The following is a 56,044-nucleotide window of genomic DNA, read 5'->3' as shown; positions in this document are numbered from 1 at the left end:
CAGCGGCAGCACCTCGCTGTCCGCCTCCTCGGGCTGTCCGAGCGGCAGCGGAACCGCGTACGGCTCGGGCCCGGCCAGGGTCCACCGCTCCGCGTAGCGGGCCTCGCCCTGTCCGGCGAGCCGGGCGGCGTACGACCCGTCCGCGGCGATCGTGAACGGGACCGTGGTCGTCATGTCGATGGCACAGACAGTCATCCGGCCGTCACCTCCGGCGAGGAAGGTAGTTTTCGGACTTCCTGCCGAACAACACCAGCAACCCGGCTTCATACATATGGGTGTCCGTACGGCGATTCCCCTGTGGTGGACGGGGCGATTGTGCTGCGTCATTTCGGGGCGTTTGGGGTGGACCGTTGTTAGGTGTGCCTAACCGCCCAATCGGCCGGGCGGGGCGGTCGCCGCGGACGGTAGCCTTGGCCTGTGCCCCGTCTCTCTGAAGTCATCGCCGCGCTGGACGCTCTCTGGCCCCCCTCGCGGGCCGAGCAGTGGGACGCCGTCGGCACCGTCTGCGGCGACCCCGACGCCGAGGTCACCCGGGTCCTGTTCGCGGTGGACCCCGTCCAGGAGATCGCCGACGAGGCCCTGAAACTGGGCGCCGACCTGATCGTCACCCACCACCCCCTCTACCTGCGCGGCACCACCACCGTCGAGGCCGGCACCTTCAAGGGCCGCGTCGTGCACACGCTGATCAAGAACGACATCGCGCTGCACGTCGCCCACACCAACGCCGACACCGCCGACCCCGGAGTCTCCGACGCCCTCGCCGGCGCCCTGGACCTGCGCATCACCGGCCCGCTGGTGCCCGACGCCAGCGACCCGGAGGGCCGCCGCGGCCTCGGCCGCATCTGCGAACTCGACCGCCCCGAGACCCTGCGCGCCTTCGCCGCCCGCGCCGCCGCCCGGCTGCCGCAGACGGCGCAGGGCATCCGCGTGGCGGGCGACCCGGACGCGCTCATCCGTACCGTCGCCGTCAGCGGCGGCTCCGGCGACAGCCTCTTCGAGCAGGTCCGGGCCGCGGGCGTGGACGCCTTCCTGACCGCCGACCTGCGCCACCACCCGGTGTCCGAGGCCCGCGAGCAGAGCCCGCTCGCCCTCGTCGACGCCGCCCACTGGGCCACCGAGTGGCCTTGGTGCGAGCAGGCCGCCGCGCAGCTCGACGCCATCTCCGAGCGCCACGGCTGGGGTCTGCGTACCCACGTCTCGCGCACGGTCACCGACCCGTGGACGGCGCACGCGCCGTCCGTGACACCCCCTTCTATCTCTGGAGCCCCCAACTGAACGCCGAGCCCGCCGACCAGATCCGACTTCTCGACGTCCAGGCCCTGGACGTCCGGCTGTCTCAGCTCGCCCACAAGCGCAAGTCGCTGCCGGAGCACGCCGAGGTCGACTCCCTGACCAAGGACCTCACCCAGCAGCGCGACCTGCTCGTCGCCGCCCAGACGCAGGCGAGCGACGCGGCCCGCGAGCAGACCAAGGCGGAGCAGGACGTCGACCAGGTGCGCCAGCGCGCTGCCCGCGACCAGGCGCGACTGGACTCCGGTGCGGGCGTCTCGGCCCGGGACCTGGCGAACCTGCAGAGCGAGGTCGTCTCCCTCGCCAAGCGGCAGGCCGACCTGGAGGACGTCGTCCTGGAGGTCATGGAGCGCCTGGAGGCCGCGCAGGAGCGGGTCACCGAGATCACCGACCGCGTCGCCGCGCTGGAGGCCAAGCTGACGGACGCCACCGCGCGCCGTGACGCCGCCACCGGCGAGATCGACGCCGAGGCCGCCAAGATCGCCAAGGACCGCGAGGTCATCGTCGCGTCCATGCCGACGGACCTGATGGCCCTGTACGAGAAGATCCGCGCCAAGCAGGGCGGGGTCGGCGCCGCGCGCCTGTACCAGCGCCGCTGCGAGGGCTGCCGGCTGGAGCTCGACATGGCCGAGGTCAACGAGATCAAGGCCGCAGCCCGCGAGCAGGTCGTACGTCACGAGAACTGCGGCCGCATCCTGGTTCGTACGGCCGACTCGGGCATCTGATGCCGCGGTTTGTCGTGGAGGCGGACGGCGGGTCCCGGGGCAACCCGGGGCCCGCCGGCTACGGCGCGGTGGTCCTCGACCCGGCGACGGGCGAGACGCTGGCCGAGCGCGCGGAGTACATCGGCGTCGCGACGAACAACGTGGCGGAGTACAAGGGCCTGATCGCCGGGCTCAAGGCGGCGCGCGAACTGGCGCCGGAAGCGCGGATCCTGGTCCGGATGGACTCGAAGCTCGTCGTCGAGCAGATGTCGGGCCGCTGGAAGATCAAGCACCCGGACATGAAGCCGCTGGCGGCGGAAGCGGCGCGGATCCTGCCCTCCTCGCAGGTGACGTACGAGTGGATCCCGCGGGAGAAGAACAAGCACGCCGACCGTCTCGCCAACGAGGCGATGGACGCCGGCCGGCAGGGCAGGCAGTGGCAGCCGTCGGCCTCCACGGCCGTCTTCGCCACCCCGTCGACTCCGTTGACCCCGTCGGGCCCGCCGGGCGACGCCGCGGCGGGCGCGGCTGCGGCGCGCGCCGCCCTTGCCTCCGGCAGGGGTGCGCGCACCCGCGCGGCGGCGGCCTCCGGTGAACCGGCCGTCGCCGACACGCTGTTCGCGGACGCGGAGGCCCTGCCGGGCTGGTCCGCCGCGCCCGCAGCGGAAGACGGCCCGGCGGGCGCCCCGGTGATCGAGCCCTGCCTGGACTCCGCCGTGCCGGCGACCCCGACGGCCGACGCGTCCGGCACGGGTACGGCGACCACCGCGGGCTCGACCGCCGCCACCGGTACCGCGGCGGCCGGCGGGACAGGGTGGGGGCCCGACATGGGGGCGCCCGCCACCTTCGTGCTGCTGCGGCACGGCGAGACCGCACTCACCCCCCAGAAGCGCTTCTCCGGCAGCGGGGGTTCCGACCCCGAGCTGTCCCCCGCCGGGAGGCGCCAGGCCGCTGCCGTGGCCGAGGCGTTGGCCGCCCGCGGCACCGTGCAGACGGTGATCAGCTCCCCGCTGCGCCGCTGCCGCGAGACCGCGCAGGCGGTCGCCGACCGGCTCGGCCTCGACGTGACCGTCGAAGACGGCCTGCGCGAGGTGGACTTCGGCGCCTGGGAGGGCCTGACCTTCGCCGAAGTGCAGGAACGCTTCCCGGACGACCTCCAGGCCTGGCTGGACTCCCCGAAGGCGGCCCCCACGGGCGGCGGCGAGAGCTTCATGGCCGCCACCCGCCGGATCTCCGCCACCCGCGACCGGCTGCTGGCCGCGCACGCGGGCCGCACGGTCCTGCTGGTCACGCACGTGACCCCGGTCAAGATCCTGGTCCGGCTCGCCCTGGGCGCACCGCCGGAAGCGCTGTTCCGCATGGAACTCTCGGCGGCCTCCCTGTCGGCGGTGGCCTACTACGCCGACGGCAACGCCTCGGTCCGGCTGCTGAACGACACGTCCCACCTGCGGTAGCCGCTCACGCGACAAGGCCCCCGCCACCGGCAGTCCGGCGGCGGGGGCGGCATCGCTCACCGGGTCGGCGTCAGGGTGCGGGCTTGAGGTGAATGAGGGCTTCCACGGCCTGGCCCAGAACGCGGGCCATGGTGTGGGCCTCGGCCCGGGCGGAGAGGATCTGGCTGCCCGCCGGCCGCGTGTACCGGCGGGGCCGCTCTCCGTCCGTGGTGGCCCAGCCGTCCTCCTGCCGGGCGATATGCCGCTCCATGTGCTGCAGGGCGTCTTCGAGGTGCTGGGCGAGGTCGCGCAGGCTCTCGGCCACGGAAGCGATTTCGGCTGGGCTTCCGTAGGCGTCGTGGGGGTCTTTGGTCGCTTCGGCGAGTTCGCGTATGAGCGCGGCGGCGGTGGCCGCGTGGGCCGGGTGATCGGTCATACGGGTGAGGGTGCCCCATGACGCGCCCCTCCGAGGGGCGATTGCTCCAGCCGCCGAGATCGGGCAGCACGCCCGCAAGCGCGGCACCCCGAACGGAGTGGAAGGGGCAGACGAGCCGGCCTGTACGCCGGGTTCTGTCGCCCGGTGACCTCGCGGTCGCCGGGGAGACGGCCATCCATCTAGGACCGGCGTTGCCACCGGCCTCGTGCGGTCTACCCGCGAACTCGGGCGGGCAGCCCTCAAGCGTTCGCGCAGACCCGTCCGAAGACGGATCCTCTTGACCTTGCTCCAGGTGGGGTTTACCTAGCCGCCTGAGTCACCCCAGGCGCTGGTGGTCTCTTACACCACCGTTTCACCCTTACCGAGGACCGAAGTCCCCGGCGGTCTGTTTTCTGTGGCACTGTCCCGCGGGTCACCCCGGGTGGGCGTTACCCACCACCCTGCCCTGTGGAGCCCGGACGTTCCTCGGCGGGATCCGAGGATCCCGACGCGGCCGCCCGGCCGACTCGTCTGCCGTGGCGACCATGTTACCGGCTGTGCCGTCGCCGCTTGACCTTGACGCAGCGGCAAGGTTTCTACTGGGGGCATGCGGATCGGAGAGATCGCCGCGCTCGTCGGGGTCACCACCCGGGCGATCCGGCACTACCACCATGTCGGGCTGCTCCCGGAACCGGAGCGGCGCCCCAACGGGTACCGGGCCTACGGCGTCCGCGACGCCGTCCTGCTGGCCCGTGTACGCCGGCTCATCGAGCTCGGGCTCGCCCTCGACGAGGTGCGCGACGTCCTCGCGGACGACGCCGGGCGCGAGCTGGCCGACGTACTCGAAGAGCTCGACGCCGACCTGGCCCGCCAGGAGGCCGAGCTGGCCGAGCGCCGGCGGCGGCTCGCCGTCCTGCTGGCCGCGCCGCCGGGGGAGACCGAGCCCGTCTCGCCCGCCCTCGCGATCCGCTACGGCGCCCTCTTCGACCTGACCGTCCCGCCGGACGCGGTGGCCTCGGCGCGGGTGGACCGCCGCTACCCGGAGGGCCGGCTGGTCACGCTGTCCGAGGACGGGGTGCTCGACCTGATCGTGGGCAGCCAGACCTCGGTGACCCTGGAGCTGACCCGCCCCCTCCCCTTCACCCGCCCGCTGGGCTCCAGGGGGCGGGCGCGGACCATCCGCTTCCACGCCGACGACCCGCGCGCGCTCGTCACCGCCTTGCGGCAGCCCGCGTAGGGCCCGTCAGGCCGGGGCGAAGAGGACCTTCGCCGTGCCCGGGTTCGCCTCCGTCAGCCGGACCCGGATGCGGTCTCCCAGCGGGAGCTCCTCGGAGGTGGACTCGACGCGGCCGACCACCGCGGGGTCCTCCAGGTGGACGGTGCCGACCAGCGGCTCCCGGTCCCTGACGTCGATGACGGTGGCCTCGAAGGTCTCGCCGACGCGGTCCTTCATCACGGCGGCCTCGACCAGGTCCACGGACTCCCGCTCCGCCGTGTTCGCCAGCCGGGTGCCGTCCGCCATCTGCTCGGGGAGCACGCCCAGGGCCGCCACCGCCCACTCCGGGGGCTCGGCCCCGGCCGTCGCCGCCACGCACAGCTCGCCGGTGTACCGGTCGACGAGCCGGCGCAGCGGCGCGGTGCAGTGGGCGTACGGGGCCGCCACCGCGGAGTGGATCGCCGGGTCGGGGCTCCGGCCGCCGGTGAAGACGGTGTAGCCGGCGCCGCGCAGCAGGGCCGTGCACTCCTGGAGGAAGGCCGCGTGGGCGGGGCGGTGCGGGTCGAGGGAGCGTACGAGTTCGGCGTACGGGACGTGGTGCGGCCAGTCGATCCGCAGGGCCTTCGCCGCCCGCCGGAGCCTGCCGACGGCGCCGTCCGGTGCGCTGGGCAGGGTGCGCAGGATGCCCTGTCCGACGGCCAGCATCAGGTCGGCCGCGGCCATGCCGGTCATCAGGGAGATCTGCGCGTTCCAGCCGTCCGCGGGGAGCGGGGCGCGGTAGGCCAGGGCGTACGTGCCGTCGTGCGCGACGACCTCCTGCTCGGGCACGTTGAGCGAGATGCCGCCGCGTTCCCGTTCCAGGGCTTCGCGGAGCCGGCCGATGTCCTCCAGGAGGGCGAGGGGTTCCTCGGCCGTGCGGGTGTCGATGGCCTTCTGGACGCCGTCGTAGTCGAGCTTGGCCCGGCTGCGGACGAGGGCCCGGCGGACGTCGGCGGTCTCGACGCGGCCGTCGCGGTCCAGGTCGAGCCGCCACACGAGGGCGGGGCCGGTCTGGTCGGGCAGCAGGCTGGCCGCGCCCTCCGAGAGCACGGCCGGGTGCAGCGGAACCTTCCCGTCGGGGAAGTAGAGGGTGGTGACGCGGCGGTGGGCCTCGGCGTCGATCGGGCCGCCGGGGGTGACGAAGGCGGCGACGTCGGCGATGGCGTAGTGCACGCGGTAGCCGCCGGCGGACCGCTTCGCCAGGTGCATGGCCTGGTCGAGGTCGACGGAGGTCGGCGGGTCGATGGTGAAGAAGGGGATGTCGGTGCAGTCCACGTCCGGGAGGCGGGGGTGGGCGGCCGCGTGCTCGGCCTCGGCGAGCACCTCGGCCGGGAACTCCTCCGGTACGTCCAGCTTCGTCCGCAGTTCACGCAGCGCGGCCCGCAGAGCAGCCCCGTCTGCGCCGGTCATGTGCATCTGACGGCGTGGCATGGACCGAGCCTATGGGCGGTGGGGCCGGACGGCACGGCGAGCCGTCTACCCTGGCTCGGGGGCCGCATCCCCTGCGCCGTGTCGTATTGAAGGAGAACCACCGTGCTCGTGCTGCTGCCGCCGTCCGAAGGAAAGGCCGCCGGCGGCTCCGGCGCACCGCTGAAGCCGCAGGCGCTGTCCCTGCCCGGTCTGGCCCCGGCCCGCGCGGCGGTGCTGGAGGAGCTGGTCGAGCTGTGCGCGGGCGACGAGCTCAAGGCCCGCGAGGTGCTGGGCCTGAGCGAGGGGCTGCGCGGCGAGGTCGCGAAGAACGTCGAGCTGCGGTCGGCGGGGGCCCGCCCGGCGGGGGAGATCTACACGGGCGTGCTGTACGACGCGCTGGGTCTGGCCGACCTGCCCGCGGCCGCGCGGGGGCTCGCCGAGCGTTCGCTGCTGGTGTTCTCGGGGCTGTGGGGCGCGGTGCGGATCTCCGACCGGATCCCGTCGTACCGCTGCTCGATGGGTGTGAAGCTCCCGGGGCTGGGGGCGCTCGGCGCGTACTGGCGGGGGCCGATGGCGGAGGTCATGCCGGAGGCCGCGGGGGACGGGCTGGTGCTGGACCTGCGGTCGGCGGCGTACGGGGCCGCGTGGAAGCCGAAGGGCGAGGTGGCGGGGCGGACCGCGACCGTGCGGGTGCTGCACTCGCAGGTGGTGGACGGGGTGGAGAAGCGGTCGGTGGTGAGCCACTTCAACAAGGCGACGAAGGGTCGGCTGGTCCGGGACCTGCTGTGCTCGGGCTCCGCGCCTGGTTCGCCGGCCGAGCTGGTCACGGCCCTGCGGGACCTGGGCTACACGGTGGAGGCCGAGGCCCCCGCGAAGGCGGCCAAGGCCTGGTCCCTCGACGTGGTGGTCAGCCAGATCCACTGACCCGCCGTTGCCGGGGGCGCTGCCCCCGGACCCCCGCGCCTCAAACGCCGGCGAGGCTGAAAGATCGCCTCAAACGCCGGCGGGGCTGAAATTCAGGCGGCGCCGGCCAAATCCAGCCCCTCCGGCGTTTGAGGAGCGGGGTTCGGGGCGGAGCCCTGGATCCTTCAGCCTCGCGGGCATTTGACGCGCGGGTCCGGGCGCAGCCCCGGTCTTTCAGCCTCGCCGGCGTTTGAGGCGCGGGGTCTGGGGCGGAGCCAGCCCCAGGAGGCCTGCGCGGCTAGCGGCCCAGGGGCCAGGCGACGGCCGCCGGGGTCTGGTCGGCGTCGCCCGCGTACTGCGCGCACGCGTCCGTCAGGGTTTCCAGGAGGGTGAGGGGGTCCGGCAGGGGGTGTTCCATGCCCCGGAGCCAGGTCACCGCCTGGTCACCGGGCAGGGCCGCCGGGGGGACCAGGACGTAGCTGCCGCGGCAGTGCCACCGCAGGCCCGGGTGTTCGTCCATCGTCTCGGGGTGGCAGTCCAGTTCGCAGGGCCACCACTCGTCCTCGTCCTCGGGGGTGCCGCGCGTGGCGGTGAAGAAGAGCATGCGGGCCTGGTCGCCCGTGCCGGCCGACTCGGCGACGGGACCGACCTCGATGCCGGCTTCCAGGAGGCGGGCGAGCGCGGCGGTGCCGGCTTCCAGCGGGACGTCGAGGACGTCGTGGACCATGCCGGTCGCGGTGATGAAGTTGGCCTGGGGCTGGTTGCGCGCCCATCGTTCGACCTGGGCGCGGTCGGTCGTCGACTGGGTCTGCCAGGCGAAGGAGACGGGATGCCGGGCGGGCGTCGGACAGCCGATCCGGTCGCACGAACATCGGTAACCGACGGGATGGGCGGCGGGGGCGAGCGGCAGACCGGCGGCGGCGACGGCCAGGAGGAGCGCCTCGCGCTCGCGTCCGGGGTCCTCGGCGATGGGTTTCTGCCGCCGGCGCAGCCACTGGGAAATCCTGCTCTGCTCGCCGCGTTTGACGCGGCCGGACTCAGACCCCATCTATCCCCTCACCTCACCGTATCCCCGGCGGACCTTCACATGGTCCCACCATCCTGCGCCCCAGGTGACCGCTCTTGACGACCGGGGGCCCGCGGATGGGCGACCGGGAACCCCCACATAACCACAGAATCAGGCCATATGTTCTCGGGCAGCCGCCGGTGGTCGGCCGGTCAACGGGCGGTGACGTTTGCCACCCCGCCGAGCACCCGGTCCACCAACGCGTCGGTGTAAGCGTGCGTCAGGGGCGCCGTGCGCAGCAGCCAGCGGTACGTCAGCGGCCCCAGCAGCATCTCCACCGTCAGCCGGAGGTCCGTGTCCGGCGCGAGCTGGCCGGCCTCCCGGGCCGTGTTCAACCGGGCTTCGTACAGGGCGAGCTGCGGCTCCAGCAGCTGCTCGGTGAAGCGGGCGCCGAGCTCGGGGTCGGTGGCCCCGGCCGCGGTCAGGGCGCGCGCGGGGGCCTCGTACTTCTCGTCGTTGAACTCGTCCACCGTCGCCCGCAGTACGTGCTTCAGGTCGGCCGCGAGATCCCCGGTGTCGGGGAAGCCGGTCCACCCGGCGTCCGTCTCCGCGTCCCCGGCGAGGGCCAGTGAGGCGTCGAGGAGGACGGCGGCCTTCGACGGCCACCAGCGGTAGATGGTCTGCTTGCCGACGCCCGCGCGGGCGGCGATGGCCTCGATGGTCAGCTTGTTGTAGCCGACCTCCCCGACCAGGGCGAGTGCGGCGTCGAGGATGGCGCGCCGGGAGCGGTCGCTGCGGCGGGTGGCGTCAGGGGTCTTGGTCATGGCCCGAAACTACCAAAGCGAGACGTCTCGTCTTCCTATGGTTCCGTAAACCACTCTGTCGGTTCACTGTGTCGACCTGTTTGAGGAGAGACGATTCTCTTCAATACTCGACTCCATACTCAACCCGAGTAGAGCAAGCCGTGTAAGTCGTGAGGAGCCTTCTTTGCGCAGAAACGCCACACCCCGGCGTTACCTGATGTGCCCACCCGCACACTTCAAGGTCACGTACTCCATCAATCCGTGGATGGACCCCACGAAACCGGTGGACCTGCCCCTCGCACACGCCCAGTGGGAAGACCTGAGGGACCGCTACCGCGCCCTCGGGCACACCGTCGAGACCCTCGTACCGGACCCCGCGCTGCCCGACATGGTCTTCGCGGCGAACGGGGCCCTGGTCGTGGACGGCAAGGTGCTCGGGGCCCGGTTCGCCTATCCGGAACGCGCCGCCGAGGCCGAGATCCACCTCGAATGGTTCCGCAGCCACGGCTACGAGGACGTCCACGAGCCGTCCCACGTCAACGAGGGCGAGGGAGACTTCGCGGTCACGGCCACCTACATCCTGGCCGGCCGGGGCTTCCGCTCCAGCCCGCTCTCGCACGACGAGGCCCAGGAGTTCTTCGGCCGCCCCGTCATCGGCCTCGACCTGGTGGACCCGCGCTACTACCACCTGGACACGGCGCTCTGCGTCCTCGACGGCGACGAGATCATGTACTACCCGGGTGCCTTCTCGCCCGGCAGCCAGGGTGTGCTCAGGCGGCTCTTCCCGGACGCCCTGATCGCCGAGGAACCGGACGCGGCCGCCCTCGGCCTGAACGCGGTCTCCGACGGCCGGCACGTGCTGCTCCCGCAGGCGGCGACCGGGCTGCTGGCGCCGCTGCGGGACCGGGGGTTCGAGCCGGTCCCGATGGATCTCGGCGAGCTGCTCAAGGGCGGCGGCAGCGTGAAGTGCTGCACCCAGGAGCTGCGGCCCTAGTCCTCCTCGGACACGGGCCCGGGCTCGGAGGATGAGGGCGGAGGCCAGGCCTGGCCCCAGTCGGCGTCCCGCGCGGCCTTGTAGAGGTCACCGTGGCGCTTGGTCACGTTGACCCGGGTCAGGCCCTCACCCTCCGGGCCGCACAGCTCCAGCAGGACGAGCCCCTTCCGGATCTGCGGCTTCCGCGTGATCCGGAAGGCGGCGGGCCCGGTCGGGAAGCGGGTCGCGGCGACGTAGCTGAACTTCTCGTCCTCGTACGGGAGCGAGCCGCCCTTGACCTTCCGGTGCAGGGAGGACCGGCTGACCCGCGCCGAGAAGTGGCACCAGTCCTGCCCGACCTCGATCGGGCAGGTCCCGTCGTGCGGGCACGGGGCGGCGACCTTCAGCCCGGCCCCGATCAGCTGGTCGCGGGCCTCGCGGATGCGGAGGTAGCCCTCCGGCGTGCCCGGCTCGATGAGTACCACGGCCTGCCCGGCCCGCGCCGCCTCGGCGACGACCGCCGTACGGGCCTGCGGGGTCAGCTCGCCCAGCACGTACGAGACGGTCACCAGGTCGGCGTCGGGGAGGGTGAGGCCGGAGCCGATGACGGCCCGCCGCCAGTCCGCTGCGCGGAGCACGGGCGAAGGGGAGGCGTCCGCGAGCTCCTTGCCGAGCTTCAGCGCGGGCTCCGCCCAGTCCAGCACGGTGGTTTCCCGCGGGCCGTCCCAGGTGGCATCCACCGCCCAGGTGGCCGCGCCCGTACCGCCGCCCACGTCCACGTGCGAGCCCGGCGCCCACTCGGGCGCCGCCTCCGCGAGCCCGTCCAGGGCGGCCCGTACGGCCTCGAAGGTGGCCGGCATCCGGTACGCCGAGTACGCCGCCACGTCGGAGCGGTCGCGCAGTAGGGGCGCGTCGGTCGGGGTCTGCCCCCGGTAGCTGGCGATGAGCCGCTCGACGGCGGCGGCGGCCTGCTTGGGCGGGAGGCCGTCGAGCAGGCGGGCCAGCGCGGTGCGGAGGGTTTCGGCGGAGGCGTTCACCTGCGAAGTTTACGGCGCGGCCGGGCCGAACCGGCCAGCCGGGCTGCGCCCGGACCTGGGGCTCCGCCCCAGACCCCGCGCCTCAAACGCCGGCGAGGCTGAAAGAGCGCCTCAAACGCCGGCGGGGCTGGAGGGTGCGGCGGGGCTGGATTGCCCGCAGGGCAATTTCAGCCCCGCCGGCGTTTGAGGCGCGGGGGCCTGGGGGCGGAGCCCCCGGCAGCGGCGCCGCGCATACGGGCTAGGCGGTGGCCTCGCGGGTCCGCCAGGGGCGGCACAGGGTCAGGAAGAAGGTCACCGACAGGAAGGCGCACACCACCTGGACCACCGCCATCGGGACCGCCGTGTCCTCGCCGGCGATTCCCACCAGCGGGGAGGCGATCGCGCCGATCAGGAACGAGGTGGTGCCGATCAGCGCGGAGGCGGAGCCGGCCGCGTGCGGGGTGCGCATCAGCGCCTGGGCGTTGGTGTTGGGCAGCAGCACGCCCATCGCCGACATCAGCACGAACAGCGCGGCGGCGATCGGGGGCAGCCCGACCTTCCCGAACACGCCGGTCGACATCAGCAGCAGCGCCACCGCGGCGGCCGTGACGATCCCGAGCCCGACGGCCAGGACCTTGTCCATGCTGACCCGGCCGACCAGCAGCTTGCCGTTGATCTGGCCGACGGCGATCAGGCCGACGGAGTTGAGGCCGAAGAGCAGGGAGAAGGCCTGGGGCGAAGCCCCGTAGATCTCCTGGATCACGAAGGGCGAGGCGGAGATGTACGAGAAGAGCACGGCGAAGGCGAAGCCGCCGGTCAGGGTGTAGCCGGTGAAGACGCGGTCGGCGAGCAGCCCGCGCATGGTGTGCAGTGCGGAGCCGACGCCGCCGGTGTGCCGCCGCTCGGGCGGCAGGGTCTCGCCGAGCTTGCGCCACACCATCAGCGTGAGCACGGTGCCGACGCCGGTCAGGACGACGAAGACCCCGCGCCAGTCGGCGACGCGGAGCACCTGGCCGCCGATGAGCGGGGCGATGATCGGGGCGGCCCCGGATATGAGCATCAGGGTGGAGAAGAAGCGGGCCATCTCGACCCCGTCGTACAGGTCGCGTACGACGGCCCGTGCGATGACGATCGCGGCGGCCCCGGCCAGGCCCTGGAGCAGGCGGAAGGCGATCAGCATCTCGGCGGTCGGGGCGAGGGCGCAGATCGCGGTGGCCAGGACGTAGACGACCATGCCGACGAGCAGCGGCCGGCGGCGGCCCCACCGGTCGCTCATCGGGCCGATGACGAGCTGACCCAGGGCCATGCCCGCGAGGCAGGCGGTGAGGGTGAGCTGGACGGTCGCGGCCGGGCTGTGCAGGGCGTTGGTGACCTGCGGCAGGGCCGGCAGGTACATGTCCATGGACAGCGGGGGCAGGGCGGTCAGCCCGCCGAGAACGAAGGTGACGAGCAGGCCCGTGCGGCGGGTGGCCGTGAGGGGCGCGGCGGTGGCGGGGGCGGAGGGCGATTCGGGCGACGAGTCGTGCGAGGCGGCCGTCGCGGGGCCTCTCTCCGACATGCGGGACTCCAGTCTCTTCATCTGCTTTACGCACCCCCTGGCCGACCCATGCTCTCAGCAATCGGAACGTCCGGGGACCGGGCCGCCGCGTGACGTACCCTGCGGCCCCATGGACGAAAGTACGAAGAAGATCGCCGTGGTGACCGGGGCCGGCTCCGGGATCGGCCGCTCCGTGGCGCTGGCCCTGGCCGCGGCGGGCTGGGCCGTGGCCGTGGCCGGCCGCCGGACCGAACCGCTGGAGGAGACCGCGAAGGCGGCCGGGACCGGCGCCGACGTGCTGTGCGTGCGCGCCGACGTGAGCGACCCGGACGACGTGACTGGGCTGTTCGAGTCAGTCCGGGCGCGGTACGGCCGCCTCGATCTGCTCTTCAACAACGCGGGCACCTTCGGGCCCGGCGGGGTCCCGCTGGAGGACATCACCTACGAGGCCTGGCGCTCCGTCGTGGACGTCAACCTGACCGGCGCCTTCCTGTGCGCGCAGGCCGCGTTCCGGCAGATGAAGCAGCAGGACCCGCAGGGCGGCCGGATCATCAACAACGGCTCCATCTCGGCGCACGTACCGCGCCCCCACTCCATCGCCTACACCGCGACCAAGCACGCGATGACCGGCCTGACGAAGTCCCTGTCGCTGGACGGGCGGCCGTACCGGATCGCCTGCGGCCAGATCGACATCGGCAACGCGGCGACCGAGATGACCGAGCGGATGCAGACCGGCATCCTCCAGGCCAACGGGCAGCTGGCGGTGGAACCGGTGATGGACGCGGCCGACGTGGCCCGCACGGTCCTGCACATGGCCGAGCTGCCGCTGGAGGCGAACGTCCAGTTCGCGACGGTGATGGCCACGTCGATGCCGTACATCGGACGCGGCTGAGCAACCTCGTTGCGCGGCCACGGGGAAGCGGCCGATCATGACCGGATGACCAATACCGAGGTACTGCGCTACACCGCCTTCTCCCACGACCCGGCCGGCGGCAACCCCGCCGGGGTCGTGCTCGACGCGGCCGGGCTGGACGACGCCGCGATGCTGGAGATCGCCGCCGGGCTGGGCTACAGCGAGACGGCCTTCCTGACCGCCCCGCCCGAGGGGCTCGGCGGCCCGGAAGACCGGGCCTTCACCGTGCGCTACTTCAGCCCGAAGGCGGAGGTCCCCTTCTGCGGGCACGCCACCGTCGCCACCGCCGTCGCGCTGGCGGAGCGGATCGGTCCCGGCGAGCTGCTCTTCGCCACCAAGGCGGGGACCGTCCCGGTCTCCGTCACCGCCGAGGCGGACGGGCGGCTGCGGGCCACGCTGACCAGCGTCGAACCGCACACCGAGGAGATCGGCGCGGCCGACCTCGTCGAGGCGCTGGCCGCGCTGGACTGGCCGGAGGCGGACCTGGACCCGGCCTTCCCGCCCAGGATCGCCTTCGCCGGAGCCCGGCACCTGGTGATCGGCGCCGGCACCCGGGCCCGGCTCGCGGAGCTCGCGTACGACTTCGCCCGGCTGGAGGCCCTGATGCGGCGCCTGGACCTCACCACGGTCCAGCTGGTGCACCGGGCGGGCCCGGCGGAGTTCCACGTACGGGACCCCTTCCCGGTCGGCGGCGTCGTCGAGGACCCCGCCACGGGGGCCGCGGCGGCCGCCTTCGGCGCGTACGCGCGCGAGCTGGGGCTGGTCCCCGAGGACGTGGTGCTCACCCTCCACCAGGGTGCGGACATGGGGCGGCCGGGCGTCCTCACGGTGGAGCTGCGCGCGGGTGACTCCCGGGTGCGGGTCGGCGGCGAGGGCGTGCGGATCGCGTGAGCGCGTACACCGGCGGGGAGGGGGCGCGGGCGGCCCGGCTGCTGGGGCTCCGCCCCAGAACCCGCCCAGGCGGGCCGGCTGCTGGGTCTCCGCCCCAGACCCCGCTCCTCAATCGCCGGAGGGGCTGGATCTTGGCCCGGGGTGGAGCCCCGAGGTGAGCGAGCCGGGTATGGCGGTGCTCCGCTTCGCCGAGGCCGACGTGCCCGAGGCGCTGGCGCGTCAGGTCGCGGTGCTGGAGGACGAGGCATGGCCGGGGGCCTCGCCCGGGCACGACCCGGCGCTGGCGCCGCGCGCGATGCTGCTCGTGGACGGCGAGGGCACGGTGGCCGCCTCGCTGGCGCTGCTGTTCAAGGAGATCCCGCTCGCGGGGCGGACCTACCGGGCGGCCGGGCTGAGCGCGGTCGTGACGCGGGCCGCGCTGCGCGGCCGGGGGAGCGGCGGCCGGCTGGTCGTCGCGGCCCGCGCGGCGCTCGCCGCGGAACCGGGTCTGGACCTGGCGCTGTTCAGCTGCGACCGGTCGCTGGTGCCGTTCTACGAGGCGGCCGGGTTTGAACCGCTGCCCGGCACCGTCCTGGTGGGCGGGACACCGCAGGACCCTCTCGCCACGGACGCCCCGGGCTTCGACAAGACGGTCATGGCGGCCTTCTTCTCGGACACCCCCGACCGGGACCGGGCGGCCTTCACCGGCGTCCGCGTCCCGCTGCACCCGGGGACCATCGACCGGCTGTGGTGACCCGGATACGGCGAACGGGCCGCGGTGAGGGGCGTGGAAGCCTCTCACCGCGGCCCGTTCGGACGTTCGGACGCTCGGCCCGTCAGCCGGCCTGGGTGGCCTCCGCGGGCCGCGGCTTCGCGTCCCTCGGGCGGCCCCGGTCGAGGAGGAACAGGGTCAGCACGGGGACCAGGTACAGCGCCCACACCGTCAGCTGGAGGACGGTGGGGTCCGGCTGGAAGTTGAAGACTCCCTTGAGCAGGGTCCCGTACCAGCTGTCCGGCGGGATCGCCGAGCTGATGTCGAAGGCCTTGTTGTCCAGGCCGCCCAGGAAGCGGGCCTCCTGGAGGTCGTGGACCCCGTACGCGAGCACGCCCGCGGCCACGATCACCAGCATGCCGCCGGTCCACTTGAAGAACTTCGCCAGATTGATCTTCAGGGCGCCCCGGTAGAAGAGGTACCCCAGCACGATCGCCGTCGCGATGCCCAGCAGCACCCCGATCAGCGGCGCGGAGGAGCCCTCGCCGCTGGCCCGTACCGACGCCCACACGAACAGCGCGGTCTCCAGGCCCTCGCGGCCGACGGCCAGGAAGGCGGTGGCGACCAGCGCGCCGGTGCCCATGGCGAGCGCCGTGTCGAGCTTGCCCTGGAGCTCGGCCTTCAGATGCCGCGCGGTGCGCTTCATCCAGAAGACCATCCACGTCACCAGACCCACCGAGATGATGGAGAGGGTGCCGCCGAGCAGCTCCTGCGCCTCGAAGGTCAGCTCCTGGGTGCCGAACTCCAGCATCGCGCCGAAGGCGAGCGAGAGCCCGCAGGCGATCGCGATGCCGAGCCACACGGGACGCAGGGCGTCCCGGCGCTCGGTCTTCACCAGGTACGCGACGAGGATGCAGACGACCAGGCTGGCCTCCAGCCCCTCGCGCAGGCCGATCAGATAATTGCCGAACACGGAGGTTCCTTCTCTCGGACTGGCTTACGCGAACAGCGTCCGGCCCCACCAGTCGTCCTTGTCGCGGACGCCCGGCGGGACGGCGAATATCGCCGAACCCACGTGCTGGATGTATTCGTTGAGGACGTCGGCCTTCGCCAGCTGGCGCTGGATCGGGACGAAGCCCTTGCGGACGTCGCGCTGGTAGGCGAGGAAGAACAGGCCCGCGTCGAGGCGGCCCAGGCCGTCCGTACCGTCGGTGAAGGAGTAGCCGCGGCGCAGGATCGTCGCACCGTTGTTGGTGTCCGGGTGCGCGAGGCGGACGTGCGCCTCCGGCTTCATCGCCTTCAGGAACGGCTCGTCGCGCTCCTTCGACTTGCCGACCGGGGCACCCTCGCCCTTGTCGCGGCCGAAGATGTCCTCCTGCTCGCCCAGCGGGGTGCGGTCCCAGATCTCGATGTTCATCCGGATCCGCCGGGCCACCAGGTACGAGCCGCCGGTCATCCAGTCGCTGCCGTCGCCGGCGCCGACCCACACGTGCTTGTCCAGGGCGGCCTTGTCGGTGCCGGAAATGTTCCGGGTGCCGTCCTTGAAGCCCATCATGTTGCGCGGGGTCTGCTCGTCGGGCGTGGTCGACGAGGTCTTGCCGAAGCCCAGCTGCGACCAGCGCACCGCGGTCTTGCCGAAGCCGATGCGGGCCAGCTGGCGGATCGCGTGCACGGCGACCTGCGGGTCGTCGGCGCAGGCCTGGACGCAGATGTCGCCGCCGGAGCGCGCCGGGTCCAGGTTGTCGCCGGGGAACAGCTCCAGGTCCACCAGCGCCTCGGGGCGCTTGCCCTCCAGCCCGAACCGGTCCTTGGCGAACAGGCCGGGGCCGAAGCCGATGGTCAGGGTGAGGCGGGAGGCCTTCAGGCCCAGGGCCTCGCCCGTGTCGTCCGGCGGGGCCTCCGGGAGGCCGCCGAAGCCGCCCTCGCCGACCGGCTGGCCGGCCGTCATGAGGCGGGCCGCCTCGGTCCACTCCTTGAGGAGCTTGATCAGCTCCTCGCGGCTCTTCGTCTTCACGTCGAAGGCCGCGAAGTGCAGACGGTCCTGGACGGCGCTCGCGATACCGGCCTGGTGGTCACCGTGGAACGGCACGGCCGCCCCGGCGGCGGCCGCCGAGACCATGTCCGGCCCGCTGCCGAAGGCAGCCGCCGCACCGCCGGCCGCGGCCGCGCCGAGCGCGAGCCCGGCACCGCCCCAGCCCAGGACGGCGCGCCGCGAGGGCGAGGTAGCCGACCCGTTGCCGCCCTGGTGTTCCGTCTGCTGGTCCGGCTGCTGCTGCGCCGCCGGATCCGGTGTCGATTCGGACATGCTGTCTCCCGCCTCCTTCGTCCCTGGACCGTTACTTCGTGACCGCGGCGGCGAGCTTGGAGAGCGGCTCACCGAGGGCGCTGACGCCGTCCGAGAGCTCCTTGCGCTCCGCCTCGCCGACCTTGTCGTACGAGGTGAACTCGTAGGAGGTCTTGTCGGCGCGGTACTTGTCCAGCAGCGTGTTCATCGCCGCGAACTGGGCGTCCAGCTGCTTGACGAGCTCAGGGTCGTTCTTCGTGGCGATCGCCTTCAGGACCTCGTACGCCTTCTCCGCGCCCTCGACGTTGGCCTTGAAGTCGACCAGGTCGGTGTGGGAGTAGCGCTCCTCCTCGCCCGTGACCTTGCCGGTGGCGACCTCGTCGAGGAGCTCCTTGGCGCCGTTGGCGATCGAGGAGGGGGTGATCTCCGCGGTGCCGACCTTCTTCTGCCAGTCGGTCAGGTCGGTGATCAGGGTGTCGGCGAGCTTCTTGTCGTTGTCGTCGATCTTGTTGTCGGCCCACAGGGACTTCTCGAGGCGGTGCCAGCCCGTCCAGTCCTTCGCCGGGTCCTGGCCGGCCTCCAGGCCGTCCTCGCGGACGTCGACCTTCGGGTCGATGTCACCGAAGGACTCGGCGACCGGCTCGGTGCGCTCCCAGCCGATGCGGGACGGCGCGTACGCCTTCTTCGCGGCCTCGACGTCGCCGGCCTTGACCGCGTCCGCGAAGGCCTGGGCCTTGGGGAGGGTCTCCTCGGCCTGCTTGACCACGTACGCGCGGTAGGCGGCGACCGCGGCGTCCGCCTCGGGGCTGCGCTTCTCCTCGGCGGCGCCCTTGCCGGTGGCCTTGACCTTCTGGGCGATGCCGTCGCCCTTCATGCCGGGCTTGCAGACGATCTCGTACTCGCCCGCCTTGATCTCGGCGGTGATGGAGGCCTTGGTGCCGGCGAGGATGTTCTCGCGCTCGGTCACGATGCGGTCGTCCGGGAAGAGGACGTAGACCTCGGTGACCTTGGAGCCCTTGTTCTCGACATCGATCTGGACCTTGCCCGCCGGGAACTCCGTCTTCGACACCTCGCAGGCGCTGTCGGAGGCCGTCACCTTGATCGCGCCGTCGCCGCCCGCGTCGCTCTTCTGGGAGCAGCCGGTGACGGCGGTCAGAGCGGCTGCCACGGAGGCGGCGGCGATGACGGTGAGGCGGGCGGGGCGCATAGGGGGCTCCTGGGCGTCGGACGAGGGGCCGTCCCAAGGGGGAGAGGCCGGTGAGGCGGACCTAACTTAACCGAGCCTTACCTCAGTCATACCCACTCGTACAGTGATTCAGCTCTCACCTTTCGTCGTCGGACACGGGCCCGTCACGGTCGTTTCACGCCAACACCATGGCCGAGTAAAGAGGGAGTCAAGCCATGTTGACCGTTCCGTACTGCGGAATGGCTTACGCGGAATCTTCTGTTCCGCGAACGGGGACGACCAGCGGGGCCCCCGTGCGGGGGTGCGGGAGCACCTCCACCGGCTGCCGGTAGACCCGGCTCAGCAGGGCGTCCTCGAACACCTCGGCGGGCGGTCCGTCCGCGGCGATCCGCCCGTCGTGCAGGACGGCGACCCGGTCCGCGTAGGCGGCGGCCAGCCCCAGGTCGTGCAGGACGACGACCACCGCGTCCCCGGCCGCGGCCCGCTCCCGGCAGATGCGCAGCACGAGCTCCTGGTGGCGCAGGTCGAGGGCGGCGGTCGGCTCGTCGAGCAGCAGGAGCGGGGCCCGCTGGGCCAGTACGCGGGCCAGCGCGACCCGGGCGCGCTCGCCGCCGGAGAGGGCGGAGAAGGGGCGCGCGGCGAAGTCCGTGACTTCGGTGGCGGCCATGGCGGTGGCCACGGCCTCGTCGTCGGAGTCGGCGAAGGGGGTGCCGGCCCAGGGCGCGCGGCCCATCCGTACGACGTCCTCCACCGGAAAAGGGAAGGACAGTGCGGCCGTTTGGGGGAGTACGGAGCGGCGCAGCGCGAGATCCGGGGCGCTCCAGTCGCCCACCGCGCGGCCGTCGATCCGGACCTCGCCGGAGGTGGCGGGAAGGTCGGCGGCGAGTGCGGCCAAAAGGGTGGACTTGCCGGCGCCGTTGGGGCCGACCAGTGCGAGGACCTCGCCGGAGCGGGCGGTCAGATCGATGCCGGAGAGCACCTCGCGGTGGCCGCCCAGGTGGATGTGGAGGGCGGTGGTCTCGGCGAGGGGGGCGCCGGGGGTGGGGCGGGCGGGGATGGTCCGTCTGTTGCGGGTGAGGAGGCGGGTCAGGCTGCCGGGTGTGGGGCTCGCGGTGCTTGCCGTGCTTGCCGTGCTTGCGCCGGTCATGCCCAGCCTCCTTGTTTGCGGCGGGTGCGGCGCAGCAGCCAGAAGAAGAACGGGCTGCCGAGCAGGGCGGTCAGGACGCCGAGCGGCAGTTCGGCGGGCTGGGCGAGGGTCCGGGCGGCCAGGTCGCCCGCGACCAGGACCACGGCGCCGGCGAGGGCGCTGCCCGGGACCAGGAAGCGGTGGCCGGGGCCGTTGGCCATGCGCAGCAGGTGCGGGACGAGCAGGCCGATGAAGGTGATGACGCCGGCGACGGCGACGGCGGCGGCGGTGAGCAGCGCGACGACCAGGATGAGGGCGAGGCGCAGCCGTTCGACGTCGATGCCGAGGTGGCGGGCGGGCCGCTCGCCGAGGGAGAGGAGGTCGAGCCGGCGGGCGTAGAAGGGGGCGACGAGCAGGCCGGCGACGGCGCAGGGCAGGACGGCGAGCACCTTGGGCCAGGTGGCCTGGGCGAGGGAGCCGAGCTGCCAGAAGGTGATCTGGTTGACCTGGCCGCTGTCCGCGAAGAAGACGAACAGGCCGATGAGGGCGCCGGCGAGGGCGTTGACGGCGATGCCCGTGAGGATCAGGGTGACGACCTCGGTCTTCCCGCCGTTGCGGGAGAGGAGGTAGACGGCGCTGACGGTGATCAGGCCCGCGATGAACGCGCAGAGGGGAACCGTCCAGTTGCCCAGGAAGGTCAGGCCGAGGCCGATGGCGGCGACCGCGCCGACGGCGGCGCCGGCCGAGATGCCGATGACGCCGGGCTCGGCGAGGGGGTTGCCGAAGACGCCCTGCATGAGCGCGCCCGCGCAGCCGAGGCTGGCGCCGACGAGCACCGCGAGGGTGACGCGGGGGAGGCGTACGTTCCACAGCACGCTCTCGCCGACCCGGTCGAGGGGGGCTCCGCCGAGGCCCAGGCGGTGCTGGGCGGAGGTGAGTACGTCGGCCAGGGGGATCTCGTACGCGCCGACTCCTGCGGAGAGCAGGGCCAGGAGGAGTAGCGCCGTGATGAGGGCGGCGGTGAGGGGGAGGGCCTGGGGGCTGCGCGGCTTGGCGGGGTCTGCCCGGACCCGCGCCTCAAGGTTTCCGGGCTCTGCCCGGACCCGCGCTGGGTTTTGGCTGGCGCCGTCCGCCCGCGGGGCCGTGGTGGGGCCGGTTCCGGCGGGGCCGGGCGCGCGCCGGGGCGTCTCCTCGGGCGCCGAACGTGGCGAGGGGTCGGGGGGTGCGGCGGTGTTGTGTTCGGCGCCCTGCGGGGACGCCCCGGCACACACCCGGCCCCGCCGGAACCGGCCGGCGGCGGTCCGGCTCGGCTCTGTCGTCTCCGTGCCGGGGGGCGTGGGGTCGTAGAGGGCCATCTCAAGAGGCCTTGGTGTAGAGCTGGGTGATCAGGGAGGCGAGGACCTGGTCCGTGCGGGGGCCGTAGTTGAGGAGGACGCCGTCGTCGATCGTGAGTACGTGGCGGTCCATGCCGGCCGGGGTCTGTGCGACGCCCGGGATCTTCACCAGGCCGTCGATGCCGCCGACCGATTCGAGGCCCTTGGACATGACGAGGATGGCGTCGGGGGCGGCCGCCGCCAGAGCCTCGCTGGTGATCGGGGTGAAGTCCTTGCCGAGCCCGGACTCCTTGCCGGTGTCGATCGCGCCGGCCGCTTCCAGGAGGGAGGCGGCGCCGGAGTCCGAGCCGCCCAGGAGGTAGACGGAGGCGGTGCCGCGGAGGTAGAGGAAGGCCACCCGGGGGTGTTTGGTGGTTGGGATGTTCTTGCGGGCCGTGGCGATCCGGTCCGCGGTGCGCTGGTTGAGGGTGGCTCCGGCCGCCTTGACGCCCAGGGCGGTGGCGACCGCGTCGATGCGTTTCGGTACGTCGTCCAGGGACTTGGCCGGGGCCACCACCAGTACGGGGACGCCGGCGTCGCGGATCTGCTGGACCGCTTCGGCGGGGCCGCTGGTGGTCTCGGCCAGGACGAGGGTCGGGTGGAGGGAGAGGACGCTCTCGGCGGAGACGTCGTGGCCGCGTGTCACCAGGGGGAGCTGGGCGGCCTGTTCGAAGGTGGCCGTGATGTCCCGGGCGACGACCTGGCCGCCGAGGCCCAGAGTGTGGACGATCTCGTTGAGGCTGCCGGTCAGCGGGACGATCCTGTCCGTGGAGGTGACCGTGACCTGGGTGCCGTCCGTGGAGGGCACGGTGACCGGGAGTGCGGGCAGGGGGGCCGGGGTGAGGGGTTCCACTCGGTCCGGGGTGGCCGAGTGGGGGGATGTGGGCGGGGTGCCTCCGCAGGCCGTCAGGGCGAGGGCCAGTGCTGCCACGGCGAGCGCGAGACGGGGGAAGCGGTGTGACGCGGGGGGCGTAGGCACGAAGGCACCGTCCTGATGTTCTGGGGACCGGGGGGTTACGAACCCGGCCGGAGGTAGCTTAGGTTAGCCTAACCTTGCTTAGCCAGACCCTGGAGGGGACACTCATGTCCGCGAGACCCGTCCGTGCGTTCGCCGTCGCCGTGTTGGCGGCCCTGCTGGGGGCTCTGCTCCCGGCCACCGCCGCTCGGGCGGGCACCGTACAGGGGGGTCGGCTCGACTGGGGCATCAAATCGTCCTTCCAGAGTTATGTCACCGGGCCGGTGGCAAAAGGCAGTTTCAAGCTGAAGGGCGGCGCCGCGACGGCCGGTGGCAGCCTGTTCCGTTTCCACTCGGCGGCCGGTTCCTACGACGCCGTTTCCGGAGCGTTCGAGGCTTCGTATGCGGGCGGGGTGACCTTCCAGGGGCACCAGAAGCCCGACGGGTCCTACGACCTGGACATGACCGTCAGCCGGCCCACCGTCAGGATCGACGGGGGGAACGGCACGCTGTACGTGGACGTCTCCAGCAAGGCCAAGGACACCGGCGCGGTCAGCAACCGGTCCCAGGTGCCCTTCGCCACCCTCGGCCTCGGCGGCGTCAACATGAAGGGCGGCGCCAGCCCGTTGGCCCTCACCAACATCCCGGCCACGCTCACCGCGGAGGGCGCCAAGGCCTTCGCGGGCTACTACCCGGCCGGGGCGCAGCTGGATCCTCTGTCGCTTTCCGCCGATGTGAAGGCCGCTCCGGCCGCCGAGCCTTCGGCGAGCGCCGTGGTCGAGAGTCCGCCCGCGCAGGGCGGCTTCGCCGACGCTGCTGTCGACTGGGGGGTGCGCCGCACCTTCCGGGAGTACGTCACCGGCTCGGTCGGGCAGGGCAAGTGGACGCTCGCCGAAGGGGCCCAGGACGGCGGGGCGCTGTTCCGCTTCCCGCAGGGCAAGGGTGCGTACGACGCTCGGAAGGGCACGCTCGACGCGGTCTTCGCCGGCACCGTCCAGTTCACCGGCGCCCACCTGGACCTGAAGCTCGGCAAGGTGAGCGTGAAGGTGGAAGGCGGCAAGGGTGTCCTCGCCGCCGATGTCACGACCGGCGGCGAGACGAAGAGCGCCGTCGCGCTGGTGGAGTTCGACGCCAAGTCACTGAAGACCGAGGGCGGGCTCGCCACCTTGAGCGAGGCCCCGGCCACCCTGACCGAGGGCGGCTCCCAGGCCTTCAACTCCATGTACAAGGCCGGCACCGAGATGGACCCCGTCTCGCTCGCCGTCGCCCTCGACTCCACCGCCCGGCTGCCGGCCCTGCCCGACCTGGGCTCCACGGCCGCGCCTGCGCCCGCGCCTGCAAGTGCCGAGCCCGCCGCCGAGGCGAAGGCCGGGAAGTCCTCCAACGCCGGGCTGTTCGTGGCCGTGGCCGTGGCCGTGCTGGTGCTGGCCGGAGGCGTCGTCTTCCTGGTGGTGCGCAGGCGGCGTACGACAGTCGTTTAATCCCATCCCCCGTTGTTCTGAGGAGCTCCCTGTCATGTCGTCCATCCGCCGACCGATCTCCGTCGCCGCCGCCGTGCTCACCGCCGCGGCCCTCGGGGCCACCGCCTTCGTCCTGCCCGCCACCGCCGCGGGCCCCCCGACCGAACCGATGAAGATCATCGGTGGCTCCCTCGACTGGGGTGTGCTCGCGAGCTACCGCGCCTACGTGACCGGCATGGCCAAGGGCTCCATCACCGTGGCGGACGGCGCCAAGCAGAACGAGGACGGCACTCTGCGCTTCGGCGAGCCGACCGGCCAGTACGACCCGGCCGGCGGGCACGTGGTGAAGGCCGCCTTCAAGGGCAGCGTCACCTTCTCCTCGCCCGCCCCGCCGACCGGCCACGGCTTCGAGGTCAAGCTCTCGGACTTCCGTATCGACACCGGCACCAAGAAGCTCACCGCGGACGTCACCAAGGGCGGTGCCACGACCCAGGACGTGCCGCTGGCCACGGTGGCCTTCGGCGGCCCGGCGATGGAGAAGCTGGCGACCACGCTCACCAAGGAGGCCGCGGACGCCCTCGGTTCGCCGGGCTACGAGAACAAGGCGGGCGACCCGCTGACCGCGAAGCTGGAGTTCGAGACGCCCGCCCCGACCCCGACCCGGCCCACCCCGACCGTCACCGCGCCCACCTCGGCGGCCCCCACCACCGCCCAGCCCACGGCTCCGGCGGACGGCGTGCAGAAGGTCCTCAGCGGCAAGCTGACCTGGGGCGTGAAGGAGTCCTTCCGCAAGTACGTGCTGAACGCGGGCTCCATCACCCCGGCCGGCGGCGCCGGCAAGAACGGCCAGCTCTTCGACTTCGCCTTCGGCAAGGGCGAGCTGGACGTCAAGAAGCAGAAGCTGACCGCCTCCTTCGAGGGCAACCTCCGCTTCCAGTACGCCGACCACGGCATAGACATCACCTTGGGGAACCTCCGCGTCGACGCCACCGGCAAGACCGGCACCCTGTACGTGGACGTCAAGAACGCCTCCGGCAGCAAGGCGGCCGTCCCCTTCGCCACGCTCGACCTGTCGAAGACCGACTACAAGACCAAGGGCGGTGTGCTGGCGCTGAACGCGGTCCCGGCGGTGTTCACCGCCGAGGGCGCGGCGAGCTTCGCCAACGCCACCACCGGCTCGATGTACAAGGCGGGTGACGCGATCGACCCGCTCGACCTCTCCGTGGCGGTGGACAAGGACGCGGTCCTTCCGACCACGGCGCCGAGCGCCACGACAGCGACCACCACCGGCGGTACGGGCGGCAGCGCGGGCGGCGGCTCCGTCGGCGGGAACCTCGCCGCCACCGGCGCCGACATCCCCGCCGGGGCCCTGCTCACCACCTCCGGCGCGGTGATCGCGGCCGGCGCGGGCGCGGTGTTCCTCGCGCGCAGGCGGCGTACGTACCAGGTCTGAGCCGTGCTTCAATTCCCGCGTGAACGATCTCGACGTGCTGAAGGTCTTCTGCGCGGGTGACGGCCGCCACGGCAACCTGCTCGGTGTCGTACGCGACGGCCGGACCTGCCCCGACGATGCGTCGCGGCAGGCGCTGGCCGCCGAACTCGGCTACAGCGAGACGGTGTTCGTCGACGATCCCGAGCGCGGGGTCGTCGACATCCGTACCCCCGGCACGCGGGTGTCCTTCGCCGGATACCCGCTGGTCGGGGTCGCGTGGCTGCTGGACATCGAGGAGCTCCAGCCGCCGGCCGGATCCGTATGGGCCCGCGACGACGGGGAGTTCACCTGGATCACGGCCCGCCCCGAGTGGGTCGAGGGCAAGCGCACCGAGCAGTACGGGTCCGTCGCCGAGGTCGAGGCGCTCCCGGCCCCGCCGCCGGGCGAGGGCTGGCTGTACGCCTGGGCCTGGGAGGACGAGGCGGCGGGCCGCGTGCGGGCCCGCGGGTTCCCGCGCCGCCCCGACGGGGTCATCGCGGAGGACGAGGCCACCGGCTCGGCGGCGATCCTGCTGACGGCTCAGCTGAACCGCGCCCTGAACATCACCCAGGGCGCCGGCTCCCAGATCCTGACCGCCCCCGGCCCCGACGGCACGATCGAGATCGGCGGCCGCGTCCGCTTCGCGCCGAGCCCGGACTAGGTATCCCGCACGGCGGAAGTGAGTACGCGGGCGCTGACGCTGCCGCCGGTCGCCGCGGTGCAATGGCGTCATGACGAAGACTTCGGCGCCCCGGCACCCCGACGAGCGGCGGCAGTGGCTGCCGGTGGCGGCGCTGTTCACCGTACTGGCCCCGGCGGCGGCGTGGCTCGGCCAGGCGACCTCCTACCTGCCTCAGATCCCGCACCCGTTCACCCTGTTCTACGTCCTCCCGCTGGCGATGGTGGCCGGCACCTGGATCCCGCCCCGGACCGACGTTCAGCGCAGGAGGCGCCTCGCGCTGGGGAGCATCGGCTGCTTCCTGGCCTTCCTCTACCCCCACGCGTTCCTCGTCACCGTGCTCACGCTCTGGGCGTTCTCGGGTGGCTGAAACGGCCGCAGAGCCGGGCCCGGTGCGCTGTGCACCGGGCCCGGCCCGCTTCCCGCCAACCTCCCCGGAGGGGGCTACGCGCTGAGGGGGAACTGTTCGCCCAGCTCGCGGAAGACCGCGCCGTTGAAGTCGAACGCGCGCTTGCACTCGTCGATGATCCGCTGCTTCTCCAGGTCGTCCGCGGCGATCGCGTCCAGCAGCTCGCGGTAGGTCCGCTTGAAGGCCGCCGGGTTGGCGATGTCCGCGAAGACGTAGAAGCGGACGCCGTCGCCCTTGCGCTCGAAGCCCCAGGTGCGCTCGGCCTTGTCGCGGATGATCTGGCCGCCGGAGAGGTCGCCCAGGTACCGGGTGTAGTGGTGGGCGACGTACCCGCCCGGCCACTCGGCCCCGCAGTGCGCCACACGGGCCGCGTACGCCTCGGTCGCGGGCAGTGCCACGACGCTCTCGCGCCAGTCCGGGCCCCGCAGGTGCGCCAGGTCGCGCTCGATCTCGGCGACGCGCATCAGCTCGGGCTGGATGAACGGGCCGGCCACCGGGTCCTCCTTGAGGGACTCGGCCGCGTCCTCCAGGGCCCGGTACACGAACCACAGCTGCTCGGTGTAGCGCGCGTACGCGTCCACGCCGAGCCGCCCGCCCAGCAGGTCGCTCATGAAGGTCGACGTCTCCGCTTCGGTGTGCTGTTCGTGCGAGGCGACGCGGATGACCGTAGAGAAGGCGTCCAAGGCGGACCTCCAGACAGAGGAAACGGGCGTGACGGCAATGCCGCCACGCCCGATACTCCTACTTAGGCTTGCCTAAGTCAATGTGTTGCCGACGCCTTGTCGGTAAAAAGACGACCGGCTACGGAAGGGTCAGGATCTCCGCTCCGGAGTCCGTGACGACCAGCGTGTGCTCGAACTGGGCCGTGCGCTTGCGGTCCTTCGTGACGACGGTCCAGCCGTCCTCCCACATGTCGTACTCGTGGGTGCCCAGGGTCAGCATCGGCTCGATGGTGAAGGTCATCCCGGGCTCGATGACGGTGGTGGCGTGCGGGCTGTCGTAGTGCGGGACGATCAGGCCGGAGTGGAAGGAGGAATTGATGCCGTGGCCGGTGAAGTCCCGGACCACGCCGTAGCCGAAACGCTTCGCGTAGGACTCGATGACCCGACCGATGATGTTGATCTGGCGGCCCGGCTTCACGGCCTTGATGGCCCGGTTCAGCGCCTCTCGCGTGCGCTCCACCAGCAGCCGCGACTCCTCGTCCACCTCGCCGCACAGGTAGGTGGCGTTGTTGTCGCCGTGTACCCCGCCGATGTACGCGGTCACGTCGAGGTTCACGATGTCGCCGTCGCGCAGGACGGTGGAATCGGGGATGCCGTGACAGATGACCTCGTTGACCGAGGCACACAGCGACTTCGGGAAGCCCCGGTAGCCGAGCGTCGAGGGGTAGGCGCCGTGGTCGCACATGTACGCGTGGGCGACCCGGTCGAGCTCGTCGGTGGTCACCCCCGGCGCGATCAGCTTGGCGGCCTCTTCCATCGCCTGGGCGGCGATCCGGCCGGCGATGCGCATGGCTTCGATGGTCTCGGCCGACTGCACCTCCGGTCCGGTGTACGGAGTGGGCGCGGGCTTGCCCACGTACTCGGGCCGGCGGATGTTTCCGGGAACGGAACGGACGGGGGAAAGCTCGCCTGGTACGAGCAGCGACTGGCCAGACATGCAAGCGAGTGTATCCAGCGGGGATGGGGCAGCATGGCGGCAGAGAGCGGTTGCAGCGGTATCGAGAGGAGCCCGACAGCGATGGCCCTGTTCAAGAAGCGCCAGGTGGGCAAACCGGGCGAGTGGTACTACTGCCTGGTCCACCAGAAGGTCGAGGAAGGCCCCGAGTGCCCTGCCAAGGACCGGTTCGGTCCTTACGAGACCCGCGAGGAGGCTTCCCACGCCATGGAGACGGCTCAGGAACGCAACCTCGAATGGCAGAACGACCCCAAGTGGAACGACAAGTCCCGCGAGGAGGACGAGGGCACGGCGCCCTGACGGCGCCCGCACGGCGACTGCCGGCGGCTACCAGCGGCTGGGCGGCGGCGCGGTCAGCTGATCGGCCAGCCGCGCCAGCCGGTCCCGGAACCGGCGCGGCCCGCGCTGCACCGGCAGGCTGTTCTCCCCGGCCGCCGCGCTGACCAGGTGCTGCACGGTGTCCAGGTCCAGCTCGGCGGCGCCGTCCGGCACCGACAGCACGTCGTGCGCGAGCGTGCCCAGATCGGGGTCCCCGCCGTCCAGGGACAGCACGGTCGCCCCCGCGCGCCGGGCGTCGTGGACCCGCTCCAGCAGCCCCGCGCCGGGCTCCCCGGGCGCGACCACCAGCAGCGTGTGCCCGCGCCGGGCCGCCTCCAGCCTGCCGAGCCCCACCGACAGGTGCGGCGGCTCCCCGGGTAGCACGTGGTGGCGTACGAGCGTGGGCGCCAGCTCCGGCAGGCCCGACCAGGCGGCCTCGTCCACGAGGTGCGCCGCCAGATGCCAGGGCTCGTACCGCTCGGTGCCCACCAGCAGCAGGTTCCCGCGGGCCGGCACGACGGACCGCCGCAGCGCGCCGGCGAAGCGGCGCGCGGCTCCCGGCCACTGCGTCCCGGCGAGCACCTCGCGCAGCAGCGCGACCCTCACGGCATCCATATCGGAATCCTGCACCATCGACGGGACATAAGGGAGCGCATCCCTCCGGTCTGACCGGCCGCGCCTTCGTCGCCTCCCGCCCGCTCCCGGCCGCGCCCGGCCCTTCGACTGTGGGCTACCCGGCAGTACCCTCGCCCCCATGACTTCCTCAGACAACACGCAGAAGCCGCCGGCCAAGGACCCGTGGGACCTGCCCGACGTGTCCGGGCTCGTCGTCGGCGTCCTCGGCGGCACCGGCGACCAGGGCCGGGGCCTCGCCTACCGGCTCGCCCGCGCCGGCCAGAAGGTGATCATCGGCTCCCGCGCCGCCGACCGCGCGCAGACGGCGGCCGACGAGCTGGGCCTCGGCGTGGAGGGCGCGGACAACGCCGAGTGCGCGCGCCGCAGCGACATCGTCATCATCGCCGTGCCGTGGGAGGGCCACGCCAAGACCCTCGAAGCGCTGCGCGAGGACCTCGCGGGCAAGCTCGTGGTGGACTGCGTCAACCCGCTGGGCTTCGACAAGCAGGGCGCGTACGCCCTCCAGGTCGAAGAGGGCAGCGCCGCCCAGCAGGCCGCGGCCCTGCTCCCGGACTCCCGCGTCACGGCGGCCTTCCACCACCTCTCGGCGGTCCTGCTCCAGGACGAGTCGATCGAGGAGATCGACACCGACGTGATGGTCCTCGGCGAATCCCGCGCCGACACGGACATCGTCCAGGCCCTGGCCGCCCGTATCCCCGGCATGCGCGGGGTCTTCGCGGGCCGCCTGCGGGGCGCCCACCAGGTCGAGTCCCTGGTCGCCAACCTGATCTCCACCAACCGCCGCTACAAGGCCCACGCGGGCCTGCGCATCACGGACGTCTGAGCCCGGACGCCCGGGACGCCCGGGACACCCGGGCTCAGATGTCCGGGCGGCGTCCTTACGGCAGCACTGCGGGGCATGGGGGACACTGGGTGGGCTCGACCCCGTTCAGTGTTTTCGAGGAGCCGTTCCCATGCCCCGCCTTGCAGTCTTCGCCGTAGTCGTGTGCGTCCTCGCGGTGGCCGCCGCCGTCGTCGCCTTCGTCGAGGGCAGCTTCCTCGGGATCGTCTGGGTGCTGCTGGCGGGCCTCACGTCCAACATGGCCTGGTACTACCTGCGCAAGGCGAAGGCCGAGAAGGCCGCCCGTACGTCCTAGCCGTACCTGCTTCTACGGGGCCGCGCAGAAGCCCTCGCCCTCCTGCCAGAAGCGGTAGAGGTCGCGGCCGCAGTACGTCTCCAGGTCCGACACGCCGAGTCCGGACAGCACGCCGTGCACCACGTCGAAGAAGAACGCGTTGACCTCCGGGATCCACAGCAGCGCGAAGACGGCGATCAGGCCGAACGGCGCCAGCGGCGCCACCTCGCGGCGCACCTTGTACGACAGCCAGGGCTCGATGACCCCGTAACCGTCGAGGCCCGGCACCGGCAGGAAGTTCAGGATCGCCGCCGAGACCTGGAGCAGGGCGAGGAAGGCGAGCGCGTAGCGGAAGGCCATCGGCACCCCGTCGAGGGCGTCCAGCCAGAACGGGGCCGTGCAGACGACGGCGAACGCCACGTTGGCGAGCGGGCCGGCCGCCGAGATGAGGCTGTGCTTCCAGCGGCCCCGGATCCGGTCGCGCTCGATGTAGACGGCCCCGCCGGGCAGGCCCAGCCCGCCCAGGATCACGAAGACCACCGGCAGGACGATGCTGAGCAGCGCGTGCGTGTACTTGAGCGGATTCAGCGTCAGATAGCCCTTGGCGCCCACCGAGAGGTCGCCGCCGTGCAGGGCGGTGCGGGCGTGCGCGTACTCGTGCAGGCAGAGGGAGACGATCCACGCGGACGTCACGAAGAGGAACACCGCGAGCCCGGTACTCGTCGCGTACCCCGTCCACACCGCCCAGCCGGTGACGGCCATGACGGCGACGATGCCGAGGAATACCGAACTGATCTGCCGCTCGCCGCGGCTGCCCTGGTGACCCATGCCGGGAAACCTATCCCGGGCGCCTGCCGGAAATAGGTTCGGGGCCGGGTCCGGGTACGGAGACAATGGGCCGGTGCGTTACGCGATTCTCGGCACCACCCAGGCCATCCAGGACGACGGGACCCCCGTCGCCATCGGCGGAGCACGCCTGCGGGCGCTCCTGACCGCGCTCGCACTGCGGCCGGGGCGCGTGGTCCCGGCGCACCTGCTCGTCGCCCAGGTGTGGGACGGCGACCCGCCGGCCGACGCCGTGGCCGCCCTGCAGGCGCTGGTCGCCCGGCTGCGGCGGGCGCTGGGGCACGCCGCCGTGCGCTCCGCCGAGGGCGGCTACCAGCTGGCCGCCGAGCGGGAGGACGTGGACCTGTACCGCTTCGAGCGGCTGGTCCGGGCCGCGGGCGAGGCACCGGAACCGGCCGAGGCGGCCGCCCTGTACGAGGAAGCCCTCGCCCTGTGGCGCGGACCGGCCCTGGCCGACCTGCCCGACCCGGCCGCGGAGGCCGCGCGCTGGGAGGCCGTACGGGGCGACGCGCGGCGGGGCCGGCTCGCGGCGGCCCTGGCCCTGGGCGAGGTGGAGCGGTCCCTGCCGGAGCTGACCGCACTGTGCGCGCAGCAGCCGCTGGACGAGCCGCTGCAAGCGCTGCGGATCCGGGCCCTGCGCGACGCGGGCCGCCCGGCGGAGGCTCTGGCCGCCTACGACACCGTCCGCCGGGACCTCGCCGACCGCCTGGGCACCGACCCGGGCCCCGCCCTGCGCGCCCTGCACGCCGAACTCTTGAGCCCGTCGCAGGCCCCCGCCTCCGGCGGCACCCCTGCCCTGCACCCCTGGTCCCAGGCCCCGGCCCCCGGCCTGCAAACTGCGCCGGCGCGCAGCTGGGGCTCCGCCCCAGACCCCGCGCCTCAAACGCCGGCGAGGCTGGATAGGTCAGCCCCGCCGGCGTTCGAGGCGCGGGGATCCGGGGGCAGCGCCCCCGGCAACGGCGCCGCAGGCGCCGGCCAGGGGAATCTGCGGGCGCGGCTCACCACCTTCGTCGGGCGCGAGGACGACATCCGCGTCATCGGGGACGACCTCGCGCGGGCGCGGCTCGTCACGCTGCTGGGCCCCGGCGGGGCCGGCAAGACCCGGCTGTCCCAGGAGGCCGCCGAGGCCCACGAGGCGCGCGGCGGCTGGCCCGACGGGGTGTGGCTCGTCGAGCTGGCCCCCGTGGACGATCCGGAGGACGTCGCCGAGGCGGTGCTCGCCGCGCTCGGCGCCCGGGAGACCAAACTGCGCGGCGCCGCCGCCGAGGAACTGCGGGCGCTCACCGACCGCGGGGACCACCCCCTGGACCGCCTCGCCGAGCACTGCGCCCGGCGGCGGATCCTGCTGCTGCTCGACAACTGCGAGCACGTCATCGGCGCGGCCGCCGAGCTCGCCGAACGGCTCCTCACGCACTGCCCCGGCGTCCAGATCCTGGCCACCAGCCGCGAACCCCTCGGTGTGCCGGGGGAGTCCCTGCGCCCGGTGGAACCGCTGCCCGACCCGATCGCGCTGCGGCTGCTCGGTGACCGCGGGGCCGCCGCCCGCGCCGGGTTCGCCGTGGCCGAGGACCCGGACGCCGCCGCCGAGATCTGCCGCCGCCTCGACGGTCTGCCGCTCGCGATCGAGCTCGCCGCCGCCCGGCTGCGGCTTCTGACCCCGCGCCAGATCGCCGACCGCCTCGACGACCGTTTCCGCCTCCTGACCAGCGGAGCCCGTACCGTCTTGCCCCGCCAGCAGACCCTGCGCGCCGTCGTCGACTGGTCCTGGGACCTGCTGGACGAGTCCGAACGGGCCGTTCTGCGCCGCCTGTCCGTCTTCGCCGGCGGCTGTGACCTCGCCGCCGCCGAGGCGGTCTGCGCGCAGGGATCCCTCGACGTCGCCGACGTCCTCGGCTCCCTCGTCGACAAGTCCCTCGTCGTCGCCACCCCCGGCCCCGACGGCTCCGGCATGCGCTACCGCCTGCTGGAGACGGTCGGCGAGTACGCCGCCGAGCGCCTCGCCGCCGCCGACGGCGACCGCGAGGACACCGGACGCCGCCACCTCGTCCACTACCGCGAACTCGCCCGCACCACCGAGCCCCTGCTGCGCGGCCACGGCCAGCGGGCGGCCGCCGACCGGCTCGCCACCGAGTACGAGAACCTCCGTACGGCCCTGCGCCGCGCCGTCGCCACCCGCGACACCGACGAACTGCTCTGCCTCGTCCACTCCCTGGGCTGGTACTGGCACATGCACGACCAGCGCGCCGAGTCCCGGCACTGGACCGACGCGGCCGCGGCCCTCGGCCCCAACCCCTTCCTGGCGCCCCTGGTCCCCGCGGAGCCGGTGTACGAGCGGCTCGTCGACTCGCCCCCGCCCTACAGCGGCGAGCTGCTCGCCGAGGGCTGGCGCGCCCTCCACCTGGTCCGGCTGGCCGCCCGGGACCAGACCAACGCCACGTGGGACAGCCCGGAGGTGCGGGTGCAGATCGACGGCGTGCTGGCCACCTACCGGCCCGGACTTCCGCAGACCTGCCGGACCCCCGGCTCCCTGTGGATCTACGCCGTCATGATCGCGGGCGACCCCGGACTGCTGAATCGGGTCATCGACGAGACCGTGGAATCCGCCCGCGCGCTGGGCTACCGCTGGGAACTGGCCTCCGCGCTCCAGCTGCGCGCCAACATCCTGGCCAACCGCGCCGACTGGGCGGGCGACGCCTCCCGCGACGCCGACGAGAGCCTGGCCCTCTTCCGCGAGCTCGGCGACGCCTGGGGCTGCGCCGAGGCGCTCTCCGCCCGCGCCGAGTCCCGCGAGAAGCGCGGCGAGTACGGTCCGGCCGCCCGGGATTACCGCGAGGCGATCACGTACGCCGAACGCCTCGGCGCCATGGCGCAGGTGACGGTCCTGCGCGTACGGATGGCAGGGACGCTCACCGAGGGCGGCAGGATGGAGGAGGCCGAGCAGATCCTCACCGAGGTCACCGCCACGGTGCAGCGGTTCGGCAACGAGGCCATGCCCGCCGCCCGGATGTTCCTCGCGGGCATCCTCGGCCGCACCGGCCGGATTCCCTCCGCGCGCGAGCAGCTGCAACTCCTGCGTGACGAGTTCGCCTTCGGCGCGTTCGCCGTCTTCGACGGCTTCCTGCTGGGCACGATGGCCTGGCTGGACAACCAGGAGGGCCGGTACGAGGAGGCCCGCGGACGGCTGCGCGAGGCCATGACGTCCATCGAGGATCCGATGGCGCGCATGGTGGCCCCGCAGATGCCGGCGGTCTACCTGATGACCGCGGCGGTCGCGCTGGCCTCGCTCGGAGGCCCGCAGCGGTCGTACGACGCCGCCCGGCTGGTCGGCGCCTACCGGTCCCAGCTGCCGCCCGGGCACTTCCCCGTCTCCACGGAACGCGAGGATCGCGCCCTCGCCGAGAAGCTGGCGCGGGCGGCGCTCGGTGACGCCGCCTACGAGGAGGCGTACGCCGAAGGCGGCGGCCTCACCCTGGAGGAGGCCACCGCCCTCATCTGACCCGGCCCCCGGCCGGTGTCCGTCCGGGACGCGATCCGGAAAGGACCGGTCCGCGGGTCAGGTCTTCTGGCGGAACTTGCGCACCGCGAGCGGCATGGTGGCGGCCGTGATGGCGACCGACCAGGCCAGGGTCATCCACACCGAGTCGCCGACCGGAGTCCCGTTGATCAGGGCGCGGGCGGCATCGGCGAGGTTGGACAGCGGGTTGTAGTCCGTGAAGGACTGGAGCCAGCCCGGCATGGTGGTCGGCGGCGCGAAGATCGAGCTGCCGAACTGCAACGGCATCAGGACGATCATCGCCATGCCCTGGACGGCCTGCGCGGTCTTCAGGGTGAGACCGAGCAGGATGAAGATCCACATCAGCGAGGCGCCGAAGACGGCGGACAGGCCGATCGCGAGGAACAGGTCCAGCACCGATCCCTTGATCGACAGGCCGAGGATGAAGCCCACGGTGAGCAGGATCGCGATGGCGACCATCATCCGGCCGATCTCGACGACGATCTTGGCGAGGAGTACGGACGACCGGGCGATGGGCATGGACCGGAACCGGTCCATCACGCCCTTCTTGAAGTCGTCGTTGACCCCGGTGCCGACCGCCATGGAGATGTTCATGCCCATCATGGCCATGAGCCCGGGGATCACGTAGTTGACGTACTGGTCCTGGTTGCCCTTGCCGGAGATCGCACCGCCGAAGACGAACACGAACAGCAGCGTGAAGATGATCGGCATGAACAGGACGTCGAACATCGACTCCGGGTCCTGCTTGATCTGCAGGGCGTTGCGGCGCACCAGGGCGCCGATGTGCCGCAGGTTGGCCCGCAGGCCGATCCGGCCCTCGCCGCCACCGGCGGCCACCGAGGCCGGACCGGGCGCGGTGGGAGCGGGCTTCGTCGTGGTTACGGTGCTCATGCCGCGACCTCCTCGGTCTTCTCGGTGGGAACGGAGTCCTCGATGACGGTGGGCTTCTGTCCGGTGATGGACAGGAACACCTCGTCGAGGCTGGGCAGGTAGGTGCCGAGGTCGGCGATCGGGTACCCGCGGGCGGCCAGCAGGCCGACCACTGCGGTCAGCTGCTCGTCGCTGAGGATCGGGACCAGCAGAACGCCCTCGTCCGGTACGGCCTGGGTGCCGGCCACGCCGTCCAGTCCGGCCTCGGCCAGCGAGCGGGCCATGCCCGGCAGGTCGGAGGAGGCCACCGGGCGGATCCGCAGGGTGCGGCCGCCGACGCGGGCCTTCAGCTCGTCGACCTTGCCGTTGGCGATGACCTTGCCGCGGTCGATCACCGTCAGCTCGCTGGCGAGCTGCTCGGCCTCCTCCATGTACTGGGTGGTGAGCAGCACGGTGGCGCCCTCGGCGACCAGCCGCTGGACCTCGTCCCACACCTCGTTGCGGGTGCGCGGGTCGAGACCGGTGGTCGGCTCGTCCAGGTAGAGCACGGCGGGGTTGCCGATCAGCGAGGCGGCGAGGTCGAGCCGGCGCCGCATGCCGCCGGAGTAGTTCATGGCGGCCTTCTTGGCCGCCTCGGTCAGGGAGAACCGCTCCAGCATCTCGTCCGCGCGGCGGCGGGCGTCCTTGCGGGAGAGGTCGAGCAGCCGCCCGATCATGTAGAGGTTCTCCCAGCCGGAGAGCTTCTCGTCGACCGAGGCGTACTGGCCGGTCAGGCCTATGGTGCGGCGCAGCTGCCGCGGCTGGCGGACCACGTCGTAGCCCGCGACGGTCGCGGTCCCGGAGTCCGGAACGATCAGGGTGGAGAGGCAGCGGACCAGCGTGGTCTTGCCGGCCCCGTTGGGTCCGAGGACCCCGAGGACCGTGCCCTCGCGGACGTCCAGGTCGACACCGTCGAGGGCCTTGGTCTCGCCGTAGTGCTTGACCAGCCCCCGTACTTCCACGGCGTTGGGGTTCTTGTCGTTTCGCGTCATGTCCACCATGGGACCAGCCGCCACCGACAAAGCACCGACAAGCGACCGACAAGCGACTGACAACCGGCCGACAACCGGCCGACAGCCCGCCGACAGGGAGTCGACGGGCTGTCGGCGGGCCGCCTTCCGCGGGGCTCAGTTCATCAGTGGAAGGCGTGCTCCGCCTGCGGGAACGTTCCGCCGACCACATCCTCGGCGAAGGCCTTCGCCGCGTCGCCCATGGTCGCGCGGAGGTTCGCGTACTGCTTCACGAACTTCGGCATCTTCCCGCCGGTCAGGCCCATCATGTCGGTCCACACCAGTACCTGCGCGTCGCACTCCGCGCCCGCGCCGATGCCGACCGTCGGGATGTGCAGGGACCGGGTGACCTCGGCGGCCAGCTCGGCCGGCACGAGCTCCAGCACCACGGCGAAGGCGCCCGCGTCCTGCGCCGCCTTCGCGTCGCGCAGCAGCCGGTGCGCCGCCTCGTCGCCGCGGCCCTGCACCCGGTAGCCCATGGCGTTGACGGACTGCGGGGTCAGGCCCAGGTGGGACATGACGGGGATGCCGGCCTGCACGATCAGCTCGGTCTGGGCCAGCGAGCGCTCGCCGCCCTCCAGCTTCACCGCTCCGACCCCGGCCTCCTTCACGAGACGGGTGGCGCTGCGCAGGGCCTGCACGGCGCCTTCCTGGTACGAACCGAACGGCATGTCGCCGATGACCAGCGCACGGCTCGTGCCGCGCACCACGGCCGCCGAGAGCATGGTCATCTGGTCCATCGTCACCGGGACGGTGGAGTCGTAGCCGAGGTGGCAGTTGCCCATCGAGTCGCCGACGAGGATGACCGGGATGCCGGCCTCGTCGAACACGGACGCGGTCATGGCGTCGTAGGCGGTCAGCATGGGCCACTTCTCGCCGCGTTCCTTGGCGAGGGTCAGGTCGCGGACGGTGATGCGCCGGGTGCCCGTGCCTCCGTACAGGGTGGGGGAGGCCGCGGATGCGGGTTCGCGGGCAGGCGAAACGGCATGCGTCATTGCAACTGCTCCTTGTGTCATCTCGAGGCGCCCTCACGGCGTCCCCGGACTCACCCACCATGGTGGCATCCGCGTGCCCAAAGGCGGAAGTGGTGTGAGGCGCGCACCCCGCCCGCAGCATGCAATGTGCGCGTTTCGTGACAAGCGGAACCCCTGGCGTACGGCCGTTCGTCCTCCCGGACGTACGACCGTGACGGACGGTCGTGACGTACGGCACGTAAGGCTTCGTCGATCGCCTAGGGTCAAGGGGCGGGGACGCAGCGCGAGCACGGCAGTGAGGGCAGTGGCATGGCACAGGCGTACATGACGGAGTCGGGGAACGGCGGCTCGGACCCCGAGCCCTCCGCATCCCGCTTCCGGCGCCGGCTGGCCGAACTGCGCAGAGACCCCGGAATCTGGCGGCGCGGATGGGTGCTGACGGGGATCGCCGTACTGATCTCGCTGGTCATGATCTTCCATGCGGAACTTCCCAACGACGTCGGCAACCTCGGCAGCCTCACCGAGACCTTCCTGCCCTGGCTGGGCCTGGCGGTCCCGTTCCTGCTGGCCGGGGCCCTGTTCCGCAAGTCCGCGACCGCGCTGATCGCGATACTGCTGACGGCCGCCGTCTGGACGAACCTCTTCGGCGGCCTGGTCACCGACAAGTCCGGCTCGGGCGGCAACCTCGTCGTCGCCACCCACAACGTGGACGCCGACAACCCCGACCCGCGCGGCACCGCCGAATCGGTCGCCAAGTCCGGGGCCGACGTCCTGGCCCTGACCGAGCTCAAGGGCAGCGCCGTCCCCGTCTACGAGAAGGCACTCGCGGCCACGTACAAGTACCACTCGGTCGAGGGCACCGTCGGCGTGTGGAGCAAGTACCCGCTGAGCGCCAGCGCGCCCGTCGACATCAGGATGGGCTGGACCCGGGCCATGCGCGCCACCGTAGACACCCCCTACGGGAAGGTCGCCGCCTTCGTCGCCCACCTCCCCTCGGTCCGGGTCAAGCTGAACGCAGGCTTCACCGCCAACCAGCGCGACGACAGCGCCGACGCGCTGGGCGCCGCGCTCGCCGCCGAACCGCTGAAGAAGGTCATCCTGCTCGGCGACCTCAACGGCACCATGAACGACCGCGCCCTGTCCGAGGTCACCTCGCAGATGCGCTCCACCCAGGGCGCGGCGGGCGACGGCTTCGGCTTCAGCTGGCCCGCGCAGTTCCCGATGGCCAGGATCGACCAGATCATGGTCCGCGGGATCAGGCCGGAGGCCTCCTGGACCCTGCCGCGCACGGGCAGCGACCACCTGCCGATCGCGGCGCGGGTCACCGTCAAGCCGTAGCGGCACTGTCAAGCCATAGCGGCGCCGTCAGGACATGGCGGCGCCGTCAGGACGTAGCGGCGCAGTACGCGAAGGGGCCCCGCCGGCCGATCCGGCGGGGCCCCTCGCTGCTCTCCGGCTACGCCTGCTCGCGCCAGCCGTTCGTGATGGGCAGCCGGCGGTCCTTGCCGAAGCCCTTCGCGGAGATCTTCGTGCCCGGCGGGTACTGGCGGCGCTTGTACTCCGCGGTGTCCACCATCCGCAGGGTCCTGGCGACCAGCTCCCGGTCGAAGCCGGCCGCGACGATCGCCTCCATGCCCTGGTCGCGGTCCACGTACAGCGCGAGGATCGCGTCGAGCACCGGGTAGTCCGGCAGCGAGTCCGTGTCCACCTGGCCCGGGCGCAGCTCGGCGCTCGGCGGCTTCACGATCGAGTTCTCCGGGATCGGCGGGGTCTCGCCGCGCTCGGCGGCGGCCCGGTTGCGGTACTCGGCCAGCCGGAAGACGTCCGTCTTGTACACGTCCTTGATCGGGCCGTACGCGCCCACCGAGTCGCCGTACAGGGTGGAGTAGCCGACCGCCAGCTCCGACTTGTTGCCCGGGGCCAGCACGATGTGGCCCTCCTGGTTGGAGACCGCCATCAGCATGGTGCCGCGCAGCCGGGACTGGAGGTTCTCCTCGGCCAGGCCGGTGAGGCCCAGCGAGCCCATGTACGCGTCGAACATCGGCTCGATCGGCACGGTCCGCAGGTGCAGGCCGGTCCGCTCGGCCAGGTCGGCCGCGTCGCCCTTGGAGTGGTCCGAGGAGTACTTCGAGGGCATCGAGATGCCGTACACGTTCTGCGCGCCGATCGCGTCGCAGGCGATGGCGGCGACGAGCGCGGAGTCGATGCCCCCGGAGAGCCCGATCAGGACGGAGCGGAACCCGTTCTTCTTCACGTACGCGCGCAGGCCCACCACCAGCGCGTCGTAGATCTCCTCGTCGTCGTCGAGCCGGTCGGCGTAACCGCCGGTGACCACCGGCTCGTACGGCTCCACAGGCTCCTCGGAGAGGATCACGCGGTCGATCCGCAGGCCGTCGTCCACCACGCCCTCGGGCGCGTCGGCGCGCGCCGCGGGCAGGTCGAGGTCGACCAGGACGCAGCCCTCGGAGAACTGCGGGGCGCGGGCGATGACTTCGCCGTCGCCGTCGACGACGATCGAGTCCCCGTCGAAGACCAGCTCGTCCTGGCCGCCGATCATCGCCAGGTAGGCGAGGGTGCAGCCGGCCTCCTGGGCGCGCTTGCGGACCAGTTCGAGGCGCAGGTCGTCCTTGTTGCGCTCGTACGGGGAGGCGTTGATCGAGATCAGCAGCCCGGCCCCGGCGGAGCGGGTGGCCGGGACCCGGCCGCCCTCCTGCCAGAGGTCCTCGCAGATGGCCAGGGCCACGTCGACGCCGTGGACCCGGATCACCGGCTGGGTGTCGCCCGGTACGAAGTACCGGAACTCGTCGAACACGCCGTAGTTGGGGAGGTGGTGCTTGGCGAAGCGCAGGACGACCTGCCCGCGGTGCAGCACGGCGGCCGCGTTCTCGGGGGAGCCGGCCGGGCGGCCGAGCCGGGGCGTGGCCTTCTCGGTGCGGTCGAGGTAGCCGACGACGACCGGCAGCTCGCCGAGGCCCTCGGCCGCCAGCCGCCGCGCGAGCTCGCGCAGCGCGGTGCGGGAGGCCTCGACGAAGGACTCGCGCAGGGCGAGGTCCTCGACGGGGTAGCCGGTCAGCACCATCTCTGGGAACGCCACCAGATGGGCGCCCTGCTCGGCGGAGTGCCGGGTCCAGTGGACGACCGAGTCGCAATTGGCCGCGATGTTGCCGACGTGCGAGTCGATCTGATTCAGAGCGAGGCGAAGTTGAGGCACGGGGCCCAGTCTAATCGTCTTTCTGACGCGATGTCCTGGGCCCCGGCTTTCTCCCTGGGGGCGGGTCAGCCGATCGGACCGCTGAACTTCGCCGCGGGCAGCAAGGTGGCCGGACTGACGTCCGCACTGATCTTCGTCGTGCCCTCGGGAACCTCGTAGGCGACGACGCCGCTCGCGGACTCGCCCGGCAGGATGTCGCCCCTGATCATCTTCGGCAGGTCGCCGTCGAAGACGATCTTGCCGGTCATGCCGTTGTCGTCACGGACGTTGGGCATCGCGTAGATGACGTTGACGGTCTTGTCCGAGTCGTTGGTGATGGTGACGGTCATCTGGACCGCGTTCCCCACCTTCAGGTACTCGTTCTTCGTCACGTACTTCTTCGGCGCGCTGATGCTCACCTTGACGCCGCTGGGGTACGTGAACGTCTCGCCGAACGGCAGCGCGCTGGTCATGCCCGGGACCTGGGACGGCGACGGGGACTTCGAGGGGTACGTGGGCTTCGACGGGTACGGGTACGGGGACTTCGACGGCCACGGATCGCTGCTGGGGTACGGGCCCAGCTCCATCTGCTCCTCGTCGATCTTCCGGTCGATGCGGTCGACGACGCCGGCGGTGAGGAAGAAGCCGACGACCGAGGCGCCGAGGCCGACCACGCCGAGGACGGTGCCCAGGATGGCCAGCGGCTTGTGCGGTGCGCCCTTGGAGGCGCGGACGAGGGCGCCGATGCCCAGGCCGATGCCGACCGCGGCGGTCAGCGTGCCGGCCCAGAAGAGGAAGGGGATGAGGCCGAAGATGATGCCGAAGCCGCCGACGATGAGGGCGGCGACGGCCAGCCCGTTGGTGGTCGGGGGGCCCTGCGGGTTCGGGGGGTACGGGAACGAGCCGTAGCCGACGGGGGGCTGGCCCCAGGCGTTGGCGGGGGCGCCGGGGGCGCCCGGAACGCCGTAGCCGCCGACGGGCGGGGCCGGAGCGGCCGGGGTGGGCGGGGCGAACTGCGACGCGACGGTGGGTGCCGTGGGTGCCGTCGGTTCCGTGGGCGCCGGGGCGGGCGGGGCGGAGTGCAGCGGGACCGTTGCCGGTTCCGTGACCTCCGCGGGCTCCGCGGCTTCCGGGGTGGCCGGGGCGGGCTCCAGCGGGACGGTTGCCGGTTCCGCGGGCTCCGGGGTGGTCGGAGCCGGCTGCAACGGGACGGTCGCCGCTTCCGAGGCCTGCGGCGCCGGGGTCTTCTCCAGCGACAGCGCGGGCGCGGGCTTGGCCTCGGGCTCGGGCGTGGGCGTGGGCTCGGGCTCGGGCGTGGGCTCCGGTATGGAGGCCGTCTCGGGAACGGGGATGCCCGCGGGCTCCGTCGGCGGACCGGCGGGGGTGCTGGGCGGGTTCGGCGGGGTACTCATACCGGCGGGGTCGTCCTTTTGTCTCAGCAGCTCTGATCACCGCTAGGGTGCCATGCCGACGACTCGCCCCCGCTCGAATTCCCGTGCGGTCCTTGTCCCGGTCCGGTCCCGGTCCTGTACCAATCAGGTCCGGGACCGCACGGACGATCCCCGGGGCCCGTCAGAGCTGGTAGCCGAGCACCGTCATCATCCCGGACTCCGAGTGGTAGACGTTGTGGCAATGCATCATCCACAGCCCGGGGTTGTCCGCGTCGAAGTCCGCGGTCAGCTTCCCGCCCGGCAGGATGATCGCGGTGTCCTTGCGCGCCCCGCCTGCCTGGCCGCCCAGCGCGAAGGTGTGCCCGTGCAGGTGCACCGGGTGCCACATCGCCGACTGGTTGCTGAACTCCAGGCGGACCCGCTCGCCCGCCTTCACCGGGTGCCGCTGGTCCGGCGTGTACGGCTTGCCGTCGAAGGCCCAGTTGTACCTGGCCATGGAGCCGGTCAGCCGGACCTGCACCGTACGGTCGGGCTCGCGCGGCTCCAGTACGGCCGGACCCGCGGCCTTGAGCGCGTCCGCCATCAGCGGCCGCACGTCCAGCTCGGCCGGGCGGGTCGCGGCGGTGGGCGCCGTCCCCGCCCCGGTGCGCAGCACCGCGAGCGCCGACTGGCCCTTGCCCTCGGCCAGCGCGGTGAGCGGGAACACCCCGTCCTGCGCGGTGACCAGGACGTCGTACCGCTCGCCCATGCCCAGCAGCAGTGAGCTCGCCTTCGCGTGCTCCACCGGGAAGCCGTCGGTGTGGGTGACCGTCAGCTCGTGGCCGCCGAGGGCGATCCGGAAGGCGGTGTCCCCGCCGGCGTTGATGATGCGCAGCCGGATCCGGTCCCCGGGGCGGGCGGTGAAGACCGACGGGTCGTCCGCCACCCGGCCGTTGATCAGGTAGTGCGGGTAGACGACGTCGCCCGCGTCCCCGCCGAGGAGTTCGCTGTTGCCGCCCATCATCACGTGGGAGCCCCCGCCGGCGCCGCCGGGGGCGGGCGCCTGTCCGTGGGCGTGGCCCGCGGCGGGCATGCCCTTGCGGAGCTCGGCGAGGACGGCGTCGGGCGTGGCTCCGTCCACTCCGTCGATCCAGTCGTCCAGGACCACGACCCACTCCTTGTCGTAGGAGAGGGGTTCCTTCGGGTCCTCGATGATGAGCGGGGCGTAGAGGCCGCGGTCCTGCTGGACCCCGGTGTGCGGGTGGAACCAGTACGTGCCCGGGTGCGTGACGGCGAACTTGTACGCGAAGGATCCGCCCGGGGCGATGTCCCGCTGCGTCAGCGCGGGGACCCCGTCCATGTCGTTGCGCAGCGCGATGCCGTGCCAGTGCAGGGAAGTGGCCTCGGGGAGGTTGTTGGCCAGGGTGAGGGCGAGGGTGCCGCCCGCGGTGGCCCGGACCTCCTGGCCCGGCAGCTTGCCCCCGTACGCCCAGGAGCGGACGGTGCGGCCGCCGCCGAGGTCGAGCGGGGTGGCGGTGGCGGTGAGCTTGGCCTCGGTGAGCGGACCGGTGGCCTTGCGGGCGGCCTCGGCGGCCTGGACCTCGGGCCCGGCCGGGTCGACGTAGCCCGCGGGGCCGTCGGCGACGGAGCCGCCGTGGTTCATGGAGCCGTGCTCCGTGCCGGAGGAACCGGAACGGGAGCCGGAGCCGGAGCAGGCGGCGAGGAGTCCGGAGCCGATGACGGCGGCGGACGCGCCGAGCACGGCGCGGCGGGTGGGACGAGTGGGGCTGGTGGGAAGAGAGCGCATGGGAGCACCTCGTGGGTGTGGTGTACGGGTTCATGGGCGCGATCCGGCGCCGCCCCGCGGGCATGCGGGCATGCCGACATGCGGGCACGCGGGGGCGACGGCGAGGCGGGCCTATATCCGCAGTACCGCCAGCCGGGTGAGGAGTTCGCGGGGTGAGGGCGGGTCCGGGCCACCGGACCGGCCCGGTATGCGGGCCGCGCCCCCGAGCGGCGCGGTGTCGCGGGAGCCGGCCGGTCCGGCGCCGAGGTACAGCAGGACGAGCCCGGTGAGCACGGCGAGGCAGACGGACATGGGGTCCATGCCGGTTCCGGGCAGGGGCGCCTCGGCGACGGATATCGGGTCCTGCGCCGCCTCCTGGGCGTGGCGCGAGCCACCGTGCTCGGCCTGACCGGCATGGCCCGCCTGGCTGGCCTGACCGGCATGGCCGGGGGACCCGGCCGAGGCAACGGAGTGGGCCGCGGGCGCGTCTTCCATGGCGTGGGAGTCAGCCGGATGGCCCAGGGTGTGCATGGTCACGATGCCCAGCAACAGCGCGGCGAGCAGCAGCAGCCGGGCCCCCGGGGCTGCTCGCTCGGCACTGCGCATCATGAGCGGAACCCTACCCGGGGTGGGTATCCGATCATAGGACCGACCCCGGGTCTGCCTAGGATTAGTCACACTATGTCCCCCCATGGCCTCTCTCCGCGGACCGCCTGGCCGGTCGCCACCCTCATAGGCCTGGCCGGGGCCGCCTACACGGCGTGGGTGCTCGAAGTCGTCCTCTCCACGGGCCTCAACCCCATCGAGACGTACGTCAGCGAGCTCGCCGCCCAGGACCAGCCGCTCGGCGGCCTCTTCCGGGCCACCGACTTCACCGCGGGGCTGCTCGCCTTCACGGGAGGACTGCTGGCACTGTTCCGGCTGCTGAAGTACGCCGAATCCCGCCGCCTCTGGGCGGTCGTCGGCTGGGCCGGAATCACCCTCTTCGGCGCGGCCACCGCCGCCGACGCCTGGCTGCCGCTGAGCTGCACGCCCACCGTGGACCCCGTGTGCGCGGCCCGGGAGACCGCCGGGCTCGTCCCCGCCACCCATCAGGCCCATGCCATCAGCAGCAGCCTCGCCATGACCGGAGCCCTGGTCGCGGTGATGGCCCTCACCGTGGCCGCGCGCCGCTACGGCTGGTTCGCCCCGCTCGCCCGCTACGGCCCCGCGCTCGTCGTCCTCGAGCTGCTCGCCACCGTCTGGACCCTGTCCGCCATCGCCCTGTTCACCGCCGGGCGCGGGACCTGGGCCCTGGGGGCCGGACAGCGGCTCCAGGTGCTGTTCGTGGCGCTCTGGCTGGTCCTGCTCGCGTACTCGGTCCACAAGGAACGCCGCACATGAGCCGCGCGGGCCGGTTCGTCCGCGTGGACGGGATCCCGCTGCACGTCGTCGTCGAGGGCAGCGGCCCCGTGTGCGTGCTCAGCGCCGGGCTCGCCCTGGCCTGGTTCGACTGGGACCCGGTCGCCGCGCTGCTCGCCGCCCGCGGCCGTACCGTCGTCCGCTTCGACCGCCCCGGACACGGCCTCAGCGGCCCGGCCACCGCGCCCCCGACCACCGCCGGGGAAGCCCGCCGGATCGCCGGCCTGCTGGACGCGCTGGGGCTCACCAGCCCGGTCACCGGCCCCGTCACCGTCGTCGGGCACTCCATCGCCGGCTTTCACGCCGAAGCCTTCGCCCGCCTGTACCCGGAGCGCACCGCCGCCCTCGTGCTGGTCGACTCCAGCGTGGAGGAGACCCCCCGGGCGCTGCTGCCCGCAGGGCTGCGCACCGGCGCCGCCCGCGGGCTCGGCCGGGCGGTGACCGCCGCCGGGCTGCCGGCCGCACTGGGGCCGCGGGCCCGGCGGGCAGCCGTACGGGCCTCCAGAGTCGGCGGCTCCGACCCGGCCCCGCGGGACCTCGTACGGCGCTGCTACCGCACGGGCCGCGTCTGGCGCGGCGCCCTGCTGGAGAACTCCCGCTACCCGGACATGGCCGCCGAGCTGCTCGCCCTGCGCGCGGCGCACCCGCTGGCCGCCCCCGCCACCGTCATCGCCGCTCACGACGGCACCTCCGGCCGCCGCGCGCTGCGCTGGCCGGCCCGCCAGGCCGAGCTCGCCGACCGGCTCGGCGCCCGCTTCGAGGTCGCCGAGCCCGCCGGACACCTGGTCATGCTGGACCGCCCGGACCAGGTGGCCCGGGCGGTCCGCACGGCTCCCGGTCAGCTTCTCGCGTAGACCTTCTCGGCCCAGCCGGCTATCTGCTCCTCGGAGAGGTGCTTGGCCAGGTCGGCCTCGCTGATCATGCCGACCAGCTTCTTGTTCTTGATCACCGGCAGTCGGCGGATCTGGTGGCTCTGCATCTCCTCCAGCACTTCGGAGACGTCCGCGCCCGCGTCGATCCAGCGCGGCGTCCCCTGCGCCATGTCACCGGCGGTGGTCTTCGACGGGTCGCGGCCCTTGGCCACGCAGCCCACGACGATGTCGCGGTCGGTCAGGATGCCGCAGAGCCGCTCGTCGGCGTCGCTGATGGGCAGCGCGCCCACATTGAGACTGCTCATGAGCTCTGCGGCCCGGTCCAGGGTCTCGGTGGCGGGGATCCACTGGGCCCCCTTGTGCATGATCTCTCCGGCGGTGGTCATCGCGTCAACCTCCTGAGCGCCGTGTGCGGCGGGCGCGGATGCGCCCGCCTCGGCGTCCCCATCGTCATTCGGCCGTTCGGCCCACGCGACTCCACACGGGGGAGTACACGCCCGTACGGGTGAAAGGGCGCCTCCCACCACCGTACGAGCGTGTCCCGTCAGCCGCGCGGCGCGGCCCCGCGCTGCTTCAGCATGTCCGCCATCAGGGTGAGCTCCGAGCGCTGGGCGTCGACCATGCCCTGCGCCAGCGCCCGCTCGACCGGGGTCTCGCACTGCTGCGCACAGCCCTCGGCCATCGTGACGCCGCCCTGGTGGTGGTCGGTCATCAGCTGGAGGAAGAGCACCTCCGCGTCCCGGCCCTCGGCGGAGCCGAGCCGGGCCAGCTCCTCCTTGGTGGCCATGCCGGGCATCAGCGCGCCCGGCTTGGCGGCGCCGTGGCCCGCGTGCCCGCCGTGGCCCCCCGAAGTCCCCATCCAGGACATCGGCGGCTCGTCGGCCACCACCTTCGGCAGCCCCCACAGGTCCAGCCAGCCGAGCAGCATGCCCCGCTGGTTGGCCTGGGTGTTGGCGATGTCGTAGGCGAGGGTGCGCACCGCCTCGTCCTGGGTGCGGTCCCGGACGATGAAGGACATCTCCACCGCCTGCTGGTGATGCACCGCCATGTCCCGGGCGAAGCCGGCGTCCGGCGAGTGCAGCCCGGGCGTACGGGCCGCCGTACCGGCGGTGCCGGCCGCACCTTCCGACGTACCGGAACCGCTGCCGTTGGCGGCGGCCACGGTGGCCGCCGCCGCGAACAGCAGCGCCAGCAGGACGGCCGTGCCCGCGACCCAGTACGTACGGGGGACCGGGGTGCGGGGGACCGGCGTACGGGCGATCGGGCCGCTCACTTGCCGGCCACCCCGCTCGTGCAGGCCGCGCCCGGCTCCGGGGTCTGCTCGCCCTGCACGTACTTGGTGAAGAACTGCGCCACCCGGGGGTCGTCGGCGTTGTCCACGGTCAGCTGCTTGCCCCACGCGCTGAGCATGATCGAGCCGCTCTGCTCCTTGACCGGGCTCATCAGCGAGTACGGGGTCTTCTCCACCCTCGCGGAGAGCTTGTCGAGGTCGGCCTTGGCGGCCTTCTCGTTGTACGTCACCCAGACCGCGCCGTGCTCCAGCGAGTGCACGGCGTTCACCTCGGGCACCGGGTTCTTGTAGACGTCGCCGTTGCAGTTCATCCAGCGGGGGTGGTGGTCACCGCCGACCGGAGGGTTCATCTCGTACTTCACCGGGGTCTCGACGTGATTGCGGCCGAACTTCGTCGCGTCCCACAGCTGCTCGCCCTCGACGGGCTTCTTGCGGATCTCCTGCTGCTCCTTGAGGAACTTCGCCGCGGCGTCCTTCTTGCGCTGCTCGGTCTGCTTCTGGTCGATCAGCACCCAGGCGCCGAAACCCACGAGACCGACGACGATGGCCGACGAGACGGTGATCGCGATGGCCTTGTTGCGCCGCTCCCGCACCTTGTCGGCGCGGCGCATCTCGGCTATGCGCGCCTGGCGGGAGTGCGGGTCGGTGTGCTGGGGGGTCCTGCCGGACTTGCTGGCCATGTGCCCTGGTTCCTTCTGCTGAGGGGGGTGGACGGAACGCGAAACCAAACCGGACCCGTCAGGTCCGTAGCACCTGGAGGACATGCAGGTCAGGGGCGCGGGCCGGCGGCTCGGGCGGCCGGACCCGGCCGGCCCCGGCGGCCCGCACGGCGGGCGGCGGCTCGCCGCCGGCCATGGTGACGGCGGGCGGCGGCGTGGGCAGCACGCCCGGGGTCACGTGCTGGAGGGACGAGCAGCCGGGCAGGTCGTACGGGGACACGCAGACGGCGTGCGTCGCACCGTGGGCCCGGGCGTGGGCCTGCGTCTGCGCCTGGGCCTGGGCCTGCACGGCGTGCGACTCGACGGCGGGGCGGGCACAGAGGAACAGCACGCCGACCAGCACGCCGAGGACGGGCACCAGCAAGGCACACCGAAGCACGAGACGTCCGCGACGCCCCTGCTGCGTGTGCTGCGTGTGCTGCGCGTGCTGCTGCGTGTACTGCCGGCCCCCCATGGGCGCAGATGGTAATGCTCATGACGGGACCGAGGTCAGAGCGGGGGTGTCACGACCTTTGAGGGGTGCGTAATGTGGCGGAAACCACCGCTGGCGATACTGGTCCGTCCCCAGCTGTGCGCCGGGCCCCCTCGGCGGTGGTGCACAGGCCGTCTGAACTGCGAGGATGAAGGCATGGACAAGCAGCAGGAATTCGTCCTCCGGACGCTTGAGGAGCGCGACATCCGCTTCGTGCGCCTGTGGTTCACCGACGTACTGGGCTTCCTCAAGTCCGTCGCGGTCGCCCCCGCGGAGCTGGAGCAGGCCTTCGACGAGGGCATCGGCTTCGACGGCTCCGCGATCGAGGGCTTCGCGCGGGTCTACGAGTCCGACATGATCGCCAGGCCGGACCCGAGCACCTTCCAGATACTGCCGTGGCGCGCCGAGGCCCCCGGGACCGCCCGGATGTTCTGCGACATCCTGATGCCGGACGGCTCCCCGTCCTTCGCGGACCCCCGCTACGTCCTCAAGCGCATCCTCGCCAAGACCTCCGACCTGGGCTTCACCTTCTACACCCACCCGGAGATCGAGTTCTTCCTGCTGAAGGACAAGCCGCTCGACGGCACCCGGCCCACCCCCGCCGACAACTCCGGCTACTTCGACCACACCCCGCAGAACGTGGGCATGGACTTCCGCCGCCAGGCGATCACCATGCTCGAATCGATGGGCATCTCGGTCGAGTTCAGCCACCACGAGGGCGCCCCCGGCCAGCAGGAGATCGACCTCCGCTACGCCGACGCGCTCTCCACGGCCGACAACATCATGACCTTCCGCCTCGTCATGAAGCAGGTCGCCCTGGAACAGGGCGTCCAGGCCACCTTCATGCCGAAGCCCTTCTCCGAATACCCCGGCTCGGGCATGCACACCCACCTCTCCCTCTTCGAGGGCGACCGCAACGCCTTCTACGAGTCGGGCGCCGAGTACCAGCTCTCGAAGGTCGGCCGCTCCTTCATCGCGGGCCTGCTGAAGCACGCGGCGGAGACCGCGGCCGTCACCAACCAGTGGGTCAACTCCTACAAGCGCATCTGGGGCGGCTCCTCCCGCAGCGCCGGCGCGGGCGGCGAGGCCCCCTCGTACATCTGCTGGGGCCACAACAACCGCTCGGCCCTGATCCGCGTCCCGATGTACAAGCCGGGCAAGACGGGCTCCTCCCGCGTCGAGGTCCGCTCGATCGACTCGGGCGCCAACCCCTACCTCACGTACGCCGTCCTCCTGGCGGCCGGCCTCAAGGGCATCGAGGAGGGCTACGAACTCCCGGCGGGCGCCGACGACGACGTCTGGGCCCTCTCCGACGCCGAACGCCGCGCGATGGGCATCGAACCCCTCCCGCAGAACCTCGGAGAGGCGATCTCCCTGATGGAACGCAGCGAACTGGTCGCCGAAACCCTCGGCGAGCACGTCTTCGACTTCTTCCTCCGCAACAAGAAGCAGGAATGGGAGGAATACCGCTCGGAGGTCACCGCCTTCGAACTCCGCAAGAACCTCCCGGTGCTGTAGCCGCAGCTCACAGCCCCACCGGGCACGCTCCATCCCTCCGGGCCGACGGTCGATGACCGTCGGCCCGGAGGCGTCTTGCCGGCTGCTCGCGGTGCACCCGTTTGGATCTGTTGATTAGTGCTATTTGTGGATGATCTGCATTTCTCGACGTGGCTTGACGGTCGTTCGGCTGGGCACGGGTCAGGCTCGCCCTCGGGCGCGGGAAATCCCCGAGCCGATCGGGAGGAGCAAGTAGATGAGTCCTGCGTGCAAGACAGGGTCTCGGCTCGGGCCACTGCCCCGACGGGGCGCGTGGATGACCGGCGGCACGCTCGCCGCGCTCGCGCTGGTCCTGGCGGGCGGCGTGGCTGGTCCGGCCGCCGCCGCGGCACGGAGCATGGGTGACGGCGTGAGTGTGGTGAGCCTTGCGGACGGCAGAGGCGACGAGTGCCGGGGTGGGTCGGACCACGACCACCCGAAGGGCGTTCACCACGCCGGGGGCGGCGGTGACGACGACTGTGCGAGAGGGGCGACGGGAGCCACCGGCCCGAGAGGCCCGAGGGGTGAGGCGGGTGAGACCGGCGCGACGGGTGCCACGGGGGCGACCGGTGCCCCCGGTGCCCCCGGTGCGACCGGTGCCACAGGCGCGACCGGTGCGCCCGGCGCCACCGGTGCGACCGGTGCGACGGGTACGGGTGCGACCGGCGCGACGGGTACGGGTGCCACGGGGGCCACGGGTGCGACCGGCGCGACGGGTGCCACGGGGGCGACCGGCGCGACCGGAGGTGCGGCCTTCACCATCAATGAGGTCTTCGGCAACGTCGTCACCGTGGAACCGGGCGCCAGCGGCACGAGCGAGGCAGACTGTGCCACGGGCGAGGGGGCGGTCTCTGTCGGTTGGGAGACACGTCCCGGGCTTGTCCCGGGCTATTCCCGGCGGGAGACCGGCGGTTGGCGCGTGACCTTCGACAACCTTGGCACCAGCGCTCAGGGAGGAATGATCTTCCTGTACTGCTCACCGTCCGCATCGTTGTAGAGGTACCCGGCACTGCTCTGCGCTGGGCCGGTGTCAGTGGACCGCGCGGTGCCAGGTGGGGTGGGTGCGGGTCGCGGGGGTGGTGGACGTGTGGAGTTCGGCGTCCAGGCCCAGGACTGCCGTCGTGGTGGTGCCGGTGGGTTCGAGGACGGCCGCCGGGGCGCCCGCGAAGAGCATGCGGGATTCCGCCCAGGCGGGTGGGCCGCCGAGGCCCGTGGTGCTGATGGTGCCGCTGTCCGCGCGGCCCGCCACCAGGCGGCCCGCGGCGCCGACCGCGCCGTAGCCGGCCCGGCCGCCCGCCTCCGCGACGCTGGAGACCTGGGGCTTGGCGGCGCCCGCCGTGACCAGGGCCGTGCGGACGACGCCCGAGTCCGGGCGGCGGAAGTACAGGCGGACGCCCGCGCCGTCCGGGGACGCCGAGAGGGGGACCGTCGTGGCGGGCAGACCCGTCGGCACCGGGCCGGCCAGGGGGGTGCCCGGGGTGGGCTGGATCCAGGTCACGATCGACGTGGTGGTGGTGGCGTACACGTGGCGCCGCCCGGCGGCGTCGACCGCCGTCACCGGGTCGCTCTGCAGGTCCTCGCCGCCCAGGCGCTGCCAGGGGGAGAAGTCGCCGTCCGGCTGCTGGGTGGTGGCGCGCAGGGTGCGGCGGGAGTCGCGGAGGTAGACGGTGAGCAGGCCGTCCGCGTCCACGGCCGCCGCGGGGGCGCTGATCGCCGAGGTGCCGTCGTCGTCGGACTTCTCGGGGGTGCCGAGCGACTGCCACGGGCCGAACGGGCCGTCGGGCACCGCCTGGACGGCGTACACGACCTCGCGCCGGTAGTCGGTGGGCGCGGAGCCGAAGGTCGTACGGGTGGCGAGGACGGCGATGCGGCCGCCCGGGAGGCGGACGGTGGTCGCCCCCGGGTCGATGCCCGTGCCCGGGAGGAGGGTCGGGCCGGCCCAGCTGCCGCCGGGGGCCCGCGTCCAGTACGCGCTCTGGCCGTCGAGCGTGGCGAACGCCCAGAGGCGGCCCGGCGTTCCCTCCGCCAGCCAGGAGGTGTTGTCGGCGCGGGTGTAGCGCAGCGACTGGGCCCAGTTGCGCCCGGTCGGGTTGCCCGCGACCTTGCGGTCGCCGCAGCCCGAGGGGGAACCGCAGTAGTCCTGGTGGTCCTGCCAGGCGTAGGTCCGCAGGAAGCCGGTCTTCGTCTCGGCCGTCTGCGGGTCCAGCGCGTGCGGGAGGGTGCTGTTGTGGTAGCCGAGGTAGCTCTGGACCGAGAACCGCGGCCGGTCCTGGACCCGGCCGGCGTAGGCGGCGGTGGCGGCCTGCACGAAGCGCGCGCCGTACATGTGGTCCTGGTGGTCGGTGAAGCGGCCGTTCTCGCCGTACCGGCCCGGCGTCGGGTCCTGCATCCGTATCGTCGTCGGACGGTACCGCTCCAGGACCCCGGCTATCGCCTGTATCAGCTGGTCCTTCGTGTACGTGTAGGGCTGCTTGACCGGGGTGCCGGAGGTCAGCTGGGACTCCAGCGCGGGTATCCGGCCGTTCCACAGGCCGCGCAGGCTCTCGGGGGTGTCGCCGGCGGTGCTGCGGGCCTCGCGCAGCATCAGCCACACCAGGTTGACCTGCGGTTTCGCTATGAGGACGTCGAGCTCGGCCCGGCCGCCGCCCGCGGTGGATATGACCGTACGCTTCCACGCGCTGGTGCGGTCCCCGGTGGCCATCTGGGCGTAGGCGGAGCGGATGCCGTTCTGCCGGGCCTCCGCGTAGTGGGTGCGGTCGGCGGGCTGTTCGGGGTCCTGGGCGGCGCCGCCGCGGGCCTCGTTGCGGCCGTCGGACTCGCCGGAGGTGAGGTACGCGGTGGTGACCTGGGTACCGGACAGCAGGGAGCGGCTGAGATCCGGGTTCATGAAGAAGAGGTCGTCGTCGGGGTGCGCGACGACCTGGACGACCGTCCCCGCGGTGACGCTCGCGGGGAGGACGACCGTCGGGTTGTCCTGAGTGGCCTCGGCCGAGGTCTGCTGGCCGGAGGCCACGGAGAGCACGCCGGTGGCGCCGGCTGTCAGCACGGTGAGCAGAGCCGCGAAGCGGCGGCGGGTCACGGGCATCGGGTCACGCCTTGGGGTCCGTTCCGGGCGGGAAAAACCGCTGAGCAGTCAAAGAGAGGCCAAATCGGCGAACTTGGTTCACCGCTTTCGCCGATGACTCCCGCTTTCCGGAAACGACCGGACGTGATTGTGCCTTGTGGAGATTTTGATCCCGTTATGTGACCGAAATGTGGACGCTGTTCGTCCGCCCCCCAGGCTCAACTGGCTTACCGCTACGGGGCCGTGCCGCTACGGGCCCGTGTTGCGCGGCCCCACCGGCAGCCACGGCGCCAGGTGCGCGTCCGGGGCGTCCGCCGAAGACGTCACGTACAGGCGGGCGTCGAGCCCCACCACCGCCAGACTGACCATGTTCTTCCCGGTCATCGTGGAGGACGGCGCGCCGACGAACATCAACGGAGACCGCTCCCACGGCCGGCCCCGCCCGACGTCCGAACCCAGCTGCCCGCCCGCCGCGCGGCCCGCCAGTACGTGCCCGCTCGCCGTCACCGAGCCGAAGCCGCTGAGCCCGCCGAGGTCGGTCAGGTTGTTCACCTTCAGGCCGTCGTCGCCCGTCACCAGGGCGGTACGGACATTGCCCGAGCCGGGCTTGCGGAACCACAGCCGCACCCCGCCCTCGCGGCCCTGCGCGGTCAGCGGGAGCGTGGTGTCCGGCAGTCCGGTGGCCGTGACCGGGCCGAGCGGAGCGCCCGGCGTCGGCTGCGCCCAGCCCACCACCGTCTTGGAGGTGGCGGAGAACACCATGCGCCGCCCGGCGCCGTCGGTCGCGGTGGCCGGGGTGCCGTGCAGGTCGGCGCCGCCGTACTTCTCCCACGGGCCCCAGCCGCCGTCCGCCTGCTGCACCCGGCCGCGCAGGGTGCTCGAACCGTCGCGGACGTACGCCGCCAGCTGCCCGGTGCCGTCGAGGGAGACGGCCGGCGCGCTGATGTCGGAGGTCCACGTCTCGTCCGCGGTCTCGGGGGTTCCGAGCGACTGCCACTCGCCGAACTCCGCCGCGCCCGGGCTCTTCTGGACGGCGTGGACGACCTCGCGCCTGTAGTCGGCCGGCTTCGCGCCGAAGGAGGTGCGGGTGCCGAAGGCGGCTATCCGGCCGTCCTTCAGGGTGACGGTGGTGACGCCCGGGTCCATGCCGGTGCCCGGCAGCAGGTCCGGCCCGCGCCACGGGCCGACCAGGCCCGGCCGGTGCCAGACGGCGACCTGGCCGTCGAGCACCTTGAAGGCCCACAGGCCGTGGTCCTTGTCGGAGGTCAACCAGGAAGTGCTGTTGCCGCGGGCGTAGTTGATGGCGTCCGACCACCGGTTGCCGGCCGGGTGGTCGGCCACCTTGAGGTCGCCGCACCCGGCGTCGCTGCCGCAGTGGTTCTGCCTGTCCAGCCAGGCGTAGACGTCCAGGATGTCGAGCTTCTCCTTGGCCTCGTCCGGGTCCAGGGCGCTGGGGAGGTAGCCGTTGAAGTAGCCGAGGTAGTTCTGGAGCGCGAAGTGCGGGCGGTCCTTGACGTCCTTCGCGTAGGCGGCGGTGGCCATCTGCACGAAGCGGGCGCCGTAGAAGTGGTCCTGGTGGTCGGTGTACCGCTTGGTGTCGGGGAACCGGCCGGGGGTCGGGTCCTGGGAGCGGACGGTCGTCGGCTTGTACTGCTCCATGACGCCGACCAGGGTCTGGACGACCTGCTCCTTCGTGTACGTGTACTTCTGCTTGACCGGGGTCCCGGAGGAGAGCATCGACTCCAGACGGGGAACCTTGCCGTCCCACAGGCCGTGCAGGCTGTCCGGGACGTCGGCGTAGACGTTGCCGGCCTCGCGGAGCTGCAGCCAGACGAGGTTGACCTGGGGCTTGGCGACGAGGACGTCGACCTCGGCCTGGCCGCCGCCCTTCGTCGGGACGACGGTGCGCTTCCAGGGGCTGCTGCGGTCGCCGGTGGCCATCTTGGCGTAGGCGGCGCGGATGCCGTTCTGGCGGGCCTCGGCGTAGGCGGGCTTGTTGGGCGGGGTGGTGGCCTCCTTGGCGGCGCCCGCGTTGATGCCGTCGGCTTCGCCGGAGGTGAGGTACACCGAGGTCACGGGGTGGCCGGCGGATATGGAGTAGCGCAGGTCCGGATTCATGAAGTAGAGGTCGTCATCGGGGTGCGCGATGATCTGGAGCACCCGGCCCGGGTCGGGTGCGTCGGCGGGGGCCACGGGGGCGCTGGCCTTGCTGTCGGGGGCGGCGGGGGCGTCGAGGCGGTCGAGGGCCTCGTTCCCCCGGAGTATGAGCATGCTGCCGGCGACGACGGCCGCGCAGAACGCGACGGCCTTGACGAGGCCGGCCCAGCGGAGCCGGGTTCGCTGCGCTTGCAGGGCGGGTCCGGGTTCGTGGCGGGCGCCGGCCTTGCCGGTGTCGCTGCCGCTGCCGCCACCGGTGCCCGTGCCGCCGTCGGCCCGGCGGCGCCCGCGCTTGGCCTGCGGCGCCGCGGGGGCCTTCGCGCGGCCGCGTCGGCCGCCGCCGCGCGGGGCGCTGCTGCTGCCGCCGCGTTCGGCCTCGCGGGCCAGCCGCGCGGCCTTTCGTCCGCCCTGCGGGGAGACGTCCGGGGCCGTGTCGGGGGCGGCTTCGGCCTGCGGGACTTCGGGGGCCTGCGGGACTTGGGGCGCGCGCGTCACGCGCGTCACCTGCGGCTCCCCGGCCGGGGCGGCGTGCCGGCTCGGGTCCCAGGCTTCGGTCGGGTGCGGGTGCGGGTGCGGGTGCGGGTGCGGGTGGGGGTGCGGGTGCGGGTGCGCGTAGGGCATGTCGGCCTGCGGGGCCCAGGCCTGCCCCGGGTGCGGCTGCTCCCAGGCGCGGGCGTGTGCGGCGGAGTCGTCCCAGGCTCCGGCCGCCGGGGCCGGTCGGGGAGCGGTGTGCCCGTGCGGCAAGGGCGGCCGGTCCCAGGCGTGTTCGGCCGACGGACCCTGCGGGGCCCAGGCTTCAGGAGTCTGCCAGGCTGGGTCGGCTGACGCCCGGTCGGGATCGGCCGAGGCCGGCGCACCCTGCGGGTACGACGGCCCCTGCGGGTACGACGGCCCCTGCGGGTACGACGTCCCCTGCGGGTACGACGGCCCCTGCGGGTACGACGTCCCCTGCGGGTACGACGGCCCCTGCGGGTACGACGTCCCCTGCGGGTACGACGGCCCCT

The 56,044-nt window shown here is 72.7% G+C and carries 51 protein-coding genes and 1 other RNA gene (1 of these 52 cut by a window edge); 21 read left to right on the top strand and 31 right to left on the bottom strand.

From position 1 onward, the window contains the following. A protein-coding gene (locus ACZ45T_RS21860) for a hypothetical protein (protein WP_468443723.1) crosses the window boundary here: on the bottom strand, positions 1-195 show its start. Its footprint begins 882 nt before the window's first position; only the first 195 of its 1,077 coding nucleotides appear in the window; it begins with the start codon at positions 193-195; the stop codon falls past the left edge of the window. A 222-nt stretch (positions 196-417) separates the two neighbouring features. Between ACZ45T_RS21860 and ACZ45T_RS21855 the strand changes: the two genes are divergently transcribed. Genes ACZ45T_RS21855 through ACZ45T_RS21845 form a run of 3 tightly spaced genes read left to right on the top strand, consistent with a single transcriptional unit; the run spans position 418 to position 3,448 of the window. Next, on the top strand, positions 418-1,275 hold the full coding sequence (locus ACZ45T_RS21855) for a Nif3-like dinuclear metal center hexameric protein (protein WP_468443721.1): 858 nt from the start codon (positions 418-420) through the stop codon (positions 1,273-1,275). Further along, positions 1,272-2,015 carry a zinc ribbon domain-containing protein gene (locus ACZ45T_RS21850; RefSeq protein WP_468443835.1) on the top strand — a complete coding sequence of 248 codons (744 nt, stop codon included), beginning with the start codon at positions 1,272-1,274 and terminating at the stop codon, positions 2,013-2,015. Before ACZ45T_RS21855 ends, ACZ45T_RS21850 begins: the two co-directional genes overlap by 4 nt. Then, positions 2,015-3,448 (top strand): bifunctional RNase H/acid phosphatase, encoded by a 1,434-nt coding sequence (locus ACZ45T_RS21845; RefSeq protein WP_468443719.1) that lies wholly within the window; start codon positions 2,015-2,017, stop codon positions 3,446-3,448. The genes ACZ45T_RS21850 and ACZ45T_RS21845 overlap by 1 nt, the downstream gene beginning before the upstream one ends. 70 nt (positions 3,449-3,518) lie before the next feature. Here ACZ45T_RS21845 and ACZ45T_RS21840 read toward each other — a convergent pair whose 3' ends face one another. After that, positions 3,519-3,863, bottom strand: coding sequence for a hypothetical protein (locus ACZ45T_RS21840; RefSeq protein ID WP_468443717.1), 345 nt, complete (start codon positions 3,861-3,863; stop codon positions 3,519-3,521). Between the two features lie 107 nt (positions 3,864-3,970). Beyond that, an RNA gene (gene rnpB, locus ACZ45T_RS21835) (RNase P RNA component class A) lies at positions 3,971-4,372 on the bottom strand. Between the two features lie 77 nt (positions 4,373-4,449). On the opposite strand from rnpB, the gene ACZ45T_RS21830 reads away from it, so the two are divergent. Beyond that, a complete protein-coding gene (locus tag ACZ45T_RS21830) occupies positions 4,450-5,079 on the top strand; it encodes a MerR family transcriptional regulator (RefSeq protein ID WP_468443715.1) in 630 nt (209 codons plus the stop codon). Between the two features lie 6 nt (positions 5,080-5,085). Here ACZ45T_RS21830 and ACZ45T_RS21825 read toward each other — a convergent pair whose 3' ends face one another. Continuing rightward, entirely contained in the window at positions 5,086-6,528 is a 1,443-nt protein-coding gene (locus ACZ45T_RS21825) for an RNB domain-containing ribonuclease (protein ID WP_468443713.1), read from the bottom strand. Positions 6,529-6,630: 102 nt separating this feature from the next. On the opposite strand from ACZ45T_RS21825, the gene yaaA reads away from it, so the two are divergent. Next, complete coding sequence (yaaA, locus tag ACZ45T_RS21820; RefSeq protein WP_468443711.1) at positions 6,631-7,431, top strand: peroxide stress protein YaaA; 801 nt, start codon at positions 6,631-6,633, stop codon at positions 7,429-7,431. A 277-nt stretch (positions 7,432-7,708) separates the two neighbouring features. Here yaaA and ACZ45T_RS21815 read toward each other — a convergent pair whose 3' ends face one another. Together ACZ45T_RS21815 and ACZ45T_RS21810 are read right to left on the bottom strand one after the other, a co-directional pair. Further along, on the bottom strand, positions 7,709-8,458 hold the full coding sequence (locus tag ACZ45T_RS21815; RefSeq protein WP_468443709.1) for a bifunctional DNA primase/polymerase: 750 nt from the start codon (positions 8,456-8,458) through the stop codon (positions 7,709-7,711). A gap of 170 nt (positions 8,459-8,628) precedes the next feature. After that, on the bottom strand, positions 8,629-9,240 hold the full coding sequence (locus ACZ45T_RS21810; RefSeq protein WP_468443707.1) for a TetR/AcrR family transcriptional regulator: 612 nt from the start codon (positions 9,238-9,240) through the stop codon (positions 8,629-8,631). A gap of 115 nt (positions 9,241-9,355) precedes the next feature. Here ACZ45T_RS21810 and ddaH point away from each other — a divergent pair, with 115 nt between their 5' ends. Then, positions 9,356-10,213, top strand: coding sequence for a dimethylargininase (gene ddaH / locus ACZ45T_RS21805; RefSeq protein WP_468443833.1), 858 nt, complete (start codon positions 9,356-9,358; stop codon positions 10,211-10,213). Here ddaH and ACZ45T_RS21800 read toward each other — a convergent pair. Beyond that, entirely contained in the window at positions 10,210-11,229 is a 1,020-nt protein-coding gene (locus tag ACZ45T_RS21800) for a small ribosomal subunit Rsm22 family protein (RefSeq protein ID WP_468443705.1), read from the bottom strand. The two genes, ddaH and ACZ45T_RS21800, sit on opposite strands and share 4 nt — an antisense overlap. Positions 11,230-11,467: 238 nt before the next feature. Next, positions 11,468-12,766 carry a Bcr/CflA family multidrug efflux MFS transporter gene (locus tag ACZ45T_RS21795; protein ID WP_468443703.1) on the bottom strand — a complete coding sequence of 433 codons (1,299 nt, stop codon included), beginning with the start codon at positions 12,764-12,766 and terminating at the stop codon, positions 11,468-11,470. A 109-nt stretch (positions 12,767-12,875) separates the two neighbouring features. Here ACZ45T_RS21795 and ACZ45T_RS21790 point away from each other — a divergent pair, with 109 nt between their 5' ends. The 3 genes from ACZ45T_RS21790 to ACZ45T_RS21780 all read left to right on the top strand — a co-directional run bounded on the left by ACZ45T_RS21790 (position 12,876) and on the right by ACZ45T_RS21780 (position 15,282). Further along, complete coding sequence (locus tag ACZ45T_RS21790; RefSeq protein WP_468443701.1) at positions 12,876-13,637, top strand: SDR family oxidoreductase; 762 nt, start codon at positions 12,876-12,878, stop codon at positions 13,635-13,637. Between the two features lie 45 nt (positions 13,638-13,682). After that, a complete protein-coding gene (locus tag ACZ45T_RS21785; protein WP_468443699.1) occupies positions 13,683-14,549 on the top strand; it encodes a PhzF family phenazine biosynthesis protein in 867 nt (288 codons plus the stop codon). Positions 14,550-14,703: 154 nt separating this feature from the next. Then, positions 14,704-15,282 carry a GNAT family N-acetyltransferase gene (locus ACZ45T_RS21780; RefSeq protein WP_468443697.1) on the top strand — a complete coding sequence of 193 codons (579 nt, stop codon included), beginning with the start codon at positions 14,704-14,706 and terminating at the stop codon, positions 15,280-15,282. Between the two features lie 82 nt (positions 15,283-15,364). On the opposite strand, the gene efeU is transcribed toward ACZ45T_RS21780, so the two are convergent. The 6 genes from efeU to ACZ45T_RS21750 all read right to left on the bottom strand — a co-directional run bounded on the left by efeU (position 15,365) and on the right by ACZ45T_RS21750 (position 22,188). Further along, positions 15,365-16,213, bottom strand: a complete 849-nt coding sequence (gene efeU, locus ACZ45T_RS21775) for an iron uptake transporter permease EfeU (protein ID WP_468443695.1) — start codon at positions 16,211-16,213, stop codon at positions 15,365-15,367. Between the two features lie 24 nt (positions 16,214-16,237). Next, positions 16,238-17,545, bottom strand: a complete 1,308-nt coding sequence (gene efeB / locus ACZ45T_RS21770; protein WP_468443693.1) for an iron uptake transporter deferrochelatase/peroxidase subunit — start codon at positions 17,543-17,545, stop codon at positions 16,238-16,240. Between the two features lie 31 nt (positions 17,546-17,576). Further along, positions 17,577-18,731 carry an iron uptake system protein EfeO gene (efeO, locus tag ACZ45T_RS21765; protein WP_468443691.1) on the bottom strand — a complete coding sequence of 385 codons (1,155 nt, stop codon included), beginning with the start codon at positions 18,729-18,731 and terminating at the stop codon, positions 17,577-17,579. A gap of 223 nt (positions 18,732-18,954) precedes the next feature. After that, on the bottom strand, positions 18,955-19,857 hold the full coding sequence (locus ACZ45T_RS21760; RefSeq protein ID WP_468443689.1) for a heme ABC transporter ATP-binding protein: 903 nt from the start codon (positions 19,855-19,857) through the stop codon (positions 18,955-18,957). Next, positions 19,854-21,191, bottom strand: a complete 1,338-nt coding sequence (locus ACZ45T_RS21755) for a FecCD family ABC transporter permease (protein ID WP_468443687.1) — start codon at positions 21,189-21,191, stop codon at positions 19,854-19,856. The genes ACZ45T_RS21760 and ACZ45T_RS21755 overlap by 4 nt, the downstream gene beginning before the upstream one ends. Before the next feature lies 1 nt (position 21,192). Next, entirely contained in the window at positions 21,193-22,188 is a 996-nt protein-coding gene (locus ACZ45T_RS21750) for a heme/hemin ABC transporter substrate-binding protein (protein ID WP_468443685.1), read from the bottom strand. Between the two features lie 104 nt (positions 22,189-22,292). On the opposite strand from ACZ45T_RS21750, the gene ACZ45T_RS21745 reads away from it, so the two are divergent. The 4 genes from ACZ45T_RS21745 (at position 22,293) to ACZ45T_RS21730 (ending at position 26,144) form a co-directional block, all read left to right on the top strand. Next, positions 22,293-23,645 (top strand): HtaA domain-containing protein, encoded by a 1,353-nt coding sequence (locus tag ACZ45T_RS21745; protein ID WP_468443683.1) that lies wholly within the window; start codon positions 22,293-22,295, stop codon positions 23,643-23,645. 34 nt (positions 23,646-23,679) lie between these two features. Beyond that, complete coding sequence (locus ACZ45T_RS21740; RefSeq protein ID WP_468443681.1) at positions 23,680-25,077, top strand: HtaA domain-containing protein; 1,398 nt, start codon at positions 23,680-23,682, stop codon at positions 25,075-25,077. Positions 25,078-25,096: 19 nt separating this feature from the next. After that, complete coding sequence (locus ACZ45T_RS21735) at positions 25,097-25,756, top strand: PhzF family phenazine biosynthesis protein (protein WP_468443679.1); 660 nt, start codon at positions 25,097-25,099, stop codon at positions 25,754-25,756. Positions 25,757-25,826: 70 nt separating this feature from the next. Then, entirely contained in the window at positions 25,827-26,144 is a 318-nt protein-coding gene (locus ACZ45T_RS21730; protein WP_468443677.1) for a hypothetical protein, read from the top strand. A 74-nt stretch (positions 26,145-26,218) separates the two neighbouring features. Here the strand turns inward: ACZ45T_RS21730 and ACZ45T_RS21725 are convergent, their stop codons facing one another. Beyond that, positions 26,219-26,866: a biliverdin-producing heme oxygenase gene (locus ACZ45T_RS21725; protein WP_468443675.1), complete on the bottom strand. Its 648-nt coding sequence runs from the start codon at positions 26,864-26,866 to the stop codon at positions 26,219-26,221. 118 nt (positions 26,867-26,984) lie between these two features. Further along, complete coding sequence (map, locus tag ACZ45T_RS21720) at positions 26,985-27,842, bottom strand: type I methionyl aminopeptidase (protein WP_468443673.1); 858 nt, start codon at positions 27,840-27,842, stop codon at positions 26,985-26,987. Between the two features lie 81 nt (positions 27,843-27,923). On the opposite strand from map, the gene ACZ45T_RS21715 reads away from it, so the two are divergent. Next, a complete protein-coding gene (locus tag ACZ45T_RS21715) occupies positions 27,924-28,160 on the top strand; it encodes a hypothetical protein (RefSeq protein WP_468443671.1) in 237 nt (78 codons plus the stop codon). A gap of 27 nt (positions 28,161-28,187) precedes the next feature. On the opposite strand, the gene ACZ45T_RS21710 is transcribed toward ACZ45T_RS21715, so the two are convergent. Beyond that, positions 28,188-28,793, bottom strand: a complete 606-nt coding sequence (locus ACZ45T_RS21710; protein ID WP_468443669.1) for a hypothetical protein — start codon at positions 28,791-28,793, stop codon at positions 28,188-28,190. Between the two features lie 139 nt (positions 28,794-28,932). On the opposite strand from ACZ45T_RS21710, the gene npdG reads away from it, so the two are divergent. Beyond that, on the top strand, positions 28,933-29,637 hold the full coding sequence (npdG, locus tag ACZ45T_RS21705; RefSeq protein WP_468443667.1) for an NADPH-dependent F420 reductase: 705 nt from the start codon (positions 28,933-28,935) through the stop codon (positions 29,635-29,637). Between the two features lie 130 nt (positions 29,638-29,767). After that, on the top strand, positions 29,768-29,950 hold the full coding sequence (locus ACZ45T_RS21700; RefSeq protein ID WP_468443665.1) for a hypothetical protein: 183 nt from the start codon (positions 29,768-29,770) through the stop codon (positions 29,948-29,950). Positions 29,951-29,962: 12 nt separating this feature from the next. On the opposite strand, the gene ACZ45T_RS21695 is transcribed toward ACZ45T_RS21700, so the two are convergent. Then, entirely contained in the window at positions 29,963-30,757 is a 795-nt protein-coding gene (locus ACZ45T_RS21695) for a site-2 protease family protein (protein WP_468443663.1), read from the bottom strand. A gap of 73 nt (positions 30,758-30,830) precedes the next feature. Here ACZ45T_RS21695 and ACZ45T_RS21690 point away from each other — a divergent pair, with 73 nt between their 5' ends. Further along, on the top strand, positions 30,831-34,271 hold the full coding sequence (locus tag ACZ45T_RS21690; RefSeq protein WP_468443661.1) for an AfsR/SARP family transcriptional regulator: 3,441 nt from the start codon (positions 30,831-30,833) through the stop codon (positions 34,269-34,271). Between the two features lie 57 nt (positions 34,272-34,328). On the opposite strand, the gene ACZ45T_RS21685 is transcribed toward ACZ45T_RS21690, so the two are convergent. The 3 genes from ACZ45T_RS21685 to panB form a co-directional block, all read right to left on the bottom strand. Beyond that, positions 34,329-35,180 carry an ABC transporter permease gene (locus ACZ45T_RS21685; protein ID WP_468443659.1) on the bottom strand — a complete coding sequence of 284 codons (852 nt, stop codon included), beginning with the start codon at positions 35,178-35,180 and terminating at the stop codon, positions 34,329-34,331. Further along, positions 35,177-36,199, bottom strand: coding sequence for an ATP-binding cassette domain-containing protein (locus tag ACZ45T_RS21680; RefSeq protein ID WP_468443658.1), 1,023 nt, complete (start codon positions 36,197-36,199; stop codon positions 35,177-35,179). The genes ACZ45T_RS21685 and ACZ45T_RS21680 overlap by 4 nt, the downstream gene beginning before the upstream one ends. Before the next feature lie 134 nt (positions 36,200-36,333). Beyond that, positions 36,334-37,203, bottom strand: a complete 870-nt coding sequence (gene panB / locus ACZ45T_RS21675) for a 3-methyl-2-oxobutanoate hydroxymethyltransferase (protein ID WP_468443656.1) — start codon at positions 37,201-37,203, stop codon at positions 36,334-36,336. Between the two features lie 288 nt (positions 37,204-37,491). Here panB and ACZ45T_RS21670 point away from each other — a divergent pair, with 288 nt between their 5' ends. Continuing rightward, entirely contained in the window at positions 37,492-38,520 is a 1,029-nt protein-coding gene (locus ACZ45T_RS21670) for an endonuclease/exonuclease/phosphatase family protein (RefSeq protein WP_468443654.1), read from the top strand. A gap of 118 nt (positions 38,521-38,638) precedes the next feature. Here ACZ45T_RS21670 and ACZ45T_RS21665 read toward each other — a convergent pair whose 3' ends face one another. The 4 genes from ACZ45T_RS21665 to ACZ45T_RS21650 form a co-directional block, all read right to left on the bottom strand. Beyond that, the gene (locus ACZ45T_RS21665) at positions 38,639-40,393 is read right to left on the bottom strand and encodes an NAD+ synthase (protein ID WP_468443652.1); all 1,755 of its coding nucleotides are present in this window, start codon (positions 40,391-40,393) and stop codon (positions 38,639-38,641) included. Positions 40,394-40,458: 65 nt separating this feature from the next. Further along, a complete protein-coding gene (locus tag ACZ45T_RS21660; RefSeq protein ID WP_468443650.1) occupies positions 40,459-41,784 on the bottom strand; it encodes a DUF4190 domain-containing protein in 1,326 nt (441 codons plus the stop codon). Between the two features lie 160 nt (positions 41,785-41,944). Beyond that, on the bottom strand, positions 41,945-43,549 hold the full coding sequence (locus ACZ45T_RS21655) for a multicopper oxidase family protein (RefSeq protein WP_468443648.1): 1,605 nt from the start codon (positions 43,547-43,549) through the stop codon (positions 41,945-41,947). 111 nt (positions 43,550-43,660) lie between these two features. Next, positions 43,661-44,137, bottom strand: coding sequence for a hypothetical protein (locus ACZ45T_RS21650; protein WP_468443646.1), 477 nt, complete (start codon positions 44,135-44,137; stop codon positions 43,661-43,663). Positions 44,138-44,209: 72 nt separating this feature from the next. On the opposite strand from ACZ45T_RS21650, the gene ACZ45T_RS21645 reads away from it, so the two are divergent. Continuing rightward, positions 44,210-44,911 carry a DUF998 domain-containing protein gene (locus tag ACZ45T_RS21645; RefSeq protein WP_468443644.1) on the top strand — a complete coding sequence of 234 codons (702 nt, stop codon included), beginning with the start codon at positions 44,210-44,212 and terminating at the stop codon, positions 44,909-44,911. Further along, positions 44,908-45,783 (top strand): alpha/beta fold hydrolase, encoded by an 876-nt coding sequence (locus ACZ45T_RS21640; RefSeq protein ID WP_468443642.1) that lies wholly within the window; start codon positions 44,908-44,910, stop codon positions 45,781-45,783. The genes ACZ45T_RS21645 and ACZ45T_RS21640 overlap by 4 nt, the downstream gene beginning before the upstream one ends. Here ACZ45T_RS21640 and ACZ45T_RS21635 read toward each other — a convergent pair. The 4 genes from ACZ45T_RS21635 to ACZ45T_RS21620 form a co-directional block, all read right to left on the bottom strand. Further along, positions 45,768-46,187: a CBS domain-containing protein gene (locus ACZ45T_RS21635; RefSeq protein ID WP_468443640.1), complete on the bottom strand. Its 420-nt coding sequence runs from the start codon at positions 46,185-46,187 to the stop codon at positions 45,768-45,770. The two genes, ACZ45T_RS21640 and ACZ45T_RS21635, sit on opposite strands and share 16 nt — an antisense overlap. Positions 46,188-46,345: 158 nt before the next feature. Next, entirely contained in the window at positions 46,346-47,074 is a 729-nt protein-coding gene (locus tag ACZ45T_RS21630) for a DUF305 domain-containing protein (protein ID WP_468443638.1), read from the bottom strand. Then, positions 47,071-47,772: a DUF3105 domain-containing protein gene (locus ACZ45T_RS21625; RefSeq protein ID WP_468443636.1), complete on the bottom strand. Its 702-nt coding sequence runs from the start codon at positions 47,770-47,772 to the stop codon at positions 47,071-47,073. Before ACZ45T_RS21625 ends, ACZ45T_RS21630 begins: the two co-directional genes overlap by 4 nt. Positions 47,773-47,830: 58 nt before the next feature. Then, positions 47,831-48,265: a hypothetical protein gene (locus tag ACZ45T_RS21620; RefSeq protein WP_468443634.1), complete on the bottom strand. Its 435-nt coding sequence runs from the start codon at positions 48,263-48,265 to the stop codon at positions 47,831-47,833. A 174-nt stretch (positions 48,266-48,439) separates the two neighbouring features. On the opposite strand from ACZ45T_RS21620, the gene ACZ45T_RS21615 reads away from it, so the two are divergent. Next, the gene (locus ACZ45T_RS21615; protein ID WP_468443632.1) at positions 48,440-49,801 is read left to right on the top strand and encodes a glutamine synthetase family protein; all 1,362 of its coding nucleotides are present in this window, start codon (positions 48,440-48,442) and stop codon (positions 49,799-49,801) included. A gap of 1,048 nt (positions 49,802-50,849) precedes the next feature. On the opposite strand, the gene ACZ45T_RS21610 is transcribed toward ACZ45T_RS21615, so the two are convergent. Both ACZ45T_RS21610 and ACZ45T_RS21605 read right to left on the bottom strand, forming a co-directional pair. Next, positions 50,850-52,904 carry a PIG-L family deacetylase gene (locus tag ACZ45T_RS21610; RefSeq protein WP_468443630.1) on the bottom strand — a complete coding sequence of 685 codons (2,055 nt, stop codon included), beginning with the start codon at positions 52,902-52,904 and terminating at the stop codon, positions 50,850-50,852. A gap of 228 nt (positions 52,905-53,132) precedes the next feature. Next, positions 53,133-56,044, bottom strand: a 2,912-nt coding sequence (locus ACZ45T_RS21605; RefSeq protein WP_468443628.1) for a PIG-L family deacetylase, incomplete at its 5' end; no start/stop codon positions are given.

Source organism: Streptomyces sp. NPDC030995 (assembly GCF_055571215.1).
Note: the sequence above shows the minus strand (reverse complement) of the source record. Positions and strands in the feature narration are given on the sequence as shown.

Bases quoted from the DNA above. Each gene is read 5' to 3' on its own strand.
- ACZ45T_RS21845 (WP_468443719.1), top strand. From the start codon at position 2,015: ATGCCGCGGTTTGTCGTGGAGGCGGACGGCGGGTCCCGGGGCAACCCG.
- ACZ45T_RS21840 (WP_468443717.1), bottom strand. From the start codon at position 3,863: ATGACCGATCACCCGGCCCACGCGGCCACCGCCGCCGCGCTCATACGC.
- ACZ45T_RS21830 (WP_468443715.1), top strand. From the start codon at position 4,450: ATGCGGATCGGAGAGATCGCCGCGCTCGTCGGGGTCACCACCCGGGCG.
- ACZ45T_RS21825 (WP_468443713.1), bottom strand. From the start codon at position 6,528: ATGCCACGCCGTCAGATGCACATGACCGGCGCAGACGGGGCTGCTCTG.
- ACZ45T_RS21815 (WP_468443709.1), bottom strand. From the start codon at position 8,458: ATGGGGTCTGAGTCCGGCCGCGTCAAACGCGGCGAGCAGAGCAGGATT.
- ACZ45T_RS21810 (WP_468443707.1), bottom strand. From the start codon at position 9,240: ATGACCAAGACCCCTGACGCCACCCGCCGCAGCGACCGCTCCCGGCGC.
- ACZ45T_RS21795 (WP_468443703.1), bottom strand. From the start codon at position 12,766: ATGTCGGAGAGAGGCCCCGCGACGGCCGCCTCGCACGACTCGTCGCCC.
- ACZ45T_RS21790 (WP_468443701.1), top strand. From the start codon at position 12,876: ATGGACGAAAGTACGAAGAAGATCGCCGTGGTGACCGGGGCCGGCTCC.
- ACZ45T_RS21785 (WP_468443699.1), top strand. From the start codon at position 13,683: ATGACCAATACCGAGGTACTGCGCTACACCGCCTTCTCCCACGACCCG.
- efeB (WP_468443693.1), bottom strand. From the start codon at position 17,545: ATGTCCGAATCGACACCGGATCCGGCGGCGCAGCAGCAGCCGGACCAG.
- efeO (WP_468443691.1), bottom strand. From the start codon at position 18,731: ATGCGCCCCGCCCGCCTCACCGTCATCGCCGCCGCCTCCGTGGCAGCC.
- ACZ45T_RS21760 (WP_468443689.1), bottom strand. From the start codon at position 19,857: ATGACCGGCGCAAGCACGGCAAGCACGGCAAGCACCGCGAGCCCCACA.
- ACZ45T_RS21755 (WP_468443687.1), bottom strand. From the start codon at position 21,191: ATGGCCCTCTACGACCCCACGCCCCCCGGCACGGAGACGACAGAGCCG.
- ACZ45T_RS21745 (WP_468443683.1), top strand. From the start codon at position 22,293: ATGTCCGCGAGACCCGTCCGTGCGTTCGCCGTCGCCGTGTTGGCGGCC.
- ACZ45T_RS21740 (WP_468443681.1), top strand. From the start codon at position 23,680: ATGTCGTCCATCCGCCGACCGATCTCCGTCGCCGCCGCCGTGCTCACC.
- ACZ45T_RS21730 (WP_468443677.1), top strand. From the start codon at position 25,827: ATGACGAAGACTTCGGCGCCCCGGCACCCCGACGAGCGGCGGCAGTGG.
- map (WP_468443673.1), bottom strand. From the start codon at position 27,842: ATGTCTGGCCAGTCGCTGCTCGTACCAGGCGAGCTTTCCCCCGTCCGT.
- ACZ45T_RS21715 (WP_468443671.1), top strand. From the start codon at position 27,924: ATGGCCCTGTTCAAGAAGCGCCAGGTGGGCAAACCGGGCGAGTGGTAC.
- ACZ45T_RS21710 (WP_468443669.1), bottom strand. From the start codon at position 28,793: ATGGATGCCGTGAGGGTCGCGCTGCTGCGCGAGGTGCTCGCCGGGACG.
- npdG (WP_468443667.1), top strand. From the start codon at position 28,933: ATGACTTCCTCAGACAACACGCAGAAGCCGCCGGCCAAGGACCCGTGG.
- ACZ45T_RS21700 (WP_468443665.1), top strand. From the start codon at position 29,768: ATGCCCCGCCTTGCAGTCTTCGCCGTAGTCGTGTGCGTCCTCGCGGTG.
- ACZ45T_RS21695 (WP_468443663.1), bottom strand. From the start codon at position 30,757: ATGGGTCACCAGGGCAGCCGCGGCGAGCGGCAGATCAGTTCGGTATTC.
- ACZ45T_RS21685 (WP_468443659.1), bottom strand. From the start codon at position 35,180: ATGAGCACCGTAACCACGACGAAGCCCGCTCCCACCGCGCCCGGTCCG.
- ACZ45T_RS21680 (WP_468443658.1), bottom strand. From the start codon at position 36,199: ATGGTGGACATGACGCGAAACGACAAGAACCCCAACGCCGTGGAAGTA.
- panB (WP_468443656.1), bottom strand. From the start codon at position 37,203: ATGACGCATGCCGTTTCGCCTGCCCGCGAACCCGCATCCGCGGCCTCC.
- ACZ45T_RS21670 (WP_468443654.1), top strand. From the start codon at position 37,492: ATGGCACAGGCGTACATGACGGAGTCGGGGAACGGCGGCTCGGACCCC.
- ACZ45T_RS21660 (WP_468443650.1), bottom strand. From the start codon at position 41,784: ATGAGTACCCCGCCGAACCCGCCCAGCACCCCCGCCGGTCCGCCGACG.
- ACZ45T_RS21655 (WP_468443648.1), bottom strand. From the start codon at position 43,549: ATGCGCTCTCTTCCCACCAGCCCCACTCGTCCCACCCGCCGCGCCGTG.
- ACZ45T_RS21650 (WP_468443646.1), bottom strand. From the start codon at position 44,137: ATGATGCGCAGTGCCGAGCGAGCAGCCCCGGGGGCCCGGCTGCTGCTG.
- ACZ45T_RS21645 (WP_468443644.1), top strand. From the start codon at position 44,210: ATGTCCCCCCATGGCCTCTCTCCGCGGACCGCCTGGCCGGTCGCCACC.
- ACZ45T_RS21640 (WP_468443642.1), top strand. From the start codon at position 44,908: ATGAGCCGCGCGGGCCGGTTCGTCCGCGTGGACGGGATCCCGCTGCAC.
- ACZ45T_RS21635 (WP_468443640.1), bottom strand. From the start codon at position 46,187: ATGACCACCGCCGGAGAGATCATGCACAAGGGGGCCCAGTGGATCCCC.
- ACZ45T_RS21625 (WP_468443636.1), bottom strand. From the start codon at position 47,772: ATGGCCAGCAAGTCCGGCAGGACCCCCCAGCACACCGACCCGCACTCC.
- ACZ45T_RS21620 (WP_468443634.1), bottom strand. From the start codon at position 48,265: ATGGGGGGCCGGCAGTACACGCAGCAGCACGCGCAGCACACGCAGCAC.
- ACZ45T_RS21615 (WP_468443632.1), top strand. From the start codon at position 48,440: ATGGACAAGCAGCAGGAATTCGTCCTCCGGACGCTTGAGGAGCGCGAC.
- ACZ45T_RS21610 (WP_468443630.1), bottom strand. From the start codon at position 52,904: ATGCCCGTGACCCGCCGCCGCTTCGCGGCTCTGCTCACCGTGCTGACA.